The organism is Komagataeibacter rhaeticus (genome assembly GCF_011611525.1).
GTDB classification, from domain to species: Bacteria; Pseudomonadota; Alphaproteobacteria; order Acetobacterales; family Acetobacteraceae; genus Komagataeibacter; species Komagataeibacter rhaeticus.
The window spans coordinates 626,808-684,478 of the sequence record NZ_CP050139.1 but is presented as its reverse complement, the minus strand read 5'-3'; the positions used below and the strand labels follow the sequence as shown (position 1 = coordinate 684,478).

Below are 57,671 nucleotides of genomic sequence, written 5' to 3'. Positions count from 1 at the left end.
CGGATACGCGCCAGCACCGGCGTGGCCTGCAGCATCTCGCGGGAGACGTTGAGCGGCAGGTCCTCGGTATCGACCACACCGGTCACGAAGCGCAGCCACGGCGGCAGCAGCCCCGCATCATCGGTAATGAACATGCGGCGGACATGCAGGCGGATCTGGCTCTCGCGCACCGGCTCGGCAAACTCGAAGGGCTTGCTGCCGGGAATGAACAGCAGCGCCGAGAATTCCATCGTCCCCTCGGCATGCCAGTGCAGCGTGGCCCAGGGGGTATCGAAGTTATGGCTGACGTGGCGATAGAACTCGTTAAGCTGCTCTTCCTCGATGCCGCCACGCGGCTTGCGCCACAGTGCCGTGCCCTTGTTGGCCGGGGTTTCCTCGCCATCCTTGACGATGGTGATCGGCCACGAAATGTGATCGGCCCATTTGCGCACAATGCTTTCAAGCTGCCACGAATCAAGGAAGTCGTTCGCATCGTCCTTGATGTGCAGGATGATGTCGGTGCCCGGCTTTTCACGGGTTGCGGGGCTGATGGTGTAGTTGCCCTTGCCGGTGGAGGACCACTGCCAGGCCTCGTCACTGCCCGCGCGGCGCGAGACCACGTCCACCCTGTCCGCCACCATGAAGGCGGCATAGAAGCCGACACCGAACTGCCCGATCAGGCTTGGCTTGTCCTCGGGCTTGGCGTTGGCCAGTTCCTCGCCAAAGGCGCGGGTGCCGGAGCGGGCGATGGTGCCCAGATTGCGGGCCAGTTCTTCCTTGCTCATGCCCGCGCCATCATCGGTGATGGTCAGCAGGCGGGCGTCCTTGTCGGGGTTGATGCGGATCTTGGCATCTTCGGGCAGGGCGCGCGCGCCATCGGTCAGGGCCTCGAAGCGGCGCTTGTCGGTGGCGTCCGCCGCGTTGGCAACCAGTTCGCGCAGGAAGATTTCACGTTCGGAATAAAGCGCGTGGACCACAAGGTCGAGCAGGCGGCCGACCTCGGCGCTGAACTCATGCTGTTCGCCCGTGGCTTCCGGCGTGGGGGATGTTGTCTGTTCTGTCATGGGCTGTTCCTGTGCCTGTTGAAATGTCGTGAATTACAATTTGTAATGGATATGGAAATCTTCACGGGCTTTTCAATGGCCTGCACCATATCCGAATGCGTGTAACGCTCCAGAACCCTGCCTTTGAAACGTCCTGAAAATGGGAAGAAAGTTTTTGGTGAAGCTTTTTTCAAAAAGCTTCAGAAAATGCCGCCTTTTTGAAAACAGGCAGCACCCAAAAGCTTTTATTCTTTATCATTCGGTTACTTTGAAGCGCCCTCAGTCAAAATCCGTAGGCAATCCAGCATCGCGCCGGTGGGCGAACAGGCGGGCGATCTGCTGGGGCAGCACGCGGCCCAGCGACAGGTCGGCAGGGATATCATCCTCGGCAAACCAGCCGATCTCCGATGTCTCGACACTGGTTGTCGCAACACCGCCCGTCAGTTCACACAGAAAACACAGCGTATAGCAGGAAAAAGGACCCGGCGGATGACCCTGCCGGTCCCGGTCCCACACGGCGGCAAGGCGGGTTACGCGGACATCGAAGCCGCTTTCCTCCCGCACTTCCTTGACCGTATTCTCCACGGGGGAAAGATTGACGTCCGCCCAGCCGCCGGGCAGGGTCCAGCGGTCGTGGTCCAGCACCTCGCGCACCAGCAGGATACGCCCGCGGTCATCAAATACGGCCGCCCGCACCACCGCCTTGGGCGTGGCGTAGCCATCCTGCGCCGTAAACAGGTCCAGCACGCGCGCCATGTCCGCATCGCTGCCCGTGGCCATCATCTCGGCGGCAATCTGGCGGATGCCTTCATAGCGTTCACGGTCGAACGGACTTTCGGCATAGGCCAGGCCGCTCTGCGCCAGCGCCTGCAGTTCACGCGCCCAGATCAGCCATCGGGGTGTGACCGGGCCATTCATGCGCCAGCCCCTTCGGGTGACCAGCCGGGGGCCGCCAGTTCAAAACTGCTGAACTGGAAAGCAGGGGCGACCTGGCAGCCCATAAGGCTCCATGCCCCCTGGCTTGCCGCCGCCTGCCATGCACCGGCGGGCACGACCGCCTGCAGCACCTGCCCCTGTTGTGGCTGGGGGCCAAGCACAATCCGCGCAACCGGCGCGCCGGGGCCTGCGGCAATTTCCAGCACAAGCGGGCTGCCGCCCTGCCAGCACCAGATTTCCGCCGCATCCACCCGGTGCCAGTGCGAACGCTCGCCCGCCGCCAGCAGGAAGGTAATGGTTGAGACCGCGCCCCGCGTGCCACCGGCGGGGGCATCACGCCATATTTCACGGTAGCTGCCGCCTTCGGGGTGGGGCTGCAGGCCCAGAACGCGCCGCACGTCATCGGCGGGGGTGGCGGGATCTCTCAGGTCGGTCATGGGCACGTTCCCGGTCAAGGAATGATAAACGTTTCCGGATGCCGCCTTCTTTCAAAAAGGCGGCGTTTCCTGAAGCTTCCTGAAAAAAGGCTTCACCAGAAACTTTTCATGATTTTCAGGCCGCTTCGCCACCCTCCACACCACAATGCAGGCCATCAGGGAGCGGGCAGGAAATCCAGGGCCTGATCGGTATAGGTTTCCACAACCTCGCTGAAGGGCTGGCCATGTTCGTCGCGCAGCACCCCGCGCTGGCGGATGATCGCCGCCGGCACGGCCAGCCGGCGCGCCGGGGCCGCACCGGGCCAGGGTGACCACAGGCGGACGAATTCCAGCCGGATACGTGAAAAATGCAGCGGCGCCACCACATGGCCGAATGATGCATCGGTCCGTTCCAGCATGGCATTCATTTCCGCCGGAAGCCGGTCAGGCACATACCAGTTATCAGCCACCGAAAGCACATGCGTGCCACAGACAAGCCGCACCTGCCGGTGCCGCACCGGCTGTGCGGCACTGACACCCAGATCGGCCCGTACCGCAGGCGGCACGTCATCCGGCCGTGCCAGCGTCATCTTGCGCGCCGTAACAACCGGCCTGTCCGCCATATGATGGGTGGCGCACCAGTCCTCCAGCGCCAGGGTCGCGCTGGGATGGGTCAGCAGCGTGATTTCCAGTTCCTGCACCGCCATCTGCGCCCGCGCCCGGTTCAGCGGGGTATCCGGCACGGACGCGGCGCAGGCCGGGATAGCCGCCATCAGCAGGACCACAACCGCCAGTCCCGGCCCGAAGCGGTACCCGCCTTTCATGACGGCATCAGGGCGCGAAGGTGCGACCGGACAGGTGCAGGCTTGCCTGCTGGCTGTCATCCGTGGCGGACGTGCCAAGCCACAGCCGGAATGTGCCCGAAGGAATGCTCCAGCGGTCCTTCTTCCCGTCAAAATGCGCCAGCAGGCGCGGATCAAGCTGTACCGTCACCGCACGGCTTTCACCCGGTGCCAGACTGACCCGCTGCCAGCCCGCCAGCCTGCGTGCCCCGCCATCGGGCAGGCCCACATAGACCTGCGGCACATCCACACCGGGGCGGTTGCCGGTATTATGTACGGTAAAGGTGACCGTCACCGCATCATGATGCCTGTGCACCGCCAGGCCATCGGTGCTGAACGTGGTGTAGGTCAGACCGTAACCGAAGGGATAGAGCGGCTTGAGATGGTTGCGGTCAAACCAGCGGTAGCCCACGTCGCTGCCTTCGTCATAGACCAGTTCCTGATCGGTCTTGAACTGCATCTCGAACACGTTGTCCGCCGTCACACCGGCAATATCGGGATGGGCCAGCTGGCTTTCCGCCTGCGGGAAGGTCATGGTCAGGTGGCCCGAGGGCGCAACCTTGCCAAACAGCAGGCGTGCAATGGCCGGCCCACCGCCGGAACCGGGGAACCATGCCTCCAGCACGCCCGCAACGCTGCTGTTCCATGGCATGAGCACCGGGTCGCCGGTTTCCATCACCACCACGGTACGCGGGTTGGCCGCGGCCACGGCTGTGATCAGCGCGTCGGCATTGGCATCAAGGTGCATGCTGGGCGCGTCCATCCCCTCGAAGGTGAACTGCGTTGCATACACGACCGCCACATCGGCCGCCCGCGCGGCGCGCACGGCGGCGGCGATATTGGTGCCGGATTCATAGGTGATGTGCGCGTTGGGGGCCTCGGCCCGCATGGCCTTGAGCGGGGATGACGGGAAATAGACCGGATCACCCGGCCATTCCTTCTTGCCCGGTCCCTTGACCGCCTCACCCCCGATGGGATCGACCTGGCTGGACCCCCCGCCCGAGATCACGCCCGCATCGGCATGCCCGCCAATGACCGCGATGCGCGCGGTGGGGGAAAGCGGCAGGATACCCCCTTCGTTGCGCAGCAGAACCGCGCCTTCTTCCTCATCACGCTGGGCCACAAGGGTGTCGGTCACCACATCCAGCGGCCCGCGCTGCGGCGGATGGGCCACCAGCCCCGCCGCGAACAGGGAGCGGACAATGCGCTGCGCCATGTCGTCAATACGGGCGACGGGCACACGCCCCGCCTTTACATCCGCCGCCAACAGAGCGGTGAAATAGGGGCGCGCATCGGCATGGTCACCAGCCGATTCCTGATCCAGTCCCGCCAGCGCCGCACGGGCGGAGGAATGCGTGGCGCCCCAGTCGGACATGACAAAGCCGGGGTAATGCCAGTCCTGCTTCAGCGTCGTGTTCAGCAGGTACGGGTTTTCACACGCATACAGGTCATTCACCCGGTTGTACGAACACATGACGGAACCGGGATGCCCGGTTTCAATCGCAATCTCGAAACCCAGCAGGTCGCTCTCACGCATGGCTACGGGGTCGATATCGGCACTCATGGTCATGCGCGATGTCTCAAGGTCGTTCATCGCGTAATGCTTGAGCGTGGAAATCACATGCTGCGACTGGATGCCGGCAATGGTGCTGCCCACCATCCGCCCGGTCTGGAGCGGGTCTTCCCCCGCATATTCAAAATTGCGGCCGCCACGCGGGTCGCGCGTCAGGTCGGCACCACCGCCCAGCAGGATGTTGAACCCGCTCAGCCAGGCCTCGCGCCCGATCATTTCACCTGCCTGCCGGGCCATGTCCACATCCCATGTGCTGGCCGTGGCCAGACCCGATGGCAGGGAAACCGCCGCACCATTGGGCCGGATATGCGCGGGGTTGCGCACGCCAAGCCCCGCATCCGATATCTGCAGGTCCGGCAGGCCCGAACCCGCCGGGGCACGCAGATACGCCGCCGAACCCAAGCCCCCCGGAGGTGCGACACTGCCATTGAAGCCGCCCCCGTCCACACTGAACAGAAGGGCCATCTTGTCCTGAAGGCTCATATGCGCGAGCACCTGCCGCGCCTGGTCATCGGCCGGGTCACCAGCCGTGGCCGCGTGGCGGGCATGGGCGGGCAGCGCGGCCACCAGCCCCCACGCCACGGCGGAAAGCAGGAATGACTTGCGGGATGGTTTCATGCGGCTTGTTCCTCCTTGACGGTTACATAAAGTCACATCGCGGCATATGATGGATCAGGCGTGGCCGGCCACGGCAATACAGTGAAGCACTTTCCCCCCGCCCCGCATGATCCAGCGCAAACCTGCGCATGGAATATACGCACCCCCATGCAAAAAACCCTGCCAACAGGCCGGTACATGCCTGTGGGCAGGGTTTGCGACCGGCCGGATCAGGATACCGGGCCCGATGGTTCAGTTGCTGCTGCTGCGGGTGCGCATGTACAGGATGATCGTCTGGCTGGGAACGGAGTTGAGATCCTCCGCATCCACATCGCGGGTGACGACATAATCGCCAAAGGCACCCGGCTGCGACGTGATCCAGCGGCCATACAGCCCTTCGAGCACGGGGGCCAGCCATGTGCCGGCCGGCTCGCCCGCGCTGCCCACCTGGGGCAGGTCCTCATGGACGATGCGCATGGCATGGTCCTCGGGCAGCAGTTCAAGCTGCACATAGCCCCAGTTGATCATGGCCAGCAGCGAGTTCAGCTCGATCTGCAGCTGATGAATGGTGTTGCACAGCGGAGGCTGCAGCCGACCGGCCATGCCGTGACCGACCTCGCGCAACAGGTCATTCCTCACCTCGATCCCGGCCTGATCATCAATCTCCCAGGAGAGGGCCTGCAGGAACAGGGAAAAGTCCGGTTTTGCGTTGAAAGTTGTCATTACTGGTCCATAATAAGATAGTGTGCGGAAATCATGGCGCCGCTTTCAGTCCAGTTACCGGCCTTCTGCCAGCGCCCCGACAGATCAAGACGAAGATTGTGTGTAAATCGATACCCTACCCTAGCATTGAAGCCACCCGTAAGACTAGCAATACTATCTCCGGGATAATAGGCGCTGTTGACCGTCTCCTGTGAGAGATAGTCGGAACTGGTTGCGTTCTGCACATACGAGTCAGCAATGTACTGCGCGCCAGACTGCAGCAGGGAAGACGTCGGGAAGAATGGGGACGAGTGTTCATGGAACACCTGGTAGCCAACGCTGCCCGTCACGTCCCAGTCCAGCCGCTTGTGCTGCCCCGCATACCGGATGGGTACGGTCGCCGCGTAATAGGATTGCGGCGAGAAGTAGCCACCCTGCCCGTAGGTATAGAAGTCCTGGTTGTTGGCATAGCCGAAATAGGTCAGGCTGACACCGATGCGGACCAGCATGTTGGCATTGTGCCAGACCAGCGTGTTGACACCGATGCCCGCCTCGCGCTCGTCATTGCGCTGCACATGCTTGCCGGTCTGGATGGCATAGCCACCGCCACCATATACGATGGTGTTGCCCAGCGTTGCCTCAACCTGACCATGGAAGTGGTTGGTCACGACCCCGCCCCATTCCTCGCTCCACTGGGAACTCAGCTCCTTGCCATAAAGCTGGCGGGCATAGCGGCCCAGTGTCGTATTATAGTTGGGGTCGCGCATGCCACCATAGGACAGCACGCTGTTGGTGATGGAGCGGCGTTCCGCGCTGACGCGGAAGGTAACCGGTCCGACACGCGGCGAGAATTCCACACCGCCCAGTACGTTGGTGATGGGGAAGCCGATGGGCGATGCCCCCAGGTCCGCCCGCACCCAGCTGTTGCCGAACTGCACGTCTGGCGCAAAACCGGCCTCGGCCTCGCCACCCTTGACAAGTTCGCTATGCAGGGTGCTGCTGGAATTGTTCTGGCTTATGTAACTGACGTACTGGTTATACGCCTGTGTTGCCATGTCGGTGCCAAAGCGCGGCACATCATAGACCGAACCGGTATTGAGCTGTCCCGACCAGATCATGGTTGGCGTGATCGAGAAGGTCAGGCTGGACTCACCCGCCTGCAGCGGCAGGCGCCCCACGATGGGAATGTTCGCTTCGGTCAGGCGGCCCATGCCGTGCTCACCCGAACGCGACCGGAACCCCAGACCGCCATCGATGGAGGGGGCCAGGTTTTCCCGCAGCGTGGTGATCTGCCCGGCGATGGAGGACAGCATCTGGTCCGATGCTTCGGGAGACGTTGCCTCCATGCTGTAGGAGCCACCCGTAACCGGTGCGCCCAGTTCCGTCTGGCGTCCATAGCCATGGTGGCGAAACGGGTTGCTGGACGGGGGTTCAAGCGATTCCTGCTCACCCGTCCCGCTTGCCACCGCCCGCGTGCCTTCCACCTGCTGCAGACGCAGGTCATAGGCGCGGCGCAGGTCACTGATGGTCCGGTGGCCATGGCCATCGGCCTGATCGGCCACGGCCATGGCCAGCCAGGCACGCGCATCCATCGGGCTTTCCTGCACACCATCCATGGCAAGGCGGGTGGCCAGGCTCTTGCGGCCGCTATTGACGGCAGCCTGCACCGCTGCCTGGCGCGCATCCAGATCCTGCGGGTTGTGCCGCAGCACGGCCAGATCGATTTCCAGCGCCTTGCCGGACTTGCCCTGACCATTGTAAAGCCGCGCCAGCGCCAGTTTGGGCGATGTCGCTTCCGGATCGGCCTGCAGGGCCGGAGCAAGGTGATCGTATGCCTGCGCCTGATCGCCGCGCTGGTTCAGCAGGTCGGACTGGGCCACGGCAATCCCCATGCGCAGCTGCTGCAGCGTCTGTACCTGCTCGGGAAGCAGGGCATTGCCCGCCCCCGTGCCACTGCCGTCACCCAGCGGGGCCAGCAGGCGGGCGGCCGCAACCGGGTTGCTGATCTTCATGTATTCGGTGGCGTAGGCCAGACGCTGGTCCGCCGAAAGATCGAGCGTGCGGGTCGAGGCAATGCGCAGGGCCATGCGGGCATGAATCATGTCGCCACGCTGACGGAACAGATCAGCCACGGCCACGCCACGCGCGCCCGTCGGGTCGGGCGGCGAAAGGGCTTCACGGATCAGCGGAACCGGGTTCGCCACCATGGACAGGCGGCTGGCCAGATCCTGCTTGATCTCCATTTCCGTCGCAATGGCATGGATGGCGGGGGAATAGTCCTCGGGCGACAGGCCAGCCAGCAGGCGGCGTGTCATCGCATCATTGCCACTGCCATAGGTAAACAGGATACCGGCCTGTCGGTCCTGCGCCGTCACGGGATTGGACAGGATGGGCTGCATGACCCGATTGGCTTCCGCCATGTCCCCCTGCTGCTGCAGGGCATTGGCCAGATTGATCCGCACCCATGGGTCACGCGGTGCCTGGGCCATGGCTTCGCGCAGGATCGAGACCTTGCGCGCGGAATCCGATGTCTGCGAGGCGGCGGCCATAAGGCCCGTCACCTCGATTTCCCCGACCTGGGTCGCATACTGCGATCCGACACGCGACAGCAGCTGGCGGGCTTCCGCCGTCTTGCCCTGCGCCATCTCCACCCGCGCCAGTCCCATCAGGGCAAGCTGGCTGTTCGGGTCGCGTGCCAGAACGGACTGGTATTCCTGCTCCGCCGCACCCATCTGGCCGGTCGTGCGCTGCAGGTCGGCCAGCATGAGCGTGGCGCCGGTAAACTGGCCGGACTGGCGTGCCAGCGCGGACAGGCGCTGCTTGGCCGCATCATACTGGTGGGCGGCAATAAGCTGGCGGACCGCGGCATAGTCACCGCTGATTTCCATGCCGGCCAGGGCCGGGCGCCAGCGATCCGCCGTCTTGGGATCGGCCGCCATCGCTTCCTGGAAATAGCGGCGGGCTTCGGCTGCGTCACCCTGCCGCATGCTGACCAGTCCCATGCCGCCAAGTGAATCGGCATCATGGGAATTGATCTGTAACGCGGACTGGAAGGACTGCTCGGCTGCGGCAATACGGCCGGCATTCAGCTGCTGATAACCCGCCTGACGCGCAAGACCCGCCTTGTCCGGCGGGCCGCCGGGCGGGTGGACCATATGCTCACGCAGTTCGGTATCATTGGGATGGCTATCCAGCCACTGCTGCATGAGCGGCTGCGTGGTGGGCGTTACCGGCAGCCAGCTCAGCGTCTGCCGGTAGGACTGGCTGGCGGCCGCAGCCTCGACCGGAGCCTGGCTGCGGAAACCCTGCAGGTCCTTGAGCCGCGCCAGACCTTCCATACGGGTCGCCGTATTATAGGTCAGCGCCTGCGCAAATGCGAGCTGGGCATGATAATCCTGTGGATTGGATGCCACGATACCGGCAAGCCCGGCCCGGGCCTGATCCCATTCGGCCGGAACGCCTGCCATGGTCTGGTAATATTCCACCGCAAGCGAATGCGGCGGCTTACCGCCATTGAACAGCTTCTGGTACCCCTGCACCGCCTGCGCGTTATGCCCGGATGCGGCAAGGGAACGCACCTGCGACAGGTCGGATGTCGAGATGGAACGCTCGTGCAGCAGGTCACTCAGGCTGTTGGCGGCCGTACTGCCGGGCGCAACCTGCTGGAGGTGGCGCAGCGTATCGGCTGCCGCTTCCCGGTTGCCGATCGCCGTCTGGTATTCGCCCTGTACCTCCAGGACATCCGGCGCATCCGGCGCCACGCGCTGGGCATTCTGCAGGGCCTGACGGGCATTGTCATACTGCTGCTGCTGAAGCCAGAACCGGGCCTGCTGCAGCAGGATCTGCCGTGGCGCCGCCGACCCGCCCGAAGCCTGGGTACCGGTCATGGCCGTGGAGGCCTGCTGCGCGCGCGCCAGTGGCACCGCCACCAGCACGGTCATGCAACTGCTGGCAAGCAGGCCGGCAGAAAGGGAAAAGACGTAGCGTCTGTTCATGCTCACGATTTCTGCCTTTCTTCCTGCAGCTGCCGCCGGCGGAACAGTGCATGCCGCAACAGGGCACGAACCAGCACGGCCACAACCAGCAGGCATCCGAACAGCCCCACCACGATCACGCGAACGGGATGGTTATGCATATACCAGTCCGGCATGAACCACATCGGCAGCGTGCCAACGGTATAAAGGGGCGAACTGCGGTACGATGTCAGGTCATCCCCATGGGCAAGCACCAGGTCGCCCTGAATCTTGGCCTGGTTCTTACGCTGCCCGAGGATCTGGACCAGATTGTCCAGCCCCTGCCCGTCAGCCGAGAGCAGGGCAAGAACCGTGCGTCCGGATGCCAGCGGGGATTCCGCTTCCACCATCGCGCCCACGCCACCGCTCAGGGTCGTCTCGACCTCGGTCGGATGGGTATTGTTGATGGCGGCCATCGGGTCCTGGAAGATGTTCCACACCCCACTCAGGGTGGAGCGCATCCCCATGTGCAGGCGCCCGTCGGCAATCTGGTACGACGAGTTCGACAGCAGGGAGGAAACCTCCCCGCTATTGGCCAGCGTGGACAGGACGATCAGGTTGCGGTCCGCCACATCATTCACATGATCCGCGGAAACGATGTCCAGACCCGAGACGGGATACCACGTCGTCGCCCCCATGAAGCCCATCAGGTCAAGATAGGCGCTGACAACCGTACCATTGGGATGGTCCGGCAGCACCACGGCCGAGTGCGACAGGTCGGCATAGGTGGTGAACGGATACCCCGCGCTGGCCATGTAGGCCAGATTGGGCATGCGCGTGATGTGATAGGCGTTGGACAGGTCGATCGTGGAATCCGGATCAACCGACATGTGGATCAGGCTGGGGCCGGGACGGCAGCCGGGCTGGGTCAGGGGGGCCGCATCAAAATAGAACTGCAGCTGATCCTGACCGAACACCATCCACGGCGGAATGGTCAGCGTATGCTGCTGCACGCCACTGGTCTGGCCCCGGCCGCCAAAACGCTGGACCAGCTGGTCGACCACACTGTCCTTTTCATGCAGGGAATAGGACTGCAGGTAGGTATTGTTGATACCAACGTCCAGATGCGAACGCGCCAGGTCCACGATCGGCCCGTCGGGCGCCCGGAAGCGCACGTTCAGCTTGTACGGCCGGTCGCGCCAGGTATACAGGTCAGGCGCCGTGCGGAACGCCACGGACAGCACGCCGGGGGTATAGCCTTCGCCCTGCAGGGCACTGACCGGCACCAGTTCACCCAGCCGGACAGGCCGGCTGGTCGGGATGAAGGACGGCGCGTCATTGGGCGCGCGGGGGGCCACGTCAATCGGCGCCACATCCATGCGCGCGGCAACCGGCAGCGTGCTGGAGCTGAAGCCTATGCCCTTGCTTGCGGTAATGACTTCATCGCGGTCCCGGCCCGTTACCAGCAGGATCGTGCCATTGGGGTCGGACGGGTTGGCCACTTCCATCAGGGTCGGCCCGCTGATGGCCGGACGCCCCAGCGCGGAAGGCAGTTCATCGGCAACACCCACCACAACGGCATTGCCTGTCTGCGGAATGGTGGAAAATACGGGGAAGTTCACGCCGCGGAAATCGGTCTGCTGGCCGAACCAGGACGCCAGGATGCCGGAAGCCTTGAGCACTTCAGCATCAAATGTCTGTGCAAGGACGAACGGAATGACCGTCTTCTGCCTTACGTTCTTGTCAAAGAACGGCTGCGGCAGCCGCGACAGCTGACGACGGGGAGGAAGCGGTATGGTGGTGATCTGCAGTTCCGAATGCTCGGACACGCTGGCCCACTGCAATCCGTTGCTCGGGTCGGTGCATCCTTTCGACCCTGCCGAGAAATTGAAGTTCAGCCGGTTGCCACTGACAAAGAAGATGGGGTTGATGTCAAAGGAAAGCGGACCAAAGGCCGGATGTGACGGGTCAGGCCGGAGCGTGCCGATATACTGTTCGTTCAGCGTAATCGTGACCGCGCTGTTATCGGGCTGGAGATTGGGTGACATCGCACCCGACACGACAAGCCGCGCCGAGGTGACGAGCTGGTCGCCCGGAATACCGAACTGCAGCCCCTGCAGGGGGGCCGCGCCACGCATGGTCAGCGCGTTCTCCGCGCCAAGTTCGCGCAGGGAATAGGTATGCACGGTCGCCACATCCGAACCGACGCCGGTCGCATTCTCCGCATTGTCCACCATGGCATCGGCGGCGCTGGCGGCGGCCGGATCGACGGCAGGTGCCGCACTGGCGGCGCCAGCAGGCTGCTGCCCGGCCGGGGCTGCCGCGGCGGCCGGTGCCGCGGCGGGCAGGGGCGGCAGGTTATCGCCCGCAGGCTGCGGGGCTGGCGCTTTGGATGCAACCGGCGCAGCCTGCGCTCCCGTTGCAAAGACCAGCAGCGCGATCAGGGACACCATTTTCATATCACGAGGCCGCACGACTGATCTTTCCTTCCTGTTTCTGACCACCCTGACTGCTTGTTGGCTCCCTGCGCTCAACAGGCAGTGCAATGGGTTTATTTTGCGGGCGACTATGGATCATCATCCGACCCTTCTTGCGGAACAGCGCCTTGATGCTGAGGATCAGGCTCCACAGGCTTCGCAACGGCCGATCATGCTCGTAATCATTCCACTGCAGCCAGACATCGGCGCGACCGAACACGAACCGGACGACAGAGGCTTCAATCGGGAGGGAGGTGATGTTCCAGGTAAAGACCGCCTTGCCATTCGCACAGCGGATCATGGTAGCGGGGAGATTGACCACCTCACCATCCAGCACGGCGTGGACAACGGTCTGCACCGGCTGGTCCGGTGTCACATTGCGCCACGGCATATGAATGGCCACACCACCCATGGACACGTCCTGCGTGATGCCATGGCTGGAATTCCCTTCGTAATCATAAACCGTTACCGGAATTCGCGCATCGACACGATGGCTGTGGCGGATCTGCTTGGTCTCACGGCCGACGGCAATGGCCGCAAGCAGGATGATGAGACTGATCACGGACCAGACACAGTTGAGTGCGTAGGCACGCTCTGAAATTATGTCCAGATGCTGGAAGGCCAGGGCAAACAGCCCGCGCATCAGGCCAATCGCCATGATGACCGCAAAGATGATGTTCGGATATGTGGCACCAAGGTCGAATTCCTCGTTCTCCAGAACGCCACCTTTTTCCGTCACGTTGAACTTGCCCTTCGAGGGGAACATCATCGTGACGATGGTCACCCGCACCAGGAACAGCGCCATGACGGTTTCGTACACTTCACTCCAGAATGAATAGCGCCATCCCTTGTTCACCTTTGCCGCCGTGGCAACGGAATGGAACATGTGGGGAATGGCGTAGGCCAGCACCGCCAGGGGGGAGGCCGCGATGATATTCTGGCTGAAGAAAAGGAAGGCCAGCGGGGAGGCAAGGAAGATGACACGCGGAATGGCGAAGAAGAACGACGTCATGGCCGAAAGATAGCAAAGCCGCTGCCCCAGCTTCAGGCCCGGCCCCAGCATGGGATTATCCACGCGGAAGATCTGGAACATGCCACGGGCCCAGCGCATACGCTGCCCGATATGCGTGACCAGGCGCTCCGTCGCCAGCCCGCTGGCCAGCGGAATGCGCAGATAGGCGGTCGACCACCCCCTGCGCTGCATGCGCAGGGCGGTATGGGCATCTTCTGTCACGGTCTCGGTTGCGAAACCATTGATCTCTTCGATGGCCTTGCGGCGCAGGATGGCACAGGAACCACAGAAGAAGGTCGCATCCCAGAAGTCATTGCCATCCTGAATGACACCATAGAACAGGTTGCCTTCAGGCGGCGTGCGGTAACCGACGGCCAGGTTACGCTGGAAAGGATCGGGGGAATAGAAGTGATGCGGCGTCTGCATCAGGGCGATCTTCTTGTCCTCGACCATCCATCCCATCGAGATCTGCAGGAACGCACGGGTCGGGATGTGATCGCAGTCCAGAATCAGGATGTATTCGCCACTTGTATGCTGAATGGCGTAGTTCAGGTTACCGGCCTTGGCATGCGCGTTATCGGGACGGGCAATGTAGCGGGCACCGCATTCTTCGGCAAAGCGGGCGAATTCCTCACGCTTGCCGTCATCAAGGATATAGACGTTCACCTTGTCCGGTGGCCAGTCGATACCAAGCGCGCCCAGCACCGTCAGACGCACGATGCCCAGGCTTTCGTCATAGGTCGGGATGAAGATGTCGACCGTGGGCCAGTCTTCCGGATTGGGAGACAGGGGCAGCGGCGCGCGGTGCAGGGGGGAAATGGTCTGGAAATAGCTGAGGAACAGCATGTACAGCGCGTACAGTTCCGCCAGAAGCAGCGTGACCCCCAATGTACCCTGGAGCCATGTATCGAAATCCAGTGTTTCCGTCAGCCGCCACGTCAGATAACGCAGGGACACCAGCGCCGAAAGCACCTCGAGAAATATCTGCGTCCGACGGCTTTTGCGGCGACCGACGATAAAAAAGACCACAACGCACACTAATGCCACAATCAGCTGTTCATTTACCGACAGCGTAACCGTGGTCGCGGCAAGCAGGGCGCACAGGCCTATTGCCCCAACGATATAACTGGCACCGCGCAGTGACAGTATCTTGTTGGAAAGGCGATCAAACCAACTTTCCGCGGGCGCTGACGACTGAACCTCTGACATCAATAATTCGTCCGATAATAAATACTGATAAAACAGATAGTTACACTCAAAAGAAAACCTTCAGGCTCATCCGGTCCGTCATGTCGCCTTTCGCCCCCCATGGCATGCAGCCCATGGGGGCGGCTCCTGTGTTCCTTATCCACAACAGACCGGCAGCCATCCGGCCCCGCCCCCGGATAAGATCAGGATTGCCCGGTTTCTTCCTCACGCTTGCGCAGCAGCGCGTCACGCAGGCTGGGCTTGGGCACCAGCCGGTCGGTGGCACGACCGCCCAGTGTCATGAAAACTTCCGTCAGTGTTGGCGAATTGTCAGATGGCGCAGGACGACGCCCCGTGGGGGCATTCTGTGCGGTCTTGTCGAATTTGGTCATCGTGGTCACCTTGGAGTCAGGTTTGGAAGCAGGACGGGCCACTGCCACCGGCTGGAACAGCCGGGCAGTCGCAACCCGGTCATTCCCCTTGGCAAAGAAGAAACCAGGCCCGGTCGGACGCTGGCCGCGACGCTGCTGGGCCTTTGGCACCGGCGCCCAGTCATCTGCCTGGACGAAGGGCGTGGCCGGTGCGGCCGCACGTGAAGACACCGGCGGCTCGGATGGCGCACGCGGCGCGGCAAAAGGCTGAAGCCCGCGCCGTTCACGCCCGCCCGTCGATGCCATGTCCGGCGCGGGCTGCGCCGGCGGCACGGGCCGGGGCCTTGCAGGTGCAGCCGCTTCAGCCACGGGTTCGGGTACCGGCGTTTCCTCCACGGGCGGCGGCGGCGGCACGTGGGTTACAACCGGCGTATAGGGTGGCGGTGCGGGCGGCGGCTCAGGAGGCGCAGGCTCTGGCGGCGGCGGAGGAGGTGGCGGTGGCGCGGCCTCGGCAACAACAGGTGGTGCCGCAGGCTCAGGTGCCGCATCGAACACGAACACCGGTGCCGTTGCCGGGGCGGATTCGTGTTCGGTGACGTTATCGTCGAGATGATGCTCTGTATCGTCCACGGAATCGTGGGGCAGTTCCGGGGTCATGTCCAGCATGACGGGACGCGTGAAGGAATGGTAGTGGAACCCCTCCCCGCTCAGGCCATAACCGCTGGAGAGCATGCGCGTCACGTCCTGCGGATTGTCCATATCCACAACCGGGCGTGGAGTCGCCTCCGTGCTTTCCTTGTTGGGCGTAGTCACATTCCACCTCCCTCACCACGGGCAATATAAACCAGCAATGTCAGGGCAGCCGAATAATAATCCGGCGCCTTGTCCAGGGTTGGCAACCCACCGGCGGATGACAGGCCGGAACATGTCGCCACGGCCAGATAGCCCGGTGGCGCATTGTAGGGCGAGCGGGCACCATTGGTCAGGTCAATCCACCCCGGCAGGGCCGATGCCCCGAAATGGTTCCAGAAGCGGGTAAAGTCGGCCAGCAGGTCCGGCGACAGCATATGCGCCCAGTAAAGATACAGCGGCACGCGAATCGCATCATAGGAGAATCGCGGCGGCCAGCCATTGGCTATGGAGAAATGCCCGTTCTGGCGGTTGATCGAAAGCCAGTCAGGCGGGAGCTTCCACTCCCCGAATCGCCCCTGGTTTATGATGATCAGACCATCTCCCATCACCTTCTGCCAGCGTGCGTCGCCCGTCAGCGCGAAGGCCTGCATGAGCGAGGGCATGACATAATAGGACAGGTTGAGCGTGACCGAATCCTTGGTGGCAAACCCCACGCCGCCGGGCAGAAGCACCAGATAGGGACCGACCTGCAGGGTCATGAGCTTCAGCACGTCGCCATAGATGGCTATAGCATCCTGAATATAGTCAGCGCGCTTCCACAGCCGTCCGGCACGGACCAGACCCAGGGCTATCAGCAGGTCGCCATCCGTCGCGTTGTTCTTGTCCGCGACCGGCGGGTTATGCCCGTCCAGATAGCGCCAGGAGAACAGGGCATCGGTCTTGTGCTGCAGGTTGGCGCGTGTCCAGGACCACATGGCCTCGAACGTGGCCTGATCACCCGCCGTCGCGGCGAAAAGCATGCCGTAGCCCTGCCCCTCGCTATGGGATTCGCCACTGTTGCCTGTGTCGATGATACGGCCGTCGGGGTGGAAATACTTGGCGCGGAAGATGGCCCATTGCGCGTTTATGGCCGGGTCATCCGCGGCCAGGGCGGTAGAAAGGAAAGGAATACTGCCAGCTGCCGCCATGACAGACAGGAAAGAACGACGTCCCATTCCGGATACCTGTTTTTGCAGCTTCATAAAATCCAACAGCATCGATCACCATACCACTCAGAAACCAGAACCCGTGCAGCCATCGACCGGGTCCACTGTTCACTTCCCTGCCCGCCGCACCATCACGGCTTAATCGCAAACTCCTTCATCCTGCAAGACAAAGGCGGCCATTGTCAGAAGGACTTCGTTACGAGGGGGACCATAACGTCTTACGCCCCCACGGCGAAACAGCCACCCACATGCCGGCGGACCGGAACAGGGGAAAAGTTGCATTTATGTCACGTCAGGCCGGCCCCCCTCCCCCCGGGAGCCCATGGGTAATTCTTGCAGGAATTCAAAGGACGAATACGGAAAATGACAGTGTTTCACTATGCTGCCATCCGCCGCCAAATTAAAAGATGGAAAATATTTTTAAATTTCAACGCGGATTGATCTGAATCAATGTTTTTCAGCGGCATGGCGCGGGCAAGTATATAAGATGCCTTTATTATATATTAATATGAAAAAGGTTGCCATGCCCAGCCAAAGATTGCTTTTGCTTAAAAATAGATGGGCCGGGTCCAATACGAAAAACCCGCCTTGCGGCGGGCTTTCATGCAACAACCAGATTATCCGGAAAGGGATGGCGTCCCGTACGAGATTCGAACTCGTGTTGCCGCCGTGAGAGGGCGGCGTCCTAGGCCTCTAGACGAACGGGACAATGGCCGGTGGCCGCCTTCTATGCGATCCCCGGCCCGGATGCAAGGGAAGAATCATACCCCTGCCTTCCTTTCCTGCCCCCACCCGCGATTTCAGTGGTGACCGACCACCAGCCGCGCCACGATATGCTGGCCTGCCGGGTCCCACACCACGATGCGGTCCGCCCCGTCCCCACCGGACAGCACGACCGCCAGCAGCCCGTCGGGCCGCGCGGTCACGCTGGTGACATGGGTGCCCGGTGCCTCATCCATCATCAGCACGTCCGCCCCATGCCCGCTGCCCGCAACGGGTGGCGCGGGCAGCGTGGCCGACGGCGCACCGGCCGCCACGACGGAACGTGGATGCATCACGCGATGGACCAGCACGCCCACCAGCACCAGCGAACCGGCGAACAGCAGCACCCCCATGCCAATCACCGCGGCAAGCAAGGCGCGCGACCCCTGTTTTTCCATTATGTGCTTTCCGTTCCCGAATACCGTTTTTTCCGATAGACACATGCCATGACCGACACTGCCCCCCCTGCCCCCGTCATCGCCACAGCGGATGACGCGGGCCAGCGCACCGACCGCTTCATCGCCACCGCGACTGGCGCGCTGTCGCGCTCACGGGTGAAGGCCCTTATGGAAAGTGGCCACCTGCTGCGCAATGGCAGCCCGCTACGCGACCCCGCCGAACCGGTGCGGGCTGGCATGTGTTATGAAATTCACCTGCCCCCCGCAATCCCCGCGACACCGCAGGGGCAGGACATCGCCCTGGATATATTATATGAGGACCGCGACCTGATCGTGCTGGACAAGCCGGCGGGCATGGTGGTTCACCCCGCACCGGGCAACGAGGACGGCACGCTGGTCAACGCCCTGCTGGCCCATTGCGGCGAGAGCCTGACCGGCATCGGGGGGGAGAAGCGGCCCGGCATCGTGCACCGCCTGGACAAGGACACTTCAGGCATCATGGTCGCCGCCAAGACGGAACTGGCGCATCAGGCCCTTTCCCTCGCCTTTGCCGAACGGCGGATCGACCGCGCCTATCAGGCCATATGCTGGGGCCTTCCCGTCCCGGCGCAGGGATCATTCGATGGCGCGATCGGGCGTGACCGGCGTGACCGCAAGCGCATGGCGGTGATTGCCAATGGCGGTGGCAAGCAGGCCCTGACCCATTACCGGGTCATCGAAACCTTCCATGGCGGGCTGGCGCATGTGGAATGCAGGCTGGCGACGGGCCGGACGCACCAGATCCGGGTGCATTTTGCCCATGCCGGGCACGCGCTGGTGGGGGACCCGGTCTATCTGCGCCGCATACCGGCCGCCGCCCGCGGCCTGCCGGTCGCGGCACGCGACGCGGCACTGGATTTTCCCCGTCAGGCGCTGCATGCGCGGCGGCTGGGTTTTGTCCACCCCCGCAGTGGGGAACAGCTGCTGTTCGAGACGGCACCGCCAGCCGATTTCACCACCCTGCTGGGCAGCATTGCCTGAAGCGGGGGCCTTCATTTCTTGACTTGCCGGTCCCATATGCGTACGTTCGGTGATTGTTCGCCGGGGCCGACGCCCCCAGGCTAACTGGACGTCCTGCTATCGGGCTGCCCATACGGGGGCCGGATGCGGGGACGTGAGAAGTCCAGTCGTGCGTCTATCAGAGTGATGATGCAACCCCGCCGGTCACGGCCACGTTAGGCCGGATTAACAGTCGCCTCATCCCTCTGGAACAGGAGTCCGTTACAATGGCCTCTTCTGCTCTTATCTCCGGTCCCGAAAACAACCTGTCCAAATACCTTCGGGATATCCGTAAATTCCCCATGCTCTCCCCCGAGGAGGAGCTTCGCCTGTCGCGCCGCTGGAAGGACAAGGGCGACACCGAAGCCGCGCATAAGCTCGTCACTTCCCACCTGCGCCTGGTTGCCAAGATTGCCATGGGCTATCGGGGCTATGGCCTGCCGGTGGGTGAACTGATCAGCGAAGGCAATATCGGGATGATGCAGGCCGTGCGCCGCTTCGACCCCGATCGTGGCTTCCGGCTGGCCACATACGCCATGTGGTGGATCCGTGCCGCCATACAGGAATACATCCTGCATAGCTGGTCGCTGGTCAAGATCGGCACGACCGCCGCCCAGAAAAAGCTGTTCTTCAACCTGCGCCGCCTGAAGGGGCAGATGCAGGCCATTGATGACGGTGATCTCCGGCCCGAGCAGGTCAACAAGATTGCCCAGTCCCTTGGCGTGCCCGAGCAGGACGTGGTCAACATGAACCGCAGGCTGGCGGCCCCCGACCACAGCCTGAACGCGCCCCTGCGCATGGATGGCGAAGGGGAATGGCAGGACTGGCTGGTTGATGACAATGACAACCAGGAAGAGACCCTTGCCCAGAGCGAGGAGTATTCCGGCAGGCAGGCCCTGCTGGCCAACGCGCTGAAAACGCTGAACGAGCGTGAGCGCCACATCCTGACCGAACGGCGGCTCAAGGATGAACCCGCCACGCTGGAAGACCTGTCCCACGTCTACAACATCTCGCGCGAGCGGGTGCGCCAGATCGAGGTCCGCGCCTTTGAAAAGCTGCAGGCGGCCATGAAGGCGGAAGTCGCCGCCCGCCGCGCACGCCACGGCGAACAGGCTCCGGCCTGACGCCTCCGTCTTTCACGTTCCGCAAAAAAGCCCCGTGGGCCATCGGCCCACGGGGCTTTTTCCTGGGGGCCGCTGCAAACAGCCTGGAATCATGAAGAGGTCTTGGGTGCAGCTTTTTCCAGAAAGCCCCGAAGAATACCGCCTTCGTGAAAAAAGGCGGTAGCCGGGATCTTTTATGCCCAGCCTCAGTCTTCAAACGGGTCGCGCATCAGGATGGTGTCGTCGCGTTCCGGGCTGGTGGACAGCAGGGTAACAGGCGCTTCCACCAGTTCCTCGATCCGCCGCACATACTTGATGGCCTGCGCGGGCAGTTCGGCCCAGGAACGCGCGCCCTTCGTGCTGTCCTTCCAGCCTTCCATCGTCTCGAACACCGGGCGGATGCGCTGCTGCGCGCCGGGGGCGGAGGGGAAGCTGGTGATCTTCCGGCCGTCCAGTTCATAACCGACGCAGATGCTGATTTCATCCAGCCCGTCCAGCACATCCAGCTTGGTCAGCGCCAGGCCATTCACGCCCCCCACGCGCACCGCACGGCGCACCAGCACGGCGTCAAACCAGCCACAGCGGCGGGGACGGCCCGTCACGGTACCGAATTCATGCCCGCGCTCACCCAGCGTGCGGCCCATCTGGTCGTGCAGTTCACTGGGGAACGGTCCCTCACCCACGCGGGTGGTGTAAGCCTTGGCAATGCCCAGGACAAAACCGATGCTGGTGGGTCCAACGCCCGCACCCGTGCCCGCATTGGCGGCCACCGTGTTGGAACTGGTCACGAACGGATAGGTGCCATGGTCCACGTCCAGCATCACGGCCTGCGCGCCTTCGAACAGGATGCGCGACCCGCTGCGGCGGCTGTCATCCAGCAGGTCCCACACCGGCGCCATGAAGGGCAGCACGCGGGGTGCGACACCGTTCAGGAAGTCCAGCAGGTCCTGCTTGGTGAACGTGTCCGCACCCAGCCCCTTGAGCAGGGTATTGTGGTGCAGCAGCAGTTCGTCCAGCTTCCAGTCCAGCGTTTCCGGCTCGGCCAGGTCGCACAGGCGGATGGCGCGGCGGGCCACCTTGTCCTCATAGGCAGGGCCGATGCCCCGGCCCGTGGTGCCGATCTTGCGGTCACCGCGTGCTGCTTCACGCGCGCGGTCCAGCGCACCATGCACAGGCAGGATCAGCGGTGCGTTCTCGGCAATCTTCAGGGTTTCGGGGGTGACGGTCAGGCCCTGCGCGCTTACGCGGTCAATTTCCTTCAGCAGGGCTTCGGGGTCGACCACCACGCCATTGCCGATCACACCCATCTTGCCACGCACCAGGCCCGAGGGCAGCAGGGACAGCTTGTAGGTCTGATCCCCCACAACCAGCGTATGGCCCGCATTGTGCCCCCCCTGGAAGCGGACGACCACATCCGCACGGCTGGCCAGCCAGTCAACGATCTTGCCCTTGCCCTCGTCACCCCACTGGGTGCCGATCACGGTGACGTTGGACATTTCATGCTCCTTGATATGCTGCCCGGCCCGCACAGCACGCCCAGCCGGGAAAAACTCTGGTTTTGAGAAAAAATCAGGCCCGGCGGCTCACGCGTCATCCACCGGCACGGGCTGGCCATCAACCACCACCAGCGGGCAGGACAGCAGTGCCGCTTCCGCCCGCGCGTCCCCATCGTGCCCCAGCGCACCGACCGTGGCATAGCCCGCGGCCCGCAGGGCAGCCCCCACTTCCGCAGGCGTGCCCCATGGCAGGAACACACGGGTGCGGCTGGGCAGCGGCGGAGCGGCCCGCAGGATGATGTCGGGCCGCAGGGTCAGGCCACAGGCGGGTTCGTCATCATTGGACAGGTAGCGCCCGCCCCGGCCCAGCTCCTCGCGCTGGCCTGCGGCATATACGCTTACGCACACGCCGGTATGGTACTGCCAGCCACGGAATTCCACCGGGTCCACCGTCAGCCGGATACCGGGTACCCGGGCCTCGATCGCAGCCACCGTGGCGGCCAGCCGGGCACTGAGTACCCTTGCCTGGGGGGGCAGGTCCACCGCAGCCAGTTCCGCCAGCGCGCCATGGGCGGGACCGGCCGCATGCAGCAGGCGGATCAGCACATCGGCCAGCGCACCGCCATGACGGGCCACGGCGGCCGCGTCCTTGCGGTCCAGCGCGCGCATGAGCATGCCGCGCACATGCGCGTCAAACCCGCCCGCATCCAGCAGGGCCGTGGTCAGCGCGGGCATGGTCAGGTCGAACGAGACACCACGCACCTGCAGCGTGGCCAGGCATTCCGCCGCGATGGCAATGATTTCCGCATCCGCTTCCGGCCGGTCGGGACCGATCAGTTCCACCCCCGCCTGCGAGATCTGGCGATCCCCCTCGCCCCGGTTTGCGGCCATCAGCACGCATGGCCCGGCATAGGCCAGGCGCAGCGGGCGCGGCACATCGGGCAGGCGCGTGGCCGCGATACGGGCGATCTGCGGCGTGATGTCGGGCCGCAGCGCCATCATCCGCCGCGTGTCGGGGTCCATCAGGCGGAAAGTCTGCTCCGCCACGGCCGCACCCGAACCGGAGAGAAGCGTTTCCTCGAATTCCAGCAGCGGCGCGGTGACACGGTCATAACCATGGGCCGCGAACACGCGCATCAGCGTCTCGACACCCGCAGCCTCGGCCTCGGCCTCGGGCGGGAGTCGGTCCACGAAACCGGCCGGCAGCAGGGCGGGATTGAACGGCGGATCATCAGTCATATGCGAAGGGGCCTATCGTGCTGCATCATGCCCCGGACCAGCGCCGGGGCATGATGGATCGGGCATGGGGCAAAGGGGTCAGGCGTGCTGGCCGCGCACCTGCGCGTAGGCCCAGTCCAGCCACGGCAGGACGGCCCGCAGGTCGGATGACTCGACCGTGGCCCCACCCCACAGCCGCAGGCCGGGGGGCGCGTCACGGTAGCTGCCCACATCCAGCGCCACGCCTTCCGCACCCAGAAGCGAGACGATCTGCCTGGCGGCCTTTGCCTGCGCCGCGTGATCAAGCGCGGTGAACCACGGTGCGACGATACGCAGGCAGATGGCGGTGCTGGAACGGTGGTCAGGGTTGGTGGCCAGGAAGCGCGCCCAGTCGGACTTCGCCTCCCACGCCGCCACCACGGCCAGATTGGCTTCGCTGCGCGCGATCAGCCCCATCAGGCCGCCGGCTTCCTCCGCCCATTTCAGGCCATCCAGCGCATCTTCCACACACAGCATGGAGGGGGTGTTGATGGTATCACCACGGAAAATGCCCTCGATCAATCCCTTGCTGTTGGTCAGCCGGAAGATCTTGGGCAGCGCGCGGGGTGCTGGCGTGGAGACCAGGCGCTCCACCGCACGCGGCGACAGGGCCAGCATGCCGTGCGCTGCCTCACCGCCCAGCACCTTCTGCCATGACCATGTGACCACATCCAGCCTGTCCCACGGCAGGTCCATGGCGAAGGCTGCGGATGTGGCATCACAGATCACCAGCCCGTCACGCTGCGCGGGAATGGCGGCATCATACGGCAGGCGCGCGCCCGATGTCGTGCCGTTCCATGTCAGCACCACATCGCGCGCCCAGTCCACCTGCGCCAGGTCGGGGATCTCGCCATATTCAGCCTTGAGCACGCGGGCATCGGGCAGTTCAAGCTGGGCAATGATGTCGTTGGCCCATGTGGCGGAAAAGCTCTCGAATGCCAGCACATCCACCGGACGGGTGCCCAGGATGGACCACAGCACCATTTCCACCGCACCCGTATCGGATGCGGGCACGATGCCCAGCACCCAGTCCTCAGGCATGCCAAGGATGGCCTTTGAACGGGTAATGACCTCGTTCAGGCGGGCACGCCCCTCGGTCGAACGGTGCGAACGGCCCACCAGCGCATCCGACAGGGCATTGAGCGACCAGCCCGGCCGCTTTGCGCAGGGACCGGAAGAAAAGCACGGATTGGCAGGCCGTGCGGACGGCTTTTCCATAAGGGCATCAGGCAAGGGAGACATCGTCCTGTTCGCGACACGGGCAGCGGGGCAGCAACACCGGGATGCCGGTGCGCCAGACTGGTACGAGAGGGGGGATTCGAACCCCCATGCCTTGCGGCGGTCGATTTTGAGTCGACTACGTCTACCGTTCCGTCACTCTCGCATACGCGCACCCCACCCCCTGACAGGGGGCGGGAGACCACGGCAATCAGTCCAGGGACGTCTTGCGGACCCGCTATATCACACGGGCGGCGGCGGTTCCAGCCCAAGCATAAGCGCCAGATTCTGCAAGGCCGCACCCGATGCGCCCATGCCCAGATTGTCCAGCCGCGCGGTCAGTACGACCTGCCGCAGGTCATCACTGCCATGCACGCGCAGTTCCATCCGGTCGGTCCCGGCCAGCGCATCCGCCACCAGCTTGGCGCAGGGTTCGGCCACCGCAATGCGGTCCGAACCCGCGTAATGGGCGGCAAGGGCGGCATGAAGGTCGGCCATGCGCACCCGCCCCGGCAACCGGTCCAGATGCAGCGGCACCGATACGATCATCCCCTGCGGGAAATGCCCGACCGACGGCACGAATATGGGCGCCTGCGCCAGCCCGGCATACAGCGTCATTTCCGGCATGTGCTTGTGGCCAAGCCCCAGCCCGTACAGTTCGAACGCCGGGCCGCCGTCACGCTCATGGGCCTCGATCATGCTGCGGCCGCCGCCGCTATAACCGCTGACCGCATTGATGCAGACAGGATAGTCCGCAGGGACCAGGCCGGCGCTGACCAGCGGGCGCAGCAGCCCGATCAGCCCGGTGGGGTAGCAGCCGGGGTTCGACACCCGTGCCGCGGCCCGGATGGCGGCCGGCTGGGCCGCATCCATTTCCGGAAAGCCGTAAACCCATGCCGGATCGGTGCGGAACGCGGTGCTGGCGTCCAGAATGCGGGGGGCATCGGTTCCCATGGTGTCGGCCATGGCCACCGCCTCACGCGCCGCCGCATCGGGCAGGCACAGGATGACCACGTCCACCGCCGCCATCATTGCCTGCCGGGCCCGCGGGTCCTTGCGCAGGGCGGGATCGATGGAGCGCAGCGTGACCGGCAGGTGACGCAGGCGCTCACGAATGCCCAGTCCCGTCGTACCCGCCTCACCATCGATAAAGACCGTCGCCTGTCCGTCGCTGCCCATGTTCCGCCTGTCCCGATAAAAACTTCCCGCCTTGGGGTGCGCGATCTATACAAAAGCTGTGCCCGACCGCAACATGAACATGGCAGGAAACCCGCCCCATGCAAGATGCCGCCCCCGCCGTGCAACGCCTGCTGGACATCATGGCCCGCCTGCGCGACCCGCAGACCGGCTGCCCATGGGACCGGGCGCAGGATTTCGCCTCCATCGCGCCCTACTCCATTGAAGAAGCCTATGAGGTGGCCGACACCATCGCGCGCGAAGACTGGGACGGCCTGCCCGACGAACTGGGCGACCTGCTGCTGCAGGTGGTCTACCACGCCCAGATGGCCGACGAGAAAGGGATGTTCGACTTCGCCACCGTGGCCACCCTGATCGGTGACAAGATGGTCCGCCGCCACCCGCATGTCTTTGGCGATACAGAGGCCACGCCGGGCCAGTGGGAGCATGGCAAGGCACAGGAGCGACTGGCCCGCAACCGGGGCGGCACGCTGGATGACGTGCCCGTTGGCCTGCCCGCCCTGCTGCGCGCGCGCAAGCTTTCCGCCCGCGCCGCCCGCACCGGCTTTGACTGGGATACGGTGGCCGAAGTCGCGGCCAAGGTGGACGAGGAACTTGATGAACTGAAGGTCGAGCTGGAAAGCGGTGACCGCGAGAAGATATTCGACGAACTGGGCGACGTGCTGTTCACGCTGGCAACACTGGCCCGCAAGCTGGACATGGACCCCGAGGCCTGCCTGCGCCAGGCCAACGCCAAGTTCACCCGCCGCTTTACCGCTGTCGAGCACGATCTGGCCGACCGTGGGCTGGCGCTTGTGGATGTGGACGTAAAGACGATGGAAGAAGGCTGGCAGGCGGTCAAACGCCGCGAACGCGCGGCACAGGACTGAACCGGGCCATTGATTTATTGAACGGAAGTTTCTGGGTGCCGCCTTTTTTAAAGGCGGCGTTCTTTGAAGCTTTTTGAAAAAAGCTTCACCAAAAACTTCCTTCTGTTTTCAGCCCGGTGTCAGCAGCAGGTCGCGCAGCGCCTGCCAGCTTTCGCGGTCCGGCGCATAGAGCAGGCCGCCGCTGCGGTCGGTCACGCGGTAGGGGCTGCCATCAAAATGCGCGCTGTAGCCGCCAGCCTCCGCATGGATCAGCCAGCCTGCCAGATGGTCCCATGGCAGGGTACGGTTGAACAGCAGGAAATGGCAGCGCCCGTCCACCAGCATCAGGTATTCATGCGCCGCACAGCGGAAATCCCATGAACCCGCCACCCTGGGCAGGTTATGCGTCACCACGTCGCGCAGATCGGGCGGCAGGTAGCGCCAGGACGCATTGCCCGCCATCTCGCGCGCGGGCACGGGAGGCGCCACATGCAGCGGCCGCGTGATGCCGCTGCCCTCTTCCAGCCACGCCCCCTGCCCGTGGGCGGCAAACGCCGCGACATCACAGACAGGATCAAGGATCGCACCACCAACCGCCTGCCCGTCCACAACGACCGAAACCATGACACCGAACAGCGGCACGCCCGCCGCGTAATTGGCCGTGCCATCAATCGGGTCGATCACGAAGGCCAGTCCCGCCGTGGCAAGCCCGTCCAGAATCGCGGGGTCGGCCGCCACCGCTTCCTCCCCCACCACCAGTGCCGCGGGCCATGCCGCCTGCAGGGCTGTGGTCAGGTCCCGTTCCGTGGCTTCATCCGCCACGGTCACGATGTCCAGCGGGCCGCTCTTGGCACGGATGTCGGTGCGGTCAAGGCAGCGGAAGGAGGGCATGACATGACGGCGGGCCGCCCCCCGCATCATCCGTACCACCGCGCGCATGTCCGCCAGTGTGATCCGTTCCGTCATTGCAGCCTCCGCGCCTTGCGTGTCAGTCCTTCATCCGGTGTACAATCCTGCGCCAGCGGGCACCGGTTTTCCATCCCCGGGCCGCCCTGCCATGCGCCATGGCAGGCCCCTACAGTGCCTGACAGGTCACGACGCGGCCGAACTGCATCTCGAAACGCGCCCGGTTGGCGGGGGAAAGGCGCACGGTCATGTCCGCCCCCTGTTCCCCATCCGTGCGCGCGGTGACTTCCCCATGCTCGTACAGCCATGCCATCGCCGCCCCTTCCGCCAGGGGCACGCGGTACAGCGCGACTTCCATCGCACGCGTCATGCGCTCGTCAATCGCGGCCAGCAGGTCGGGCAGCCCGTCGCCGGTAATGGCGGAAATGACCACATTGCCCGGCCGCGCGCCCACGGCCTCACGCCCGCCCACCAGATCTGCCTTGTTCAGCACCTCGATGACACGGCCCTGCCAGTCTTCCTCGATCGTGCCGTTACGCGCCATGCCCTCCAGCACCTCGATCACGTCCTGGCGCTGGGAGGCGCTGTCGGGATGCGAGACATCGCGCACATGCAGGATGATGTCGGCCTCCGCCACCTCTTCCAGCGTGGCACGGAAGGCGGCGATCAGTTCGGTGGGCAGATCGCTGATGAAGCCCACGGTGTCGGACAGGATCACCCGCCGCCCCGATGGCAGCTGGATACCGCGCATGGTGGGGTCCAGCGTGGCGAACAGCTGGTCCTGCGCATACACGCTGGCACCGGTCAGGGCGTTGAACAGGGTGGACTTGCCCGCATTGGTGTAGCCCACAAGCGCCACGATGGGGAACGGCACGCGGCGGCGGGCCTGCCGGTGCAGGCCACGGGTGCGGCGCACCTGTTCCAGCTCGCGCTTGAGGCGGACGATCCGGTCCCCGATCATGCGGCGGTCGGCCTCGATCTGGGTCTCGCCGGGGCCACCAAGGAAGCCGAAGCCACCGCGCTGGCGCTCAAGGTGGGTCCATGTGCGCACCAGACGGCTGCGCTGGTATTCCAGATGGGCCAGCTCGACCTGCAGCGTGCCCTCACGCGTTGCCGCGCGCTCGCCAAAGATGTCAAGGATCAGCGCGGTCCGGTCAATGACCTTGCAGCCCAGCGCGCGCTCCAGGTTACGCTGCTGCACCGGGGTCAGGCGGGAGTCGATGATGACAACGGTGATGTTGTCGGCCTTCACCGTTTCCTTGAGCGACTCGACCTGCCCGCCCCCCAGCAGGGTGGCTGGCCTGCGCGCGCGCAGCAGCAGCACCGCCTGGCATACCACCACCAGCCCGATGGAGGCGGCAAGGCCCACGGCTTCCTCCAGCCGGGCTTCGGCGGCACGGGCGTCATCATGCCGGTCGGGTCGCTCCCACGGCAGGATGACCGCGGCCCGCGTGGCAGAAGAAGGCTGCCCCGCCGTCACGACAGGCTGCCATCCGTGGCCGTGCGGTCTTCTGTCGCCTCGGTCTCGGCGGCGGGCTCAAACAGGCTGACCGGGGTGGCCGGCATGACGGTACTGATCGCGTGCTTGTAGACCAGCTGCGTATGCCCGTCGCGCCGCAGCAGGACGGAGAAATTGTCAAACCAGGTGATGATGCCCTGGAGCTTGACCCCGTTGACGAGGAAAATGGTAACCGGCGTCTTGGACCGGCGGACGTGGTTGAGGAACACGTCCTGTACATTCTGCGAAGGTTCTTTTGCCACGGCAGGGCCTTACTTGTTGGGCGGGGTACACGGCACAGTCGCGTGTCATGCTACGGCGTTGCCACCGTCCGTATCACAGTTCGTTGTCTAGCAGGCATGCGCCTGACGGGCAAAAGCTCATCCCGCGTTGCGGTCCTCGGATGTAACCCCCAGCTGCTTGAGCTTGCGGTGCAGCGCACTGCGCTCCATGCCCACAAACCCCGCCGTGCGGCTGATGTTCCCCCCGAAGCGCAACAGCTGCGCCTGCAGGTACTGGGTCTCGAACAGGTCACGGGCCTCACGCAGCGGCAGGCTCATCACATCCTCGTCAGAATCGAATTTGAGCAGGGCGGGTGCCCCCTCCCCCACGGTGGAGGGCAGCATGTCGGCCCGGATGGGGTCGGTACTGTTGCCCGGCATCATGATCAGCAGACGCTCCATAAGGTTGCGCAGTTCGCGCACGTTGCCCGGCCATTCATAGCTCTGCAACGCGGCAATGGCGTCACCCGACAGTTCACGCAGCGGCAGGCCCGCCGTCTCGGCCGCGCGGTCCAGGAACATGCGCGCCAGCTCGGGTATGTCCTCGCGCCGTTCGCGCAGGCTGGGAATGCGCAGCGGCACCACGGCCAGGCGGTAGTACAGGTCTTCCCGGAAGCGACCCAGCGCGATTTCCGACTGCAGGTCGCGGTTGGTGGTGGCCAGCACGCGCACATCCACCTTCACCCGGCGCGCGCCACCCAGCCGCTCGAACGTCTGGTCCTGCAACGCGCGCACGATCTTGCCCTGCGTTTCCAGCGGCATGTCGGACACTTCATCCAGCACCAGCGTGCCGCCATGGGCGCGTTCCAGCACGCCGGTGCGCCGGCCCGTGCCGTCATCGCCGCCTTCCGTGCCGAACAGTTCCTCCTCGAAGCGGCCCGGCGCAAGGGTGGCGCAGTTCAGCGCGATGAACGGTCCCTCCGCCCGGCGGGAACTGGCATGGATCATCCTTGCCGCCACTTCCTTTCCGGTGCCCGCCGCCCCCGATATCAGCACGCGTGAGCCGGTGGGCGCCACGCGGTCGATCTGGTTGCGCACGGCCACGATGGCGGCACTCTTTCCCTCCAGCACCGTGCCGGAACCCGCCAGCAGGCGCAGTTCCGCGTTCTCGCGCGCAAGGCGCGAGGCCTCCAGCGCCCGGCGCACCACCACCAGCAGCCGGTCGGCCTGGAAGGGTTTTTCAATGAAGTCGTACGCGCCATGCTGAAGGGCGGCAACGGCGGTCTCGATGGTGCCGTGCCCCGATATCATGATGACCGGGATGGACGGCTCTTCCTTGTGCAGCACGTTAAGGATGCCAAGCCCGTCCAGCCGCGACCCCTGCAGCCAGACATCCAGCACCACAAGCGAGGGCCTGCGCTCCCTGAACGCGGCGATGGCGGAATCCGAATCCGCGGCCAGCCGCGTCTCGTACCCTTCATCGGCGAGAATACCTTCGATAAGGAGCCGTATGTCCGGCTCGTCATCGACGATCAGGATTTCATGCCCCATGGTCATCCTTCATCGGCAAGATCAACGTCGATACAGCTCCCCTGGCTCCGGCACGATCCTCCAGCCCGATGGTGCCGCCATGATCTTCAAGAATCTTCTTGACGATCGCAAGGCCAAGGCCGGTGCCCTTGGGCTTGTGCGTCACATAGGGTTCGGTCAGCCGGGCACGATCCTCAACTGGCAGCCCGATTCCGTCATCCTCGACAATCAGGAGCACGTTCGGATCGGCCTGCCGCAATGTAATACGGATCGTACCGATCACGCCATCCCCGCCCGCGGGCTGCTGCGGGCGGCGCATGGCTATGGCGTCGGCCGCATTCTGCAACAGGTTTGTCAGCGCCTGGCCGATCAGCCGGCGGTCGCAGCGCACCTGCGGCCCCCGGTCGGGCAGCGTGACCTCGTACACAATTTCAGGATGGGCGTTGCGCTGGAGGATCAGCGCCTCCCGCACGATGCGCGACAGGTCCTCCATCCGCATCACCGGCTGGGGCATGCGCGCGAAGGCGGAGAATTCATCCACCATCCGCCCGATATCCCCCACATGGCGGATGATGGTGTCCACGCACTGCACGAAGGTATCGGGGTCGGACGTGATCTCGCGCAGGAAGCGGCGCTTGAGCCGCTCGGCACCAAGCTGGATGGGGGTCAGCGGGTTCTTGATCTCATGGGCGATGCGGCGCGCCACGTCGGCCCAGGCCGCCTTGCGCTGCGCAACCTGCAGGGCTGTTATGTCATCAAAGGTAACCACATACCCCCCCGCCACGTCGCCATTCAGGCTGGCCTGTATTTCAGCGCCGATTCGGACCAGCAGGGTACACGCACGCCCACCGGCCAGCACCTGTACCTCCCCAGTCAGTTCACGCGCGCCGTCATGCACCACGCGGTCAAGCATCCCGGCCAGTTCCGGCACGACCGCGCCCAGTGGCTGGCCGATGCATTCGGCCATGTCACGATGCAGCAGCACGCTGGCGGCGCGGTTGGGCAGTTCGATCACGCCCTGCGCGTCCAGCCCGATCACACCGGCCGACACACCGGACAGCACGGCTTCGGTAAACCTGCGGCGTTCATTGATCTGGTTGGTGGCGTTGACCAGTTCCGCGCGCTGGCTGGCCAGCTGGGAGGTCATGCGGTTGAAGGCGCGCGACAGGCTCGAGACCTCGTCATCCCTGTCGCCTTCGGGTACGTTGCTGTCCAGGTTGCCCTTGCTCACCCGCTCGGACGCCAGGATAAGCAGCCCCAGCGGGCGCACGATCTGGTTGGCCAGCATGAGCCCGATCAGGATGGCCGCCCCCAGCACCAGCACCGCCACCAGCGCAAAGATCAGCACGAAGGTGAACTGGATCTTGGCGCGGTTGCCGTTCAGGCGCTGGTAGTCGGCCACCACCTGTTCGGTGCGGTGCATGTGTTCCAGGATGTCGGGGTCCACGGGGCGGGCGATCATGAGGATGAGCGGTGGCGTATCGCCCAGCGTCACCACCGCGCGAACCGTCTTTTCATCGGGGGAATCCAGGATCGCGATCTCGTTCGTGCGCGCCATCAGCGTGGCGGCAGGCGGCGGCAGGTCCTTGAGGTTGGCCGTCCGGCCCATCAACCCGCCCGACGCCACGACCGAGTTGGTGAAGGGATCATACACCACCGCCACGTCCAGCCCGCGCAGCGTCGCCTGCGAATCCAGCACCTGCGAAAGCGCGTCGGGATCATGCAGCAGGTCGTTGCCCGATCCCGCCAGCGCATTCTGGGCGCTGACCAGATAGTTGGCGAGCGAGAAGGCTTCCGTGCGGATATTGGCGTTATGTTCCTGCAGGTAGCCGCGCGAGGTCTCCAGCGCCTCGTTCATCGCCGTGTTCACCCGGTCACTGAACCAGATCTGAATGCCATAGTGGAAGAACACGGCGGCGAACGTCCCCACCACGATGGTCGGCGCCACGGCCACGATGCCGAACAGCGTGACCAGCCGCACATGCAGCCGCGCCCCCGCCAGCCCGCTGCGGCGCTCGGCCAGCACGCGGCCCACCTTTTCGGTCAGTGACGTGGCCAGCAGCAGCAGTACGAGGAAATTGAGGATGAAGACCAGCGCCTGGATCTGCGGGTGGTTGGCCAGCGATTTGCCGCCCGACAGGACCACAAAGGTCGCAACCCCCAGCACCAGCGCCAGCAGCACCAGAACCAGCGCCACGTTGCGGCGCACCAGCATGTCCAGCATGCGCCGCGCCAGCCGGTAGGCCGTGCCGGACCGTGGCGGGACGGACGTGGTCATGCGCCGCCGCGCACGACGGGAATGTCCAGATCCCGGATCTTCTTGCGCAGGGTATTGCGGTTCAGCCCCAGCATGGCCGCCGCCCGGATCTGGTTGCCCCGTGTTGCGGCAAGCGTCATGGAAATCAGCGGGCGTTCGACCTCGGCAATCACCTTGTCATAGATATCGCTCATCGGCATGCCCTCCTGCCCCGATGCCAGGAAGCGGCGCAGGTGCCGCTCCACCGCCTCGGCCAGGGTCTCGCCCTGCCCGCCCATCATGCCGTCGCCCTGTGGGGCCGGGCTTCCGGCCTCCGCCAGTTCGGCGGCGATGATATCCGCCCCGATGCCTTCCTGCGGGTGCAGGGCGGTAATGCGACGCATGAGGTTTTCCAGCTCACGCACGTTGCCCGGCCAGCGATAGGACTGGAGCCGGGCCATCGCCTCGTCATCCAGCACGCGCACGGGACCGGCCGCCTCGGCGTTCGCATTCAGGAAATGCCGCGCCAGCAGGGGAATGTCCTCCACCCGCTCCCGCAGGGGGGGCAGGCGCATGGGCACGACGTTCAGGCGGTAGTACAGGTCCTCGCGGAACGTACCGGCCCGGATCGCCTGGCGCAGGTCCCTGTGGGTCGCGGCAATGATGCGGACATTGGCGCGGATGGGCAGCGTGCCGCCCACGGTCGTGAACTCCCCGTCCTGCAGTACGCGCAGCAGGCGGGTCTGGGCCTCGGGCGGCATGTCCCCGATCTCGTCAAGGAACAGCGTGCCGCCCGCCGCCTGCTCGAAACGCCCCGCCACGCGCGATGTGGCCCCCGTAAAGGCACCGCGCTCATGGCCGAACAGTTCGCTCTCGATCAGGTTGCGCGGGATGGCGGCCATGTTGATGGCCACGAACGGCCCGGCACGCCTGCGCCCGTGTTCATGCAGGGCGCGCGCCACCAGTTCCTTGCCGGTGCCGCTTTCACCACTGATCATGACCGTCAGGTCCGATGTCGTAAGGCGCGCGATGATGCGGTAGATGTCCTGCATCACCACCGAGCGGCCGATCAGCGACATCTGCTCCTCGGGCTGGGGGGCGGGGGCGGGCTGCACCGGCACGGCGGGGGTGGCCAGTGCGCGCGCCACCACCGCCAGCACTTCCTTGAGGTCGAACGGCTTGGGCAGGTATTCGAACGCGCCGCGCTGCGTGGCCTTGACCGCCGTCATGAGCGTGGACTGGGCGCTCATGACCACAACCCGCAGGTCAGGGCGGACGCGGCGGATGCGCGGGATCAGGTCCAGCCCGTTCTCATCGGGCATGACCACATCGGTGATGACAAGGTCGCCCTCCCCTTCCTCCACCCACTGCCACAGCGTGGAGGCCTGGGCCGTGGCACGGACCTGATAGCCCGCGCGCCCCAGCGCCTGGCTGAGCACGGTGCGGATCGAACGGTCATCATCGGCGACCAGAATGGTAGGCAGCGACATTCGCTATGGGTCTCTCGGGTCCGGTCGGGGGCCTTACGGCGCGCCCCGTTCTTCAGTAACAACAGGCAGGTGCAGCAGGACCTCGGTCCGGCCGGGCCGGCTTTCCACCTCGATCACGCCGCCATGGTCTCCCACGATCTTGCCCGCCAGCGCCAGCCCCAGCCCGCTGCCGGTGGCCTTGGTGGTCAGGAACGGCTCGAACAGGTGGGGGCGGATGTTCTCGGGGATGCCCGGCCCGTTGTCCCGCACCGAAACCAGCAGCGGCAATTGCACGCGCTGGCCCCCGCCGGTGGAAACCCATATGCCGGGGCGGTAGCTTGTGGTGAGCGTGATCTGGGCGGGTTCGCCCCCTTCGGGGTGGGTGTCCAGCGCTTCGGCGGCGTTCTTGACCAGGTTGAGCAGGACCTGCACCAGCTGGTCGCGGTTGCCCCATACCGGCGGAAGCGAAGGGTCGTATATTTCCTCAAAGCGGATATCGGCGGCAAACCCCTGCTGGGCCAGCCTGCGGACATGCTCCAGCACGCGGTGGATGTTCACCGGCCTGCGCTCGATCGGGCGGTCGCTGAACATGTCCATCCGGTCCACCAGGTCGCGGATGCGGTTGACCTCGTCCTGGATCAGCACCGCAAGCTCGCGGTCGGATTCCCCCACCGATGTTTCCAGAAGCTGCGCCGCCCCCCGTATGCCCGAAAGCGGGTTCTTGACCTCATGCGCCAGGATGGCCGCCATGCCTGCCACGCTGCGGGCCGCGGAACGGAAGGTCAGCTGGCGGTCCAGCACGCGCACGGCCGAGAAATCATGGAACGTCAGCACGACCGAACCGGGTTCCTCCATCACCGGCGCGCCCTGCACCGTCACCCCCTCGTGGCGCAGGCGCGGGCTTTCCAGCATCACCTCATGCTCGACTACGGTATGGTCCTGCGCGCGCACCTGTTCCATGAGCATGAAGAGCGGGCTGTCACCGGGCAGGATATCGGTCAGGCGCATCTGCACCAGATGCGCGCGCGACATGCCAAAAAACGGTTCCGCCGCACTGTTCACATAACCGATGGCGTTATCCGCCCGCACGACCATGACCGGCAGCGGCAGCGAATCGAGCACGACACGGCCATTGCCCGTTATGCTGGCGGGCGTACAGGGCGGGTGGCCGGAAGGGGACGGGCCTGCGTTCATGCCGCCCGTGCGGCGGTCCTTTCCGCCTCCACGGTGGAGGGGCGTGGCCCGCGCACATTGCCCGCCGCGATCTGGCGGTCATAGAATTCATGGATCATGCCGATGGCGGCCTCCACCGTATCGACCCGGTTCACGGCGGCGCGGAAACCGGCCGAATCCGGCAGGCCGGCGGAGTACCACGAGACATGCTTGCGCGCGAGCCGCAGGCCGGGATGGGCGCCAAAATGGTCGATCATCATGCCGTAATGCTCCAGCACGATGGCCTTTTCCGCCGCAAGGCCGGGTTCCGCCACGGCCACGCCATCCATCAGCGCGCGCGCCACCTGCGCCAGGAACCACGGGCGGCCATAGCAGCCGCGCCCGATCATGACCCCCCGCGCGCCCGAGCGCTCAAGTGCCACGCGGGCGTCCTCCACCGTCAGGATATCGCCATTGACGATGACGGGCAGGTCCACCGCATCCACCACCTTGCGCACGAAATACCAGTCCGCCGTGCCGTTATAGAACTGCTGGCGGGTGCGGCCATGCACCGTCACCATGCGGATGCCCGATTCCTGTGCAATACGGGCCAGACGGGGGGCATTGAGGTGCTCGTGGTCCCAGCCCATGCGCATCTTCAGCGTGACCGGCACGTCAACGGCACGGACCACGCCTTCCAGCAGGCGGGCGGCCTGTACCTCGTCACGCATCAGCGCGGAACCGGCAAGCTGGCCCACCGCCACCTTCTTGACCGGGCAGCCGAAATTGATGTCGATGATGTCCGCCCCGCGATCGACCGCGATGCGGGCGGCCTGGCCCATCGCATCGGGGTCACAGCCCGCAAGCTGGACGGAATTGGGGCCGTCATCCGCCACTTCGGCCATGCGCAGCGTGGTCTGGTTCTCACGCACCATGGCCCATGACGCAATCATTTCCGAAACCACCAGCCCCGCGCCCAGCCTGCGCGCCAGCCTGCGGAACGGCAGGTCCGTCACCCCGGCCATGGGCGCAAGGATGACAGGCGCGCGCAGCACGACCCCGTTCCCCAGGTCGATAGGCGACAGCAGTTGAGACGACATGGACCCCGCTTCCCCGCCGGCGGCCCGACCGCGCGCGCGGCGCGCGGGGTCATGCCGGCTCCTGATACTTCTATGCCAATAATGCTTATGATTTAGGCAGAATACCCCCTCATGCCGCCGCGTGCAATCAGGTTCGGTGCATTGGGGCAACATTTTACCACACAGGTGTATGCCATCCGCCACACGCAGAATGCTTGACGCGGCGGCCACATGGCCGCATTGCTCCGCATCATGCGTGTTGCAGCCATTCTTCTCGCCGCGGGCCAGGGCAGCCGGTACAGCGCCCAGACCGCGACCCCCGTCGCCAAGCAGTATGTCACGCTGGGCGGACGGCCCGTCATCCGCCACGCGGCGGATGCCCTTGCCCCCCATGTGGGCATCATCCAGCCGGTGGGCGACCCTGACCTGCTGGCCCCTGCGCTGGGCGGCTTCACGCCGCCGGGCTGCACGGTCCTGCCGGTCGTGCCCGGGGGCGAGACGCGCCAGGCCAGCGTGCGCGCGGGGCTGGACGCCCTTGACCGCCTGCCCGAAGGCAGCCGCCCCGAACTGGTGCTGATCCACGATGGCGCGCGCCCCTATGTGCCGGGCAGCGTGACGCGGGGCGTGATCGAGGCACTGGGCCAGCACCCGGGCGTCATTCCCGCCGTGCCGGTGGCCGACACCATCAAGCGGGCGAAGGACGGCATCATTACCGATACCGTGCCCCGCACCGACCTGTTCCGCGCCCAGACGCCACAGGGCTTCCGCTTTGCCCTGCTGCGCGACCTGCACCGCGCGGCCGCGGCCGCCGATGCCACCGATGACGCCGCCCTGCTGGAGCAGGCGGGCCACCACGTTGCCATCGTTCCCGGTTCGGAAGACAACATCAAACTGACCTACAAGGAGGATCTGGTGCGCCTGGAACGCCTGATCGGCCCGACCCTGCTGCCGCGCACCGGCACGGGCTACGACGTGCATGCCTTTGCCGAGAACCGGCCCCTGATCATGTGTGGCATCAACGTGCCCCACACGCGCGGCCTGGCCGGCCATTCGGATGCGGATGTGGGCATCCATGCGCTGTGCGACGCCATTTATGGCGCGCTGGCCGAAGGCGACATCGGCCGCCACTTCCCGCCCAGCCAGAATGAATGGAAGGATGCCGATAGCGCGCGCTTCCTGATCCATGCGGGCGAGCGCATCCGCCAGCGCGGCGGCATGCTGGTCAATGCCGATGTGACGCTGATCTGCGAGCGCCCCAAGATCGGCCCGCATTCCGAAGCGATGCGCGCGCGCCTGGCCGAACTGCTCAGGGTTGATGTGGACCGCATCTCGGTCAAGGCCACCACGTCCGAGCGCCTTGGCTTTACCGGGCGCGAGGAAGGCATTGCCTGCCTGGCCAGCGCCACGGTTCTGGTGCCCTGAGCGCCACAGAAAACGGCCCGGTATGAGACCGGGCCGTTTTTTGTTGTGCAGACTGAAAGAAGTTTCCGGGCGCTGCCTTTTTTCAAAAAGACAGCGTTCTCTGAAGCTTTTTGAAAAAAGCTTCACCAAAAACTTCTGTTCAGTTTATCAGTCTGCCGCGTGGCACAATTGCAGGAAGCGGGCGGCATCCGCCACTTCCGCTGCCAGCACCTCAAGCGCTGCCACCTGTCTGGCGTCACGGCCCCATATGTCCATCTGGGTGCGTTCATCCACCGTGGCAATTTCCGCGGCCTTTGCCGCCGACAGCGCGCCCGTTACCACCGCAAGCCCCAGCACGATGCTTTTCACGGCGGGCACCATCACACCCAGCGCCGCAAGCGTCGCGTTGTCCTGTGCGTCCACAATGGCGCGCCAGGCCGCATGCACACCCGCTGGCTGCACAAGCGGCATGACACCCGTGGTCACCGCCATGTCAATGCCATGGCGCGCACGCAGCCATGCAAGCTGCGGGTCCCACTGCTCATGCTGGCGGGTGCGGAGCTGGGCGGGATAATCGGCGCGGTAGCACAGCAGTTCCCCATCCACATATTGCAAAAGTGCCGTCACCTGCGCTGCCGGGTCAGGGGCCACACGCTCGATCATGGTGCCGGCAATGCGGGTCATGGACAGGTCGTCAGGAGTGAAATTCCCGCCCTTTTCCCCACCAGCCCGTGCCCATTCCGCTGCAATGGCATCGGCCAGCGCTGCGGAGTGCACCACCAGCGCCGTACCGCCGGGCAGGCGGATGCCCCGGCCATCCAGTTCCACGCCAAAACCGCCCCCTGCCACGGGGGTAACACGGGCCTGCGTCCAGAAGCGTTTGCGCTGGCCGGGAATCTGGGCCGCAGGGGGCCGCACGCCGTCCTTCATCATTTCAGGATTCCCAGACCCTTGAGCAGGTTGCCCACCTTCTTCACGTCAGGTGAAGCCTTGGCCTTTTCCACCAGTTTGTTGACATCCGCGTTCTTGGCGCTGTCCGCAGCCGGAGCCGCAGCGGCAGGCTGGGGACCGGCCTGCCCCTCACGCGCGGCCTTGAGGGCTGCCGGGCACGGATCGGCCACGGCAGTGCTGCCCGAGCCACCCAGCAGCAGCCCGATGGCATACCGCCCGTCCGACCCCGCATCCATCTTGGGGCGGGGTGCCGCCAGCGTGCCCCCCACGCGCAGCGGCACGCTGGCCCCCGTGCCACTGATCATGACCTGCGGCACAAGGTGCAGGTCCAGCGCCTGCGAGACCATGCCCACGCTGCCATGCCCGGTCACGGTCAGCGCGCTGGTCTGCATGCCGATGGTATCCACGTTGGCCTGCCCCCCCGCCATGGACATGTGAATGCCAAAGCAGCGCAGCGGAATGGGGCCGGAACCCAGCGTGCCACGCGCCGCATCGCCCAGCATTTCACCCAGCGCACTGCCACTGATCGTGCCGTTGACCATGGACACGCCCATATGCCCGGTCATGCCGTTACGCAGTTCCGTGCGCGTCGTGCCCTGCGTATGGACCGTGCCGACAACCTGCAGCGCGCCCTGCACCAGACCGGACAGGCCGGCCCTGCTTTCCACCCACGCGGCAGGCAGCACCAGCGTGCCGATCGTGCCCGAAACGGTGGGCACGCTGGCCGATGCATCCACCACGAACTGGCCCGACACGCTGCGCCCGGTGCCCTGCGCCTGTAGCGGGTCAACCACAAGCCTGCCCCCACGCAGGCTGATATGGGTCAGGGCGTTGTGATACTCATCGCCCTCGAATTCCATCTGGTCAGCGCTCAGGCGCAGATCCGCATCCAGCTTGCGCAGCCGGTCGAAGGGCAGCGTGTCGTCATTGCCGCCGGCCTGCGGGGCGGTCACGCCTTTCGCATCGGCCCTGGCGGTGGTGGTGGCGCCCATCAGGGCATCAGCATTCAGCCAGCCTGCATCCAGCGCGCCACTGACCAGCGGCACGCCACCGCTCCCCCCATGCATGGACAGGTCCAGCGCGCCCTTGAGCGAGACCTGCGTGCTCTTGACCATGATGTCCGAAAGCTGGAAATGCGCGCCATTATCCTCGCTGACCAGATGGGTGGAAGCCGCAAGGTGGTCGATCACCCCGCCACCGGGCAGCGTCAGCGTCCCGGCGGAGGCATCCACGTTCACCACCGCATGGCCGCCCCCCAGCGTGCCCGCCACCCGCAGCGAACCCGCATCGCCCGACAGGTCAAGCGAGAGCGGCAGCGGGTCGGCCAGACGGGAAGTCACGGCGGCATCCACCTGCTGGAGCGACCCCAGCGTGCCGGACAGTTTCAGCCCCTGTCCCTGCCACTGGCCCTGGCTGCGGATGCTCACCGCATCCTTCGGCCCCGGCGCATCGATCGAAAGTCCCTGCAAGGTCAGCCCCGACAGGTACGGCCCAGCATCCACCGCCCCAGTATCAAGATGCAGCATGTTCAGAAGCGGCGTGCTGCCCGCGCTGCCCGCCGCACTGCCATCCACCACATTCGCCCTGAACGACAGGCGGCGCACATCGGGCAGGCTACGGCCCGGCAGCAGCGACTCGACAGCTTTCAGGCTGGCCACATTGCCATCCAGCGTGACGTTGTAGCCCTTCATGTGGTCCGGGTCGGCAATGGTGCCATCCACCGCAAGCTGCCCCGCCGGCTGCCCACCGGACTGGAAGGCCGCCTTCAGCGCCACCGGCCAGCCAGAACGCGCGGTAGAGGCAAGGTTGATCGCCCCCGTATGGCCCGAAAGCGTAAAGCTGCCGCCGCCGCCATGCCCCGCCACATCAAGCTGCGGCTGCGCCCCGTCCACACCGGACAGGTTGATATGGTCCAGCACCACCTTGCCCCTGCTGCCGGACAAGCGATCATCCCAGTCCAGGTCGGCATTGCTCACGCGCACGCTGCCCACCTGCACCTTCCACTCGGATGCCGCCTGCGTGGCCGCCGCATCCGGCCTTGCGGTCGCCTGCGCGCCGGTGGGGGAAAGGCGCCAGTTGGCCTCCCCCGCTTCCGTGCGCTCAAGGTGCAGGACCGGGTGGGTCAGGCGCACATCTTCCAGTCGCAGTTCATGATGCAGCAGCCCCATGATGCCAATGCTGGCCTGTAGCTGTTCTGCCGTCAGCATGTCCGAATAGGCGCCACCCGCCATGTCCGACAGCCCCACGTCGCGCACGGACAGCGACGGAGCGGGCAGGATATGAATATCCAGCGCGCCCAGCCGCACCTGGCGGCCGGTCTGTTTCTCGATCGCGGCAATGACCCTGGTGCGCAGGCTGTCCGGGTCGAGCATGGAGCGGACCGCAAGCCCGCCCGCACCCGCCACGACCACCAGTGCGGCGACGGAACCCAGGAGTATCCGTCGTGCATTTCCGTTCTGTGCCATTTCAGTTCCTGTCCTGTAGCATGGGGCCGGGTCCTAGGCGCGGCGGGGCGGCCTGGCTGCGGGTGTATCGAATCCGATCTGCCGGAAGGTCTCGCGCATGTGGGGCGGCAGGTCGGCCTCCACCACCAGCGTGCCGCCTGCGGGGTGCGGCAGTTCCAGCCTGCGCGCATGCAGGTGCAGCCTGTCGGCAAAGCCCGCGACATGGGCCACGTCGCCCCCGTATTTCGGGTCGCCCAGTATGGGGTTGCCCAGTGCCTCGCAATGCACGCGCAGCTGGTGGGTGCGCCCGGTCAGGGGCGAGAGGGCAAGCCATGACATCTTGCGCGCCGCCGCATCCAGCACCTCGTATTCCGACAGCGCATGCACCGCATCCGCATCACCCCGCTCGGCCACCACGCTGATTGCACCGGCACCGGCGCCCAGCCTGGTCAGCGGCTGGTCAATAATGCCCGTGGCCGGGCTGGGACGCCCCACCACCACGGCCCAGTACACCTTGTGCACGTCGCGCCCACGGAAAGCCGCCGCAAGCTTTGCCGCAACGCCGGGCGTGCGGGCAACCAGCAGCAGGCCCGACGTATCGCGGTCGATCCGGTGGACAAGGCGCGGGCGCGGGTCATCGGGGCTGTCACGCAGGCCATCGAGCAGCGCGTCGATATGGTGCGTAATACCCGGGCCGCCCTGCACCGCAATGCCCGCGGGCTTGTTGAGCACGATCACATGGTCATCGCGGTAGATGACCATCTGATTGATCTCGCGCACCTGCCGCGCGTCCAGCGGCTTGACCGCCAGTGGCGGGGGGCGGCTGGCATTGGGAATGGGCGGCACGCGCACCGCCTGCCCCGGCTCCAGCCGGGTGGCGGCGGTGGCGCGCCTGCCATCCACGCGCACCTGTCCCGTGCGGCACAGCTTCTGCAGCGCGCCCTGGGTCAGGTGGGGGTAATGCCTGCGGAACCAGCGGTCGAGGCGGATATCGGCTTCGTCATCGCTGACGGTAAGGGTCACAACACTCATGACCCACGGCTTTCGCGCACTCTGTTCCAACTGTCCAGCCGTCGCGCCACTTCGCGTTCATATCCCCGGTCGGTCGGCTGGTAGAGTTTGGGGCGGCGCATGCCGTCGGGGAAGTAGTTCTGGCCCGATATGCCGCCCTCCGCATCATGGTCGTATTCATAGCCCCTGCCGTAGCCGATATCCTTCATGAGCGTGGTGGGCGCGTTGAGGATATGGGCGGGCGGCATCAGGCTGCCGGTGGCGCGCGCCGCCCTGCGGGCCATGTTGTAGCCCTTGTACACCGCGTTGGATTTGGGGGCCGTGGCCAGGTGCACCACAAGCTGGGCCAGCGCCAGTTCGCCCTCGGGCGAGCCCAGGCGCTCGAACGTCTCCCACGCCGCGACCGCAAGCGGCAGGGCGTGCGGGTCGGCCATGCCCACGTCCTCGGCGGCGAAGCGGGTCAGCCTGCGGGCGATGTAGCGCGGGTCCTCGCCACCTTCCAGCATGCGGGCAAACCAGTACAGCGCCGCATCGGGGTCGGAACCGCGCATGGATTTATGCAGCGCGGAGATCAGGTTGTAATGTTCCTCGCGGTCCTTGTCATACAGGGCCGCGCGGCGGGCGAGCAGGGTGGACAGGGCGGCAGGGTCCAGCGGCGCCTTCTGCGGTGGCAGGGCAAGAAGCTGCTCGACCATGTTGAGCAGGTAGCGCCCGTCGCCATCGGCCATGGCACGCAGGGTGGCGCGGGCTTCGGGTGTCAGTGGCAGGGCGGTGCCAGTGGTCTCTTCCGCACGTTCCAGCAGTTTTTCCATGGCTGCATCATCCAGCCGGTGCAGCACCAGTACCTGGCAGCGTGAAAGCAGCGCGCTGTTGAGCGCGAAGGACGGGTTTTCGGTCGTGGCGCCGACCAGCACCACGGTGCCATCCTCCACCACCGGCAGGAAGCCGTCCTGCTGGGCGCGGTTGAAGCGGTGGATTTCATCCACGAACAGTAACGTGCCGCCGCCCTGCGCGCTGGTGCGCCGTGCATCCTCGAACGCGCGCTTGAGATCGGCCACACCGGAGAACACGGCGGAAAGCTGGACAAAACGCAGTCCCGCCGCATCGGCCAGCAGGCGCGCAATCGTGGTCTTGCCGACACCGGGTCCGCCCCACAGGATCAGGCTGGCCAATGAGCCACGCGCCAGCATCTGCCGCAGGCTACCCTGCGGCCCGAGCAGGTGATCCTGTCCCACCACGTCATCCAGCGTGGCCGGGCGCAGGCGGTCGGCCAGCGGCTGGGTGCGCGCGGGGGCCGCACGCGGGGCAGCGGGATAGGGCACCGGCCCCCGGCCCGCATGCGGCTGGGGGGGCGACGCGCCAAACAGGTCCGCCGGGCCATCATCCATGCTGTCGCGCCTGCCTGCCATGTGCTCCTGCCTGTGCCATATCGTACTGTTAGTTGGGATGCATCACATCCCAATACCAGCCCTGCGGGTACAATACACGCCGTAACGCCGCTGCATGCCTGAAGACTGTCTGTAAAACGGCCCGCAAATGATAATGGGGTTTGTGGTGAAATCTTTTCCAAAAAGCTTCAGAGGACGCCGCCTTTTTGAAGAAAGGCGGCACCCAGAAACTTTTGCATTCTTATCAGTCCGTTATCTGGAACAGGTTCTTAAAACTGGAAGTAGATGAACGGCTCCGGCGGTCGCCCGCCCATCAGGAACACCAGCAGCACGAAGGCAAGGCCCGCCCCCACCGCCAGCCATGGCGTGGGGCGCACCCGCTCCAGGACCGCCTGCTGGGATGCAGGCCCCACCAGCGCCACCACGCCCGCCAGAACCAGCACCAGCGGGTGTTTCAGTGTCATGCCGCCCATGCCCTGCGTCCCTGCCATCGCCCCCAGCATCCTCCCTGCCGCGGGCAGGCTGTCGGCGCGGAACACGACCCATGTCAGCAGCACGAAAAGCAGGGTCAGCACATGGCTGGCCAAACGGCCGATGCGCAGGCCCGCCCGGTCCCACGCATGAACCACCGCCAGTGCCGCGCCATGCAGCAGCCCCCAGAGCAGAAACGTCCATCCCGCCCCATGCCACAGCCCCGCAAGCCCCATGGTCACCAGCACATTGCAGGCCTGCCGCGCGGGCGCGCAGCGGTTGCCGCCCAGCGGGATATAGACGTAATCGCGCAGGAAGCGTGACAGCGTCATGTGCCACCGCCGCCAGAAATCGCGCACCGACACCGCACGGTAGGGGGCATTGAAATTGAACGGCAGGCGGATGCCCATCATCAGCGCCATGCCGATGGCCATGTCCGAATAACCGGAAAAATCGAAATAGAACTGCAGCATGTAGGCTACCGCCGCCAGCCACGCGGCACCCAGCCCCGGCGCATGGCCGCCCGCGGCCGCGGCAAAGACCGGCGTGCATACACTGCCCAGCGTATCCGCCAGCCCCACCTTCTTGGCCAGCCCCACCAGCACCAGCAGCCCCCCCTGCCCCAGATTGGCCCACATCCGCCCGTTGCGCGGGCTGGCGTCGAACTGCGGGATCAGTTCGTTGTGCCGCACGATGGGACCGGCCACGAGCTGGGGGAAGAAGGTCACGAATTCCACAAAATCCGCCAGCCGGTAGACACGCGCCTGCCCGCGCCCCAGATCAACCAGATAGGAAATTTTCTGGAACACGAAAAACGACAGCCCGAGCGGCAGGATGACCGGCCACGGCGCATGCACCCGCCCCATTGCCAGACAGACAGCCCCCACCAGCCAGTCCGCGTATTTGAAGCCGAACAGCACCAGCAGGTTGGCCCCCACGCCGGCCCACAGCCAGCCCCGCCGCCGCGTGCGCCCCCAGGCCATGGCCACCATCTGGTTGAAGCCGGTCAGCCCCAGCAGGAAGGGCAGGAAGCGCCAGTCCCACAATCCGTAAAACAGAAGGGATGCGCCGATAACCACGGCCTGCCGGGCGCGCCTGCTGTCCGCCACGGCATAATACAGCCCCACCACCAGCGGCAGGAACACAAGAAGAAAAGACTGGGAGGCAAACAGCATCAGCCGCTACGTTCCGCCACCGCCTGTCCCGCCGCATATCCGCTGGCCCATGCCCACTGGAAATTGTAGCCACCCAGCCAGCCGGTCACATCCACCGCTTCCCCCACCATGAACAGGCCCGGCACATCGCGTGCCTCCATATCGCGCGAGGAAAGGCAGTCCGTATCCACGCCGCCGCGCGTCACCTCCGCCTTCACATAGCCTTCGGTGCCGTGGGGGTTGAGCCGCCAGGCGGACAGCACGCGCGCCACATTGGCCAGAACCGCGTCCGGCATGCCCGCCAGCTGCCCTTCGGGCAGGTGGGCGGCCGCAAAGAACTGCGCCAGCCGCTGGGGCAGCAGCATGGACAGCATGGCAACGCCACCCGCGCGCGGGCGGTCGCGCTTGATTTCCAGCAGGCGGGCCGCCGCGTCCACGCCGGGCAGCAGGTCGATCTCAACCGGCTGCCCCGGCTGCCAGTACGATGAAGCCTGCAGGATGACCGGACCCGACAGGCCACGATGGGTAAAGACCATGCCATCACGGAACGTGACCTGCCGCGCCTGCCGTCCCGCCCCGGCCTGGCAGGTAATGCCCACCGTGGCGGACAGCCCGGCCAGCGGTTCCATCCATTCACGGTCCTGCGCGCCAAAGACCAGCGGCACCAGGGCCGGAGCGGGAGCGACCACGCGCAGCCCGAAGCGGCGCGCCAGGTCATGGGCGATTCCCGTAGCCCCCAGTCTGGGAATGGACAGCCCGCCCGTGGCCACGATCAGGCTGGGGGCCAGGAACACGCCATGGTCCGTCTCGACCCGGTACTGCCCCGCCGCATCCCGCGCCACGTCGATGATGCGGTGCGACAGGCGCAGGGTGACCTGCCCGCTTGCGCATTCCCGCAGCAGCATGTCCACGATGTCGCGCGCCGAACGGTCACAGAACAGCTGGCCCGCCGCCTTCTCGTGCCAGGGAATGCGATGACGCTGGACAAGGGCCACGAAATCAGCCGGGGTAAAGCGTGCCAGCGCCGATTTGGCAAAATGCGGGTTGGCGGAAATGAACTGCCCCGCCCCCGCATCCATGTTGGTAAAATTGCACCGCCCCCCACCGGAGATGAGGATCTTGCGCCCGGCATGCTGCGCGTGGTCCACCACCACCACGCGCGCGCCCCCCTGCCCCGCCGTTGCCGCCGCCATGAGGCCCGCGGCCCCCGCGCCCAGCACGATGGCATCAAAACCGGCGGCCTGCGCTGTCATGGCGCTAGAAATCCAGGTCCGCGTAATGGGCGGGCGGGTTGAAGCCGGTCATGCGGTCCTGCAGCAGGGAGCGGAAGCAGGGCCGGCTTTTCACCCGCGCGTACCAGTCCTTGGCCGCCGGCGCGCGCGACCAGTCCACATCATCAAGGAAATCAAGACAGGACAGGTGTGCCGCGGCGGCAAAATCCGCCATGGACAGCATGTTGCCCGCCAGCCACTGCCGGGTTTCCGCCAGCCAGTCGATATAGGAGAGATGGGGCCGGATATTGCCATAGGCCGCGCGCAGGGCCGCCCCGTCGGGATTGCCGCGCCCTGAAATCCGTTTCATCACCTTTTCATTGAGTAGCCTGCACGAGACCTCATGACCGAATTTCTCGTCAAACCAGACCACAAGCCGGCGCACCTCCACCCGTTCGGCCAGCGTGCGGCCCAGTAGCGGCGTGTCGGGATAGGCTTCCTCCAGATACTCGCAGATCACCCACGAATCGGGTATGCACAGGCCATTCTCTTCCTGCAGCATGGGCACCGTACCTGCGGGGTTGCGGTCAAGATATTCGGGGCGGCGTTCCCATACACGCTCGGTCTTGAGCTCGAACGGCAGCCGTTTTTCACCCAGCACCAGGCGGACCTTGCGGGAATAGGGAGAAAGGGGAAGATGGTACAGGATGCGCATGTTTCCGCTTTATTCCATTGCCCCGCCTTTCGCCAAGCCCATACTGCGTTCCATGCGTGCCCCCCATGCAAAAAACATGCTTAAAAAATACAAGAATAGGGTGCCCTGCCGCCGCGCAATATCCTATAAGGAGGGAATCTTCCCTCCACGGTTCCGGCGTGGCACGATAGGTGGAAACACCATGCCCACTTACCACACAGGACAGGATCACGTTGCCAGACGAACTGCGCCCCACACCGAAAATCCGTGCACGCGGCCGGTCGTTCCTTGCGCTTGTACTCTCGCCCGAACCCCCGCTGGCGGACTGGCTGGCCGGGCTTGATGCGCAGATCGCGCGCTCAAGCACGTTTTTCGCCGGCAAGCCGGTCATCCTGGACCTTTCCCTGCTGGCGCCCGACACCGTGGGGCTGGCGGAACTCTATCCCGCGCTGTGCGCGCGCGGCATCCGCATCATTGGCATAGAAGGCGGCAACCCGAACTGGGCCGCCTGCGCACGGTGGGACTGGCCTGCGGGCTTTCTGGGTGGCCGCGCATCCGGCGCGGTGGACATACCCGATGATGCCGCCCCCCCACGGGTGGAGGTACCCCGCGCCTCCTCCCTGATCATCGAGCAGCCGATCCGATCGGGTCAGGTGATCATGAACCCCGAGGGGGACATCATCATCCTGGGGTCCGTGGGATCGGGGGCGGAAATCACGGCGGGCGGGTCGATCCATGTCTACGGTCCGCTGCGGGGGCGCGCGATCGCGGGCATGAACGGGCAGCCCGACGCACGCATCTTCACCCATTCCATGCAGGCGGAACTCCTCGCCATCGACGGCTATTACATCACCGCCGATGAAATCGACCCCCGCTATGTCGAACAGCCCGCGCAGATCGTTCTTACAAATGACACACTTGTCGTGCAGCCGCTTGTCGCCCCTGCATTTACCAGGCGGAAAGCCTGATACGCTAGCCCTCTCCCCGTCGCGCCGCGCGCGCGCCAACCTCCACCAACCGTATCCATCAGGTCATGAACAAGAAAACACCCCCCAAAAGCGGACAAGGAACTACCCCCATGGCAAAAGTGCTGGTTGTCACATCTGGCAAGGGCGGCGTTGGCAAGACAACCTCCACCGCGGCCCTGGGCGTGGCGCTGGCGCAGACCGGGCAGAACGTGGTGGTGGTCGACTTTGATGTCGGCCTGCGCAACCTTGACCTTGTCATGGGCGCCGAACGGCGGGTCGTGTTCGACCTGATCAACGTGATCCAGGGCGAGGCCAAGCTGGCGCAGGCCCTGATACGGGACAAGCGGATCGAGACACTGTCCATCCTGCCCGCATCGCAGACACGCGACAAGGACGCCCTGACCGCCGAGGGCGTGGCCCGCGTGATGCAGGAACTGCGTGAAAAGTTCGACTGGGTGATCTGTGACAGCCCGGCGGGGATCGAACGTGGCGCGCAGCTGGCCATGTACCATGCCGACCACGCCATCGTGGTGACCAATCCCGAAGTGTCCTCGGTGCGCGACAGTGACCGCATCATCGGCATGCTTGACAGCACGACCGAAAAGGCGAAAGGGGGCGGCAAGATCGAAAAGCACCTGCTGCTGACCCGCTACGACCCCGCCCGCGCCGCGCGGGGCGAGATGCTGCGGATAGAGGACGTGCTGGAAATCCTGTCGATCCCGCTGCTGGGCATCATTCCCGAAAGCGAGGAAGTGCTCCGCGCCTCCAACCTTGGCGCTCCGGTTACCCTGAGCAGCCCCGACAGCCCGCCCGCCCGTGCCTATGCCGAGGCCGCACGCAGGCTGGAGGGCGAGAAGCTGGAAATTACCGTACCAACAGAGCGCAAGGGCCTGCTGGCCCGCCTGTTCAAGGGGAAAAGCTGATGAGCTTGTTTGGCTCCTTTTTCGGGCGCGGCACGAAAACATCCGCGCCCGTGGCGCGTGACCGCCTGCAGATCCTGCTGGCGCATGAACGCACGGGCAAGGGGGATGAATCGGACCTGCTCAACAAACTGCATACCGAGATCCTGGAAGTGATCAAACGGCATATCCCCGTTGATCAGGACAAGGTGCAGGTCAAGCTGGACCGGGGCAACTCCGTCTCGATGCTGGAAATCGACATCGAGGTGCCGCAAATCAAGTCCCCGTCCTACCGCTAGGCACGGACCGCCCCGCCAGCCGGTCAGGACAGGCGGGGTTCGATCCAGCGGCGGGCATGTTCGAAATCACGCGTGACGGCGGCCTGCGCTGCGGCCACGTCGCGCTGGCGCAGGGCCGCGATCAGGTCCTCATGCGGGTGGGTGCGGCCTTCATGCGCGCTCTGGACCATGGGGCGCGACAGCGCGTAAAGCGGCCCGATACGCATCCACAGGTTGCGCAGGATGGTGGCCGTAAGCGGCAGTTCGGCAATGGTGGCGACCGTTGTATGGAAATCCGCGTTGAAGGCGGCCATTCCCCCGTCATCACGCAGGCGCGACGCATCCATGAACTGATGCTGGAGAATGACCAGCGCCTCGATGCCATGTTCGGTCACGCGCTGGGCGGCGGCGGCGGCCAGACGCATTTCCAGGTCCACGCGCAGGTCATGGATCTCGGCAAAGCTGCGCTGGGTCATGGCGGGTACTACCGCGGTATTGCGGTCATTGAGTTCCAGCGCATGCTCGGACACCAGGCGCAGCAGGGCTTCACGCACCGGGGTCGGGCTTAACCCCAGTTCCGCCGCGAGCGGCCGCAGGACCAGCCGCTCACCCGAACGGTAGCGGCTGCGGATCAGTCCGCAGCGTACATGTTCGTAGGCTTCCTCGCTCAGGGCGCGGCGTGGAAGCTTTTCAGACTGGCCTGATGTGAATGCTACCATGCCGTTCAATCATCCTTAATGCAAATAGGTCTTATTAATACGGATCAATAATGATCTGACCGTGAATGGCAACGCCTGAAAAAGCAGAAAAAGCCATTTTGGCCGTATTTCTCCTGTTCCAGGGCTGTTTTGTCCCGCCAGCCACCGTTCTGGGGAACCGGCCCCCGGCCCACCCGTTACCCCGGCAATGATCCGCGACAGGCCGGCGCCCTGTCGCCCGCCCGGAACCGACAAGGAACCCATCATGGCCGACGCTGGCGAGAACACCTTCCTGACCGATGTACAGACCCTGCGTGAACGTGCGAAGAAGGCAATCGAAAAAGGCGCGCTGACCCCTGCCTATCAGGGTGATGTCAAGACCGCCATCGACCTGCTGCAGACGGTCGTGGCGACCGAACTCGTCTGCGTCCTACGCTACACGATGCATTCCATTTCCGTCGAGGGCATTACCAGCGAAAGCGTGAGGGCCGAATTCGCCACCCATGCCAAGGAAGAGCGCGCCCACATGATGTGGGCGGCCGAGCGCATCGACCAGCTGGGCGGCGTGCCCAACCTCTCCCCCGAGGGGCTGGCCACGCGGGCCGCCAGTGAATACGGAACGGGCGGCAACCTGATCGAGATGGTGCGCCAGAACCTGGTGGCCGAACGGCTGGTGATCGAACATTACCGCGAACTGATCCGCTACTTCGCCGACCACGACCCCACCACGCGCATCATGCTGGAAAAGATCCTGGCGGAAGAGGAAGAACACGCGACCGACATGCATGACCTTCTTGTCGCGCATGAGGGGCGTCCCTTCCTGTCCTGATCCGCGCGCCCCGCGCTTTTTTCTCCTGCACCTCCTGTCGCGCGCTCCCCGCCCCTGTGTGGCGGGGGCGGGGCGCATCTGCACGCGCACTGTCCCGCGCGGCACGAACACCCCATCCAATCCAACGGAGACCCCTCATCAATGACTGAGCCGAAAACCTATGACCTGTTCATCGGTGGTGAATGGACCAGAGCCGATAATACCGACCACGATACCATCAGGAACCCCGCAACCGGCGAAGTCCTGGCCAGGGTGGCCATAGCGGGGGAAACCGACGTGACCCGCGCCCTGCGCACGGCGCAGGATGCCTTTCCTGCCTGGAGCAGGCTGGTGGCGACCGAGCGGGCGGATTACCTGTACCGCCTGATCGAACTGATCCGGCGGGATACGGAAAAGCTGGCCCGCATCATCACCTCCGAAAACGGCAAGCCGCTGAAGGAAGCCCGGGTGGAGGTCAATTTTGCCATCCAGCTCATCCGCTTCGCCGCCGAGAACGTCCGCAGGCTGGAAGGCAACATCATTCCCGGCAGCCGACCGGGGGAGAAAATCCTGATCGAGAAGATCCCCCACGGCGTGGTGGCCGGAATCTCGGCATGGAACTTCCCGCTCGCGCTGACCGCACGCAAGCTTGGCCCGGCGGTGGCGGCGGGCAATACCTTTGTCATCAAGCCGCATGAACTCACGCCGCTGGCCACCCTTGCGCTGGCGGAACTGACGGTTGAGGCCGGTTTCCCGCCCGGTGTGTTCAACGTGGTGACAGGCGGTGGGGCCACGGTGGGCAACGCGCTGGTGGTCAGCCCCATCACCAGGCTCATCACCATGACGGGCAGCACGCCAGCGGGGCGCAGGATCATGGCCGCCGCATCCGAAGGGCTGAAGGAAGTCCGGCTGGAACTGGGTGGCAAGGCGCCGTTCATTGTCATGGAGGACGCCGATCTCGAGGCGGCAGCAAACGCCGCCGTGGCCGCGCGCTTCATGAACTGCGGCCAGGTCTGCACCGCCAACGAACGCACCTATGTGCACACCGCCGTGTATGATGCTTTCCTGAAGCGCCTGCGTGAAAAGGTGGCGGCACTGAAAACCGGCAACCCGCTGGATGACACCACCGACATGGGCCCCAAGATCAGTGCCGATGAGCTGGAAAAGGTGGACGGCATGGTCCGCCACGCGGTCGAACAGGGGGCGAAGGTTGAACTGGGCGGCAAGCGCCTGACGGGCGGTGCGTATGACAGGGGCAATTTCTATGCCCCCACGCTGCTGACCGATGTGAATGGCGCTATGGATATTGCGCGCAACGAGGTGTTCGGCCCCGTGCTGTCGCTGATCCGTGTGCGGGACTTTGATGATGCCATCACGCAGGCCAACGATTCCCGCTATGGCCTGTCCGCCTACATGTTCACACAGAACCTGAAATACATCATGCGGATGACCAGCGAACTCAACTTTGGCGAAATCTACGTCAACCGCGAAGGGGGCGAGGCGGCACAGGGTTTCCACCACGGTTATGGTGACAGCGGCATCGGCGGCGAGGACGGGCAGTACGGCCTTGAAGCCTATGTCGATACCAAGACCATCTACCTGAACGCATGAGGCAACGGGCCGCTGTACCCGCCACAGCGGCCCGGAGCAATCCGGGCCGCTTTTTTCATGCCTGTCGTTCCCCCACGCGACCGCCCCGCATCAGGCCGGTCATTCAAGACGCCCCGAAGGGCGACACCCGGAAACGCCTGTCTCCGGAGCAATTTCAGATCTGGCGCATCCATACCGTATCGATCGCATGGCTCGGGCTTTTGTGCATGATCACGCGCGCACGCTCCCGCGTGGGCAGGATGTTCTGCTGCAGGTTGGGCAGGTTGATGCGCCGCCAGATGTCACGCGCCCTGTGCTCGGCTTCGCCGGGCGAAAGATCGGCATAGTGATGGAAATAGGAATTCGGCTTGCGGAAGGCCGTCTGCTGCAGCAGCAGGAAGCGCCTGACATACCAGTCCTCGATCACCTGCGTATCGGCATCGAGATAGATCGAGAAGTCAAAGAAATCGGATGCCATGAACGGCTGTTCCGATACGGTCTGCAGCACGTTCAGCCCCTCGAAGATCAGGATGTCGGGCTGGTCGATCACCTGGTAGCGGCCGGGCACGATATCATAGGCTTCATGCGAATACACCGGCACCTTCAGGTTGCGCTCTCCCGCCTTGAGCGCGCCAAGGAAGGTGATCATCTGCCGCAGGTCGTAGCTTTCGGGGAAGCCCTTGCGATGCATGAGCCGGCGCGCTTCCAGTTCCCGCGTGGAATGCAGGAAGCCGTCGGTCGTGACCAGCGCCACATTGGGATGGTCCGGCCAGCGCGACAGCACCGCCTGCAGCAGGCGCGCGAACGTGCTCTTGCCCACGCCCACGCTGCCCGCGATCCCGATCACGAAAGGCAGCGTGACCGCGGGCGCGCCCATGAAGGCGCTCTTGACCATGTTGTTCAGGCCACGGGTGGCCATGACATGCAGGTTGAGCAGGCGCGACAGCGGCAGGTAGATCTCGCTTATGTCCTCCAGCGAGACCGGCTCGTTACGTCCACGCAGCGATGCAATGTCCGCCTCCCCCAGCGACTGCGGCACGTTCGCGCGCAACGCCGCCCATTCGGGGCGGGGAAAGATCATGTAAGGCTGCACCATGCCGGGGGAAGGATGCGTGGAGATGACGGGACGCGCCGCGTCCAGCACACAGTTCTCCATGCCCTTGTTCCTTTCTGCTGTGGCACCCGCGAACGAAGCACGGACCATCTGGCGCGTATCACCATCCCCCATGCCAATCCAGACCGGTCCCGCCCAATTTAGCGTGTACGGCGGCCACAGGTCGCCCCGTTGCCCGTATCCTGACACAGACGTGACAATTGTGACACAACTGCCGCCCCGTGCATGAATGGTATGGAAGGCCGGTGGCCACCGGCCTGCATCGCGCGGGGGCGCCACGCGTTGCACCCCGCACCGGCCCCATGGCCACCCGCCCCCGAAACAGGACCCGCATACCCAGATGAACGACCAGCACCCCCCTTCCCCCGCCCCCGTCCGGGGCCTGACCACGACGGGCTGGACGGATGGACGCGCCCGCGCGGTGCTGCGCCGCATTCTGGACGCGGCCATCCACAGCGCCATGCCGGACAGGGTTCTGGCCCGGTACCTGCCACCGCCGCCGAAGGGGAAATGCGTGGTGGTGGGGGCGGGCAAGGCCGCCGCGTCCATGGCGGCGGCGCTGGAACAGGCATGGCCCGACGTGGCGCTTTCGGGCTGCGTGGTCACGCGTGATGGTCATGGCACCGGCACGCGGCGCATCCGCGTCATGGAAGCCAGCCACCCCATGCCCGACAGCCGGAGCGTGGACGCAGGCCGCGCCATGCTGGCGGCCGTTGCCGGGCTGGGGCCGGATGACCTGGTCATCGCCCTGATCTCGGGCGGGGGATCGGCGCTGCTGGAATGCCCCCGCGCGGGCCTGACACTGGGGGATATCCGCACCCTCAACCATGCCCTGCTCCATAGTGGCGCCAGCATACGCGAGATGAACGTGGTGCGCCGCCACCTGTCGGCCATAAAGGGCGGCGGGCTTGCCGCGGCAGCCGCCCCGGCCCGCGTGGTCACGCTGGCGATCAGCGATGTGCCGGGCGATGACCCGCTCACGATTGCCAGCGGCCCCACCGTGGCCGACCCCACCACGGCCGCCGAGGCCCTGTCGATCCTGCATCATTACGACATGACAGTGCCCGATGCGGTGGAAACGGTGCTGATGCAGCCCCCAACCGACCGCATGCTGTCACCACGCAACCGCTATACCCTTGTTTCCACCCCGCTCATGGCGCTGCAGGCGGCGGCGGCCACCGCGCGCGACTGCGGACTGACGCCCCTGGTGCTGGGGGACGCGCTGGAAGGCGAAAGCCGGGACGCGGGCACGTTCATGGCCGGGATTGCCCTGTCCGCCCGCCTGCATGGCCTGCCGGTGGGGGCACCCGCCGTGCTGCTGTCCGGTGGCGAGACCACGGTCACGATCAACCCCGCCGGTCCCCCTCCGGGCCGGGGTGGACGCAATACCGAGTTCCTGCTGTCGATGGCCCTGACGGTGCAGGGCAATGAAGGCATATGGGCCATTGCCGCCGATAGCGACGGCATTGACGGCACGGAGGACGCGGCGGGCGCCATCATCACCCCCACCACCCTGACACGCGCCCGCGCGCTGGGCTGCGACCCGCGTGCCTGCCTGCGCGCGCATGACAGCTACAGCCTGTTCCGCACAACAGGGGATCTGGTCATGACCGGCCCCACCCTGACCAACGTAAACGACATAAGGGCGGTGCTGGTGCTCTAGTTGGACTGGCCGGGCTTGCGACCGTAGCTGACCTGCGTGTCCGGCACGACGAAGTGCTTGCCGTCATCACTGTCGGACGGCGCATCGTCATCGCCTGCCTGATTGGGGTCGTAACCCGAGGAGATCATCTGCATCGCCGCCGCATCGGGCGGGGTATGATAGGGTTCCGTAGCCGCGTCATCCGCCGGGTCGGGCGGCTTTGGCAGGTGACGGGACAGCGGGCGCAGCGCATCGCTTGCGTGGGGAACATGATGGCCACCGCTCCGGTGACCCAGCGGGCGGGGGGCCTCATCCACGTCAGCGGGGTCGTTGTTGTCGTCCTGCCCGGCACTACAGGCCGCAAGGCAGGCCAGCAATCCAACCATTGCAAGACGCGGTTTCATCCCGGCAGCCCCTTCCCCCTTCTTGCACCCTGCCCCGCCCACACGGCTCTGGCCTGCCGGGCGGGGCATCCCTGTCAGCCTGCCTTAACCGGGCAGGACGGGGGGATCAAGCCTCGCCGCCCTCATCGTCGGGACCAACCAGCATGGCTTCGGCCACCACACCGGCCTGCTCACGCACGCGGCGTTCGATATCGGCCGCCATTTCGGGGTGGTCGCGCAGGAACTGCTTGGCATTCTCGCGCCCCTGCCCGATGCGCTGGCTGTCGCACGAGAACCAGGCCCCCGACTTCTCCACAATGCCGGCCTTGACCCCCAGGTCGATCAGTTCGCCGACCTTGCTGATCCCTTCGCCATACATGATGTCGAATTCGACCTGGCGGAAGGGCGGCGCCATCTTGTTCTTGACCACCTTCACGCGCGTCTGGTTGCCCGTGACCTCGTCCTTGTCCTTGATCGAGCCGATGCGGCGGATATCCATGCGCACGGAGGCATAGAATTTCAGCGCGTTGCCGCCGGTCGTCGTCTCGGGGCTGCCGAACATCACACCGATCTTGAGCCGGATCTGGTTCAGGAAGATCAGCATGGTGTTGGAACGCGAGACGGAACCCGTCAGCTTGCGCAGCGCCTGGCTCATCAGCCGCGCATGCAGGCCCACATGGCTGTCACCCATGTCGCCCTCAAGCTCCGCACGCGGCACAAGTGCCGCAACACTGTCCACCACCAGCACGTCGATCGCACCCGAGCGGACCAGCGTATCGGCAATTTCCAGCGCCTGTTCACCGGCGTCGGGCTGGCTGATCAGCAGGTTGTCCACGTCCACGCCCAGCTTGCGCGCATAACCGGGGTCCAGCGCGTGCTCCGCATCGATGAAGGCGCAGGTGCCACCCTTGCGCTGGGCCTCGGCAATGGCGTGCAGCGCCATGGTGGTCTTGCCCGAGCTTTCCGGGCCATAGATCTCGACAATGCGGCCGCGCGGCAGGCCGCCGATGCCCAGGGCGATATCAAGCCCGAGGGAGCCGGTGGAAATCACATCGACCTGCTCGCTGGGCCGCTCGCCCATGCGCATGATCGATCCCTTGCCGAACGCGCGCTCGATCTGGCTCAATGCCCCTTCCAGGGCCTTGCTTTTATCGATACCCGGAGCCTGTGCCATTACGTGCCTATCCTGGTGCTTGAGGAGATGAAACCGAAAGCGGGCCTCCCGCCCGCCACCACCTGCGCCGGGCAGGCGGTACGTCCTGCACTGCAATATGGAACAAAACAGGACCATTTACAATGGTCCCACCCTGCCCCACACCGTGAATAATGCCGTACCGGCGCAAAAACGCCAGACTAGCGCGGCCCCATGGCCAGCCCCGCGCCACGCGGGTCGGTCGCGGCAACGCAGGTCGCGCCATCGCCCGGCAGCCCGCGCGGGCAGGATATGGCATTCACGCGCCCCTGTGCCGTGACGGGATGCGCGTCGGGTGCCTGACCGGCCAGGATATTGCGCATGGTAACGCCCACGGCGGCGGCGGCATCATTCTGCCCCGACCCCGCCGCCACGGCCCGGAATGCCCGGCCCTGACTGGCGATGGCCGCCGTATACAGCGGCTGTGGCAGGCGGGCGGGGGAGGCCCCCAGCACAATGCCGGTATTGCCCGCCATGCGCCCCGTGCCGAACAGGTTGTCCATGCTCAGGCTGCACGCCACGGCCATGCCGGCATGGTCCACCACCGTAAAGGATGTGGAGGCCGGGAGCGCGGGCAGGCCGCCCCCCGCCCCGCCACCGGCATTGACGAAGGCCTGCGCCCGCGCCAGCACGCTGTCCGCCGTGCCCCCCGTGGCATTGCCGTTCTGCGCGCGCCAGGCGGCAATGGCGGCCTGCGCACGGGTTGCGGCATCAGATGAGGCCGCGCTGCGGAAGGTAACGGCACTTCCCAGCCCGCCATCGGCGGGTGGCGGCAGGAAGGCGACCCGCGTCTCGCCATTTTCCACGACAAGGGGCTTCTGCTCCGACGGAACGGCCGCGCGCAGGTCCGCCACCTGCAACCCGCCGCCTGCCGCCTGGCTGCCCGCGACAAAGGACTGGGCCAGGGCGCCATTGTACAGATCACCCACCCCCATGCTGCGGATCTGGTCCAGCGCGCCGGACAGGTGCGTCTGCACCAGCGCATCGCCTTCGGCCAGCGCCTTGCCATCCGAACGGCTGAAGATGGCGCGTATGCCCG

General features: G+C 65.2%; 46 protein-coding genes and 2 tRNA genes (2 of these 48 cut by a window edge). 10 read left to right on the top strand and 38 right to left on the bottom strand.

Annotated elements, in window-relative coordinates:
• From htpG to GWK63_RS03150, 13 genes are all read right to left on the bottom strand, one after another.
• On the bottom strand, nt 1-1,043 hold the 5' portion of the coding sequence (gene htpG / locus GWK63_RS03210; protein ID WP_007399082.1) for a molecular chaperone HtpG. It extends 841 nt beyond the left edge of the window; the window shows 1,043 of its 1,884 coding nt (coding positions 1-1,043); it begins with the start codon at nt 1,041-1,043; its stop codon lies beyond the left edge, outside the window.
• A gap of 258 nt (nt 1,044-1,301) precedes the next feature.
• Entirely contained in the window at nt 1,302-1,940 is a 639-nt protein-coding gene (locus tag GWK63_RS03205; RefSeq protein ID WP_007399080.1) for an NUDIX hydrolase, read from the bottom strand.
• Nucleotides 1,937-2,395, bottom strand: a complete 459-nt coding sequence (locus GWK63_RS03200; protein WP_034929325.1) for a cupin domain-containing protein — start codon at nt 2,393-2,395, stop codon at nt 1,937-1,939. Before GWK63_RS03200 ends, GWK63_RS03205 begins: the two co-directional genes overlap by 4 nt.
• A 155-nt stretch (nt 2,396-2,550) precedes the next feature.
• A complete protein-coding gene (locus GWK63_RS03195; protein ID WP_007399077.1) occupies nt 2,551-3,198 on the bottom strand; it encodes a hypothetical protein in 648 nt (215 codons plus the stop codon).
• Between the two features lie 7 nt (nt 3,199-3,205).
• Entirely contained in the window at nt 3,206-5,407 is a 2,202-nt protein-coding gene (locus GWK63_RS03190) for a beta-glucosidase (RefSeq protein WP_007399076.1), read from the bottom strand.
• A 231-nt stretch (nt 5,408-5,638) separates the two neighbouring features.
• On the bottom strand, nt 5,639-6,109 hold the full coding sequence (gene bcsD, locus GWK63_RS03185) for a cellulose biosynthesis protein BcsD (protein WP_007399074.1): 471 nt from the start codon (nt 6,107-6,109) through the stop codon (nt 5,639-5,641).
• Nucleotides 6,109-10,083, bottom strand: a complete 3,975-nt coding sequence (locus GWK63_RS03180) for a cellulose synthase subunit BcsC-related outer membrane protein (protein WP_007399073.1) — start codon at nt 10,081-10,083, stop codon at nt 6,109-6,111. The genes bcsD and GWK63_RS03180 overlap by 1 nt, the downstream gene beginning before the upstream one ends.
• Nucleotides 10,084-10,085: 2 nt before the next feature.
• Nucleotides 10,086-12,515, bottom strand: coding sequence for a cellulose biosynthesis cyclic di-GMP-binding regulatory protein BcsB (locus GWK63_RS03175; RefSeq protein ID WP_223846627.1), 2,430 nt, complete (start codon nt 12,513-12,515; stop codon nt 10,086-10,088).
• Nucleotides 12,502-14,739 (bottom strand): UDP-forming cellulose synthase catalytic subunit, encoded by a 2,238-nt coding sequence (gene bcsA, locus GWK63_RS03170; RefSeq protein WP_166498126.1) that lies wholly within the window; start codon nt 14,737-14,739, stop codon nt 12,502-12,504. The genes GWK63_RS03175 and bcsA overlap by 14 nt, the downstream gene beginning before the upstream one ends.
• A gap of 182 nt (nt 14,740-14,921) precedes the next feature.
• Nucleotides 14,922-15,902 carry an endoglucanase gene (locus tag GWK63_RS03165; RefSeq protein ID WP_263406560.1) on the bottom strand — a complete coding sequence of 327 codons (981 nt, stop codon included), beginning with the start codon at nt 15,900-15,902 and terminating at the stop codon, nt 14,922-14,924.
• Nucleotides 15,899-16,978 carry a glycosyl hydrolase family 8 gene (locus GWK63_RS03160; RefSeq protein WP_039999319.1) on the bottom strand — a complete coding sequence of 360 codons (1,080 nt, stop codon included), beginning with the start codon at nt 16,976-16,978 and terminating at the stop codon, nt 15,899-15,901. The genes GWK63_RS03165 and GWK63_RS03160 overlap by 4 nt, the downstream gene beginning before the upstream one ends.
• A gap of 581 nt (nt 16,979-17,559) precedes the next feature.
• Nucleotides 17,560-17,635, bottom strand: a tRNA-Glu gene (locus GWK63_RS03155).
• 92 nt (nt 17,636-17,727) lie between these two features.
• A complete protein-coding gene (locus GWK63_RS03150) occupies nt 17,728-18,087 on the bottom strand; it encodes a hypothetical protein (RefSeq protein ID WP_007399064.1) in 360 nt (119 codons plus the stop codon).
• A gap of 48 nt (nt 18,088-18,135) precedes the next feature.
• Here GWK63_RS03150 and GWK63_RS03145 point away from each other — a divergent pair, with 48 nt between their 5' ends.
• Together GWK63_RS03145 and rpoH are read left to right on the top strand one after the other, a co-directional pair.
• On the top strand, nt 18,136-19,107 hold the full coding sequence (locus GWK63_RS03145; protein WP_007399063.1) for an RluA family pseudouridine synthase: 972 nt from the start codon (nt 18,136-18,138) through the stop codon (nt 19,105-19,107).
• A gap of 245 nt (nt 19,108-19,352) precedes the next feature.
• Complete coding sequence (gene rpoH / locus GWK63_RS03140; RefSeq protein ID WP_007399062.1) at nt 19,353-20,249, top strand: RNA polymerase sigma factor RpoH; 897 nt, start codon at nt 19,353-19,355, stop codon at nt 20,247-20,249.
• 185 nt (nt 20,250-20,434) lie between these two features.
• Here rpoH and GWK63_RS03135 read toward each other — a convergent pair whose 3' ends face one another.
• From GWK63_RS03135 to argC, 5 genes are all read right to left on the bottom strand, one after another.
• Complete coding sequence (locus GWK63_RS03135; protein ID WP_034929323.1) at nt 20,435-21,724, bottom strand: adenylosuccinate synthase; 1,290 nt, start codon at nt 21,722-21,724, stop codon at nt 20,435-20,437.
• 87 nt (nt 21,725-21,811) lie between these two features.
• Nucleotides 21,812-22,963 carry an ATP phosphoribosyltransferase regulatory subunit gene (locus GWK63_RS03130; protein WP_007399059.1) on the bottom strand — a complete coding sequence of 384 codons (1,152 nt, stop codon included), beginning with the start codon at nt 22,961-22,963 and terminating at the stop codon, nt 21,812-21,814.
• A gap of 78 nt (nt 22,964-23,041) precedes the next feature.
• Nucleotides 23,042-24,223 (bottom strand): phosphoserine transaminase, encoded by a 1,182-nt coding sequence (locus tag GWK63_RS03125; protein ID WP_039999317.1) that lies wholly within the window; start codon nt 24,221-24,223, stop codon nt 23,042-23,044.
• 58 nt (nt 24,224-24,281) lie between these two features.
• Nucleotides 24,282-24,365, bottom strand: a tRNA-Leu gene (locus GWK63_RS03120).
• A gap of 77 nt (nt 24,366-24,442) precedes the next feature.
• A complete protein-coding gene (gene argC, locus GWK63_RS03115; RefSeq protein WP_007399057.1) occupies nt 24,443-25,378 on the bottom strand; it encodes an N-acetyl-gamma-glutamyl-phosphate reductase in 936 nt (311 codons plus the stop codon).
• A gap of 98 nt (nt 25,379-25,476) precedes the next feature.
• Between argC and mazG the strand changes: the two genes are divergently transcribed.
• Nucleotides 25,477-26,265 (top strand): nucleoside triphosphate pyrophosphohydrolase, encoded by a 789-nt coding sequence (gene mazG / locus GWK63_RS03110; protein WP_007399056.1) that lies wholly within the window; start codon nt 25,477-25,479, stop codon nt 26,263-26,265.
• 108 nt (nt 26,266-26,373) lie between these two features.
• On the opposite strand, the gene GWK63_RS03105 is transcribed toward mazG, so the two are convergent.
• The 8 genes from GWK63_RS03105 to dusB form a co-directional block, all read right to left on the bottom strand.
• Nucleotides 26,374-27,210, bottom strand: a complete 837-nt coding sequence (locus GWK63_RS03105) for an inositol monophosphatase family protein (RefSeq protein WP_007399055.1) — start codon at nt 27,208-27,210, stop codon at nt 26,374-26,376.
• 109 nt (nt 27,211-27,319) lie between these two features.
• The gene (gene hflX / locus GWK63_RS03100) at nt 27,320-28,630 is read right to left on the bottom strand and encodes a GTPase HflX (protein ID WP_007399053.1); all 1,311 of its coding nucleotides are present in this window, start codon (nt 28,628-28,630) and stop codon (nt 27,320-27,322) included.
• Entirely contained in the window at nt 28,627-28,911 is a 285-nt protein-coding gene (gene hfq / locus GWK63_RS03095) for an RNA chaperone Hfq (RefSeq protein WP_007399052.1), read from the bottom strand. Before hfq ends, hflX begins: the two co-directional genes overlap by 4 nt.
• Before the next feature lie 117 nt (nt 28,912-29,028).
• Nucleotides 29,029-30,420: a nitrogen assimilation response regulator NtrX gene (gene ntrX / locus GWK63_RS03090; RefSeq protein WP_007399051.1), complete on the bottom strand. Its 1,392-nt coding sequence runs from the start codon at nt 30,418-30,420 to the stop codon at nt 29,029-29,031.
• Nucleotides 30,410-32,623 carry a sensor histidine kinase NtrY-like gene (locus tag GWK63_RS03085; protein ID WP_396415488.1) on the bottom strand — a complete coding sequence of 738 codons (2,214 nt, stop codon included), beginning with the start codon at nt 32,621-32,623 and terminating at the stop codon, nt 30,410-30,412. The genes ntrX and GWK63_RS03085 overlap by 11 nt, the downstream gene beginning before the upstream one ends.
• Before the next feature lie 50 nt (nt 32,624-32,673).
• Nucleotides 32,674-34,125, bottom strand: a complete 1,452-nt coding sequence (gene ntrC / locus GWK63_RS03080; protein WP_007399049.1) for a nitrogen regulation protein NR(I) — start codon at nt 34,123-34,125, stop codon at nt 32,674-32,676.
• A 33-nt stretch (nt 34,126-34,158) separates the two neighbouring features.
• A complete protein-coding gene (locus GWK63_RS03075; RefSeq protein WP_034929034.1) occupies nt 34,159-35,298 on the bottom strand; it encodes a two-component system sensor histidine kinase NtrB in 1,140 nt (379 codons plus the stop codon).
• Nucleotides 35,295-36,356, bottom strand: a complete 1,062-nt coding sequence (gene dusB / locus GWK63_RS03070; RefSeq protein WP_007399047.1) for a tRNA dihydrouridine synthase DusB — start codon at nt 36,354-36,356, stop codon at nt 35,295-35,297. Before dusB ends, GWK63_RS03075 begins: the two co-directional genes overlap by 4 nt.
• 231 nt (nt 36,357-36,587) lie before the next feature.
• Between dusB and ispF the strand changes: the two genes are divergently transcribed.
• Nucleotides 36,588-37,757 carry a 2-C-methyl-D-erythritol 2,4-cyclodiphosphate synthase gene (ispF, locus tag GWK63_RS03065; protein ID WP_039999323.1) on the top strand — a complete coding sequence of 390 codons (1,170 nt, stop codon included), beginning with the start codon at nt 36,588-36,590 and terminating at the stop codon, nt 37,755-37,757.
• Nucleotides 37,758-37,904: 147 nt separating this feature from the next.
• Here the strand turns inward: ispF and GWK63_RS03060 are convergent, their stop codons facing one another.
• The 7 genes from GWK63_RS03060 to fzlA form a co-directional block, all read right to left on the bottom strand.
• A complete protein-coding gene (locus GWK63_RS03060) occupies nt 37,905-38,669 on the bottom strand; it encodes an ATP12 family chaperone protein (RefSeq protein WP_007399044.1) in 765 nt (254 codons plus the stop codon).
• Nucleotides 38,666-41,152 (bottom strand): AsmA family protein, encoded by a 2,487-nt coding sequence (locus GWK63_RS03055; protein WP_007399043.1) that lies wholly within the window; start codon nt 41,150-41,152, stop codon nt 38,666-38,668. The genes GWK63_RS03060 and GWK63_RS03055 overlap by 4 nt, the downstream gene beginning before the upstream one ends.
• A gap of 33 nt (nt 41,153-41,185) precedes the next feature.
• Nucleotides 41,186-42,163 (bottom strand): RluA family pseudouridine synthase, encoded by a 978-nt coding sequence (locus GWK63_RS03050; RefSeq protein ID WP_034929026.1) that lies wholly within the window; start codon nt 42,161-42,163, stop codon nt 41,186-41,188.
• Entirely contained in the window at nt 42,160-43,551 is a 1,392-nt protein-coding gene (locus tag GWK63_RS03045; RefSeq protein WP_007399041.1) for a replication-associated recombination protein A, read from the bottom strand. The genes GWK63_RS03050 and GWK63_RS03045 overlap by 4 nt, the downstream gene beginning before the upstream one ends.
• 248 nt (nt 43,552-43,799) lie before the next feature.
• Entirely contained in the window at nt 43,800-45,176 is a 1,377-nt protein-coding gene (locus tag GWK63_RS03040) for an MBOAT family O-acyltransferase (RefSeq protein WP_112209879.1), read from the bottom strand.
• Nucleotides 45,176-46,408 (bottom strand): BaiN/RdsA family NAD(P)/FAD-dependent oxidoreductase, encoded by a 1,233-nt coding sequence (locus tag GWK63_RS03035; RefSeq protein ID WP_007399039.1) that lies wholly within the window; start codon nt 46,406-46,408, stop codon nt 45,176-45,178. Before GWK63_RS03035 ends, GWK63_RS03040 begins: the two co-directional genes overlap by 1 nt.
• Before the next feature lie 4 nt (nt 46,409-46,412).
• A complete protein-coding gene (gene fzlA, locus GWK63_RS03030) occupies nt 46,413-47,081 on the bottom strand; it encodes an FtsZ-binding protein FzlA (RefSeq protein ID WP_007399038.1) in 669 nt (222 codons plus the stop codon).
• A 212-nt stretch (nt 47,082-47,293) separates the two neighbouring features.
• Here fzlA and minC point away from each other — a divergent pair, with 212 nt between their 5' ends.
• The 3 genes from minC (at nt 47,294) to minE (ending at nt 49,226) form a co-directional block, all read left to right on the top strand.
• Nucleotides 47,294-48,028 carry a septum site-determining protein MinC gene (gene minC / locus GWK63_RS03025; RefSeq protein WP_007399037.1) on the top strand — a complete coding sequence of 245 codons (735 nt, stop codon included), beginning with the start codon at nt 47,294-47,296 and terminating at the stop codon, nt 48,026-48,028.
• Nucleotides 48,029-48,138: 110 nt separating this feature from the next.
• Entirely contained in the window at nt 48,139-48,951 is an 813-nt protein-coding gene (minD, locus tag GWK63_RS03020; protein WP_007399036.1) for a septum site-determining protein MinD, read from the top strand.
• The gene (gene minE / locus GWK63_RS03015; RefSeq protein WP_007399035.1) at nt 48,951-49,226 is read left to right on the top strand and encodes a cell division topological specificity factor MinE; all 276 of its coding nucleotides are present in this window, start codon (nt 48,951-48,953) and stop codon (nt 49,224-49,226) included. Before minD ends, minE begins: the two co-directional genes overlap by 1 nt.
• Before the next feature lie 23 nt (nt 49,227-49,249).
• Here the strand turns inward: minE and GWK63_RS03010 are convergent, their stop codons facing one another.
• A complete protein-coding gene (locus GWK63_RS03010; protein ID WP_166498125.1) occupies nt 49,250-49,924 on the bottom strand; it encodes a GntR family transcriptional regulator in 675 nt (224 codons plus the stop codon).
• A 244-nt stretch (nt 49,925-50,168) separates the two neighbouring features.
• On the opposite strand from GWK63_RS03010, the gene GWK63_RS03005 reads away from it, so the two are divergent.
• Both GWK63_RS03005 and aldA read left to right on the top strand, forming a co-directional pair.
• Nucleotides 50,169-50,732 carry a ferritin-like domain-containing protein gene (locus tag GWK63_RS03005; protein ID WP_007399032.1) on the top strand — a complete coding sequence of 188 codons (564 nt, stop codon included), beginning with the start codon at nt 50,169-50,171 and terminating at the stop codon, nt 50,730-50,732.
• A gap of 141 nt (nt 50,733-50,873) precedes the next feature.
• Nucleotides 50,874-52,322, top strand: coding sequence for an aldehyde dehydrogenase (gene aldA / locus GWK63_RS03000; RefSeq protein WP_007399031.1), 1,449 nt, complete (start codon nt 50,874-50,876; stop codon nt 52,320-52,322).
• Between the two features lie 154 nt (nt 52,323-52,476).
• Here aldA and coaA read toward each other — a convergent pair whose 3' ends face one another.
• A complete protein-coding gene (coaA, locus tag GWK63_RS02995) occupies nt 52,477-53,457 on the bottom strand; it encodes a type I pantothenate kinase (protein WP_083824475.1) in 981 nt (326 codons plus the stop codon).
• A gap of 298 nt (nt 53,458-53,755) precedes the next feature.
• Between coaA and GWK63_RS02990 the strand changes: the two genes are divergently transcribed.
• Nucleotides 53,756-55,078 carry a glycerate kinase type-2 family protein gene (locus tag GWK63_RS02990; protein WP_034929010.1) on the top strand — a complete coding sequence of 441 codons (1,323 nt, stop codon included), beginning with the start codon at nt 53,756-53,758 and terminating at the stop codon, nt 55,076-55,078.
• On the opposite strand, the gene GWK63_RS02985 is transcribed toward GWK63_RS02990, so the two are convergent.
• From GWK63_RS02985 to GWK63_RS02975, 3 genes are all read right to left on the bottom strand, one after another.
• Nucleotides 55,075-55,530 (bottom strand): hypothetical protein, encoded by a 456-nt coding sequence (locus GWK63_RS02985; protein WP_223846625.1) that lies wholly within the window; start codon nt 55,528-55,530, stop codon nt 55,075-55,077. The two genes, GWK63_RS02990 and GWK63_RS02985, sit on opposite strands and share 4 nt — an antisense overlap.
• 37 nt (nt 55,531-55,567) lie before the next feature.
• Nucleotides 55,568-56,614 carry a recombinase RecA gene (recA, locus tag GWK63_RS02980; RefSeq protein ID WP_007399025.1) on the bottom strand — a complete coding sequence of 349 codons (1,047 nt, stop codon included), beginning with the start codon at nt 56,612-56,614 and terminating at the stop codon, nt 55,568-55,570.
• Nucleotides 56,615-56,793: 179 nt separating this feature from the next.
• A protein-coding gene (locus GWK63_RS02975) for a gamma-glutamyltransferase (protein WP_034929007.1) crosses the window boundary here: on the bottom strand, nt 56,794-57,671 show its 3' portion. It continues 544 nt past the right edge of the window; only the last 878 of its 1,422 coding nucleotides appear in the window; its start codon lies off the right edge, out of view; its stop codon occupies nt 56,794-56,796.

Excerpts from the sequence above, each read along its gene's own strand:
- GWK63_RS03045 (WP_007399041.1), bottom strand. The coding sequence starts at position 43,551 with ATGGCAGGCAGGCGCGACAGCATGGATGATGGCCCGGCGGACCTGTTT.
- GWK63_RS03005 (WP_007399032.1), top strand. The coding sequence starts at position 50,169 with ATGGCCGACGCTGGCGAGAACACCTTCCTGACCGATGTACAGACCCTG.
- fzlA (WP_007399038.1), bottom strand. The coding sequence starts at position 47,081 with ATGCGCATCCTGTACCATCTTCCCCTTTCTCCCTATTCCCGCAAGGTC.
- GWK63_RS03160 (WP_039999319.1), bottom strand. The coding sequence starts at position 16,978 with ATGCTGTTGGATTTTATGAAGCTGCAAAAACAGGTATCCGGAATGGGA.
- GWK63_RS03010 (WP_166498125.1), bottom strand. The coding sequence starts at position 49,924 with ATGGTAGCATTCACATCAGGCCAGTCTGAAAAGCTTCCACGCCGCGCC.
- GWK63_RS03040 (WP_112209879.1), bottom strand. The coding sequence starts at position 45,176 with ATGCTGTTTGCCTCCCAGTCTTTTCTTCTTGTGTTCCTGCCGCTGGTG.
- GWK63_RS03050 (WP_034929026.1), bottom strand. The coding sequence starts at position 42,163 with ATGAGTGTTGTGACCCTTACCGTCAGCGATGACGAAGCCGATATCCGC.
- coaA (WP_083824475.1), bottom strand. The coding sequence starts at position 53,457 with ATGGAGAACTGTGTGCTGGACGCGGCGCGTCCCGTCATCTCCACGCAT.
- recA (WP_007399025.1), bottom strand. The coding sequence starts at position 56,614 with ATGGCACAGGCTCCGGGTATCGATAAAAGCAAGGCCCTGGAAGGGGCA.
- GWK63_RS03195 (WP_007399077.1), bottom strand. The coding sequence starts at position 3,198 with ATGAAAGGCGGGTACCGCTTCGGGCCGGGACTGGCGGTTGTGGTCCTG.
- GWK63_RS03075 (WP_034929034.1), bottom strand. The coding sequence starts at position 35,298 with ATGAACGCAGGCCCGTCCCCTTCCGGCCACCCGCCCTGTACGCCCGCC.
- GWK63_RS03145 (WP_007399063.1), top strand. The coding sequence starts at position 18,136 with ATGACCGACACTGCCCCCCCTGCCCCCGTCATCGCCACAGCGGATGAC.
- GWK63_RS03085 (WP_396415488.1), bottom strand. The coding sequence starts at position 32,623 with ATGCTGGACATGCTGGTGCGCCGCAACGTGGCGCTGGTTCTGGTGCTG.
- GWK63_RS03055 (WP_007399043.1), bottom strand. The coding sequence starts at position 41,152 with ATGGCACAGAACGGAAATGCACGACGGATACTCCTGGGTTCCGTCGCC.
- GWK63_RS03130 (WP_007399059.1), bottom strand. The coding sequence starts at position 22,963 with ATGACTGATGATCCGCCGTTCAATCCCGCCCTGCTGCCGGCCGGTTTC.
- GWK63_RS03125 (WP_039999317.1), bottom strand. The coding sequence starts at position 24,223 with ATGTCTCCCTTGCCTGATGCCCTTATGGAAAAGCCGTCCGCACGGCCT.
- argC (WP_007399057.1), bottom strand. The coding sequence starts at position 25,378 with ATGGGCAGCGACGGACAGGCGACGGTCTTTATCGATGGTGAGGCGGGT.
- dusB (WP_007399047.1), bottom strand. The coding sequence starts at position 36,356 with ATGTCGTCTCAACTGCTGTCGCCTATCGACCTGGGGAACGGGGTCGTG.
- GWK63_RS03150 (WP_007399064.1), bottom strand. The coding sequence starts at position 18,087 with ATGGAAAAACAGGGGTCGCGCGCCTTGCTTGCCGCGGTGATTGGCATG.
- GWK63_RS02985 (WP_223846625.1), bottom strand. The coding sequence starts at position 55,530 with ATGCCCCGCCCGGCAGGCCAGAGCCGTGTGGGCGGGGCAGGGTGCAAG.
- mazG (WP_007399056.1), top strand. The coding sequence starts at position 25,477 with ATGCAAGATGCCGCCCCCGCCGTGCAACGCCTGCTGGACATCATGGCC.
- GWK63_RS03180 (WP_007399073.1), bottom strand. The coding sequence starts at position 10,083 with ATGAACAGACGCTACGTCTTTTCCCTTTCTGCCGGCCTGCTTGCCAGC.
- GWK63_RS03200 (WP_034929325.1), bottom strand. The coding sequence starts at position 2,395 with ATGACCGACCTGAGAGATCCCGCCACCCCCGCCGATGACGTGCGGCGC.
- GWK63_RS03135 (WP_034929323.1), bottom strand. The coding sequence starts at position 21,724 with ATGTCCAACGTCACCGTGATCGGCACCCAGTGGGGTGACGAGGGCAAG.
- bcsD (WP_007399074.1), bottom strand. The coding sequence starts at position 6,109 with ATGACAACTTTCAACGCAAAACCGGACTTTTCCCTGTTCCTGCAGGCC.
- GWK63_RS03060 (WP_007399044.1), bottom strand. The coding sequence starts at position 38,669 with ATGATGAAGGACGGCGTGCGGCCCCCTGCGGCCCAGATTCCCGGCCAG.
- GWK63_RS03105 (WP_007399055.1), bottom strand. The coding sequence starts at position 27,210 with ATGACGGAACGGATCACACTGGCGGACATGCGCGCGGTGGTACGGATG.
- GWK63_RS03190 (WP_007399076.1), bottom strand. The coding sequence starts at position 5,407 with ATGAAACCATCCCGCAAGTCATTCCTGCTTTCCGCCGTGGCGTGGGGG.
- GWK63_RS03035 (WP_007399039.1), bottom strand. The coding sequence starts at position 46,408 with ATGACAGCGCAGGCCGCCGGTTTTGATGCCATCGTGCTGGGCGCGGGG.
- rpoH (WP_007399062.1), top strand. The coding sequence starts at position 19,353 with ATGGCCTCTTCTGCTCTTATCTCCGGTCCCGAAAACAACCTGTCCAAA.
- GWK63_RS02990 (WP_034929010.1), top strand. The coding sequence starts at position 53,756 with ATGAACGACCAGCACCCCCCTTCCCCCGCCCCCGTCCGGGGCCTGACC.
- minE (WP_007399035.1), top strand. The coding sequence starts at position 48,951 with ATGAGCTTGTTTGGCTCCTTTTTCGGGCGCGGCACGAAAACATCCGCG.
- ntrC (WP_007399049.1), bottom strand. The coding sequence starts at position 34,125 with ATGTCGCTGCCTACCATTCTGGTCGCCGATGATGACCGTTCGATCCGC.
- minD (WP_007399036.1), top strand. The coding sequence starts at position 48,139 with ATGGCAAAAGTGCTGGTTGTCACATCTGGCAAGGGCGGCGTTGGCAAG.
- ispF (WP_039999323.1), top strand. The coding sequence starts at position 36,588 with ATGCGTGTTGCAGCCATTCTTCTCGCCGCGGGCCAGGGCAGCCGGTAC.
- aldA (WP_007399031.1), top strand. The coding sequence starts at position 50,874 with ATGACTGAGCCGAAAACCTATGACCTGTTCATCGGTGGTGAATGGACC.
- ntrX (WP_007399051.1), bottom strand. The coding sequence starts at position 30,420 with ATGGGGCATGAAATCCTGATCGTCGATGACGAGCCGGACATACGGCTC.
- bcsA (WP_166498126.1), bottom strand. The coding sequence starts at position 14,739 with ATGTCAGAGGTTCAGTCGTCAGCGCCCGCGGAAAGTTGGTTTGATCGC.
- GWK63_RS03205 (WP_007399080.1), bottom strand. The coding sequence starts at position 1,940 with ATGAATGGCCCGGTCACACCCCGATGGCTGATCTGGGCGCGTGAACTG.